The organism is Tabrizicola sp. (assembly GCF_030694085.1).
GTDB lineage: Bacteria > Pseudomonadota > Alphaproteobacteria > Rhodobacterales > Rhodobacteraceae > Tabrizicola.
Genome location: NZ_JAUXZE010000035.1, coordinates 221,342 through 275,967, shown reverse-complemented (window position 1 = coordinate 275,967; position 54,626 = coordinate 221,342). Strand labels below are relative to the sequence as shown.

At 64.7% G+C, this 54,626-nt stretch carries 58 protein-coding genes (2 of these 58 running past the window's edge); 32 read left to right on the top strand and 26 right to left on the bottom strand.

Annotated features, from left to right (window positions below):
* Positions 1–317, bottom strand: partial view of a DUF1178 family protein gene (locus tag Q8M85_RS06280; protein ID WP_305541748.1) — the 5' portion only. It extends 112 nt beyond the left edge of the window; 317 of the gene's 429 nt are visible here — the first part of the coding sequence; it begins with the start codon at positions 315–317; the stop codon falls past the left edge of the window.
* A 70-nt stretch (positions 318–387) separates the two neighbouring features.
* Positions 388–933, bottom strand: a complete 546-nt coding sequence (locus Q8M85_RS06275; protein ID WP_305541745.1) for an NUDIX hydrolase — start codon at positions 931–933, stop codon at positions 388–390.
* A gap of 171 nt (positions 934–1,104) precedes the next feature.
* Between Q8M85_RS06275 and Q8M85_RS06270 the strand changes: the two genes are divergently transcribed.
* The 10 genes from Q8M85_RS06270 to Q8M85_RS06225 all read left to right on the top strand — a co-directional run bounded on the left by Q8M85_RS06270 (position 1,105) and on the right by Q8M85_RS06225 (position 11,067).
* Positions 1,105–1,617 carry a glutathione peroxidase gene (locus tag Q8M85_RS06270; protein WP_305541742.1) on the top strand — a complete coding sequence of 171 codons (513 nt, stop codon included), beginning with the start codon at positions 1,105–1,107 and terminating at the stop codon, positions 1,615–1,617.
* A complete protein-coding gene (locus tag Q8M85_RS06265; protein WP_371135208.1) occupies positions 1,614–2,756 on the top strand; it encodes an acetoin utilization protein AcuC in 1,143 nt (380 codons plus the stop codon). The genes Q8M85_RS06270 and Q8M85_RS06265 overlap by 4 nt, the downstream gene beginning before the upstream one ends.
* On the top strand, positions 2,753–3,295 hold the full coding sequence (thpR, locus tag Q8M85_RS06260) for an RNA 2',3'-cyclic phosphodiesterase (RefSeq protein WP_305541736.1): 543 nt from the start codon (positions 2,753–2,755) through the stop codon (positions 3,293–3,295). Before Q8M85_RS06265 ends, thpR begins: the two co-directional genes overlap by 4 nt.
* Before the next feature lie 50 nt (positions 3,296–3,345).
* Entirely contained in the window at positions 3,346–4,374 is a 1,029-nt protein-coding gene (locus Q8M85_RS06255; RefSeq protein ID WP_305541733.1) for an N-acetylneuraminate synthase family protein, read from the top strand.
* Between the two features lie 125 nt (positions 4,375–4,499).
* Positions 4,500–5,498, top strand: a complete 999-nt coding sequence (locus tag Q8M85_RS06250; protein WP_305541730.1) for a capsular biosynthesis protein — start codon at positions 4,500–4,502, stop codon at positions 5,496–5,498.
* Positions 5,495–6,667, top strand: coding sequence for a rhamnan synthesis F family protein (locus Q8M85_RS06245; RefSeq protein ID WP_305541728.1), 1,173 nt, complete (start codon positions 5,495–5,497; stop codon positions 6,665–6,667). Before Q8M85_RS06250 ends, Q8M85_RS06245 begins: the two co-directional genes overlap by 4 nt.
* A gap of 43 nt (positions 6,668–6,710) precedes the next feature.
* Entirely contained in the window at positions 6,711–7,439 is a 729-nt protein-coding gene (locus Q8M85_RS06240) for an FkbM family methyltransferase (RefSeq protein WP_305541725.1), read from the top strand.
* A 10-nt stretch (positions 7,440–7,449) separates the two neighbouring features.
* Positions 7,450–8,565, top strand: a complete 1,116-nt coding sequence (gene neuC, locus Q8M85_RS06235; RefSeq protein ID WP_305541722.1) for a UDP-N-acetylglucosamine 2-epimerase — start codon at positions 7,450–7,452, stop codon at positions 8,563–8,565.
* On the top strand, positions 8,558–9,799 hold the full coding sequence (locus tag Q8M85_RS06230) for a 3-deoxy-D-manno-octulosonic acid transferase (RefSeq protein WP_305541719.1): 1,242 nt from the start codon (positions 8,558–8,560) through the stop codon (positions 9,797–9,799). Before neuC ends, Q8M85_RS06230 begins: the two co-directional genes overlap by 8 nt.
* Positions 9,796–11,067, top strand: a complete 1,272-nt coding sequence (locus tag Q8M85_RS06225) for a 3-deoxy-D-manno-octulosonic acid transferase (RefSeq protein WP_305541717.1) — start codon at positions 9,796–9,798, stop codon at positions 11,065–11,067. The genes Q8M85_RS06230 and Q8M85_RS06225 overlap by 4 nt, the downstream gene beginning before the upstream one ends.
* On the opposite strand, the gene Q8M85_RS06220 is transcribed toward Q8M85_RS06225, so the two are convergent.
* From Q8M85_RS06220 to Q8M85_RS06180, 9 genes are all read right to left on the bottom strand, one after another.
* Positions 11,057–11,767 (bottom strand): acylneuraminate cytidylyltransferase family protein, encoded by a 711-nt coding sequence (locus Q8M85_RS06220; protein WP_305541714.1) that lies wholly within the window; start codon positions 11,765–11,767, stop codon positions 11,057–11,059. The two genes, Q8M85_RS06225 and Q8M85_RS06220, sit on opposite strands and share 11 nt — an antisense overlap.
* Positions 11,768–11,794: 27 nt before the next feature.
* Entirely contained in the window at positions 11,795–13,228 is a 1,434-nt protein-coding gene (locus Q8M85_RS06215) for an amidase (RefSeq protein WP_305541712.1), read from the bottom strand.
* A 70-nt stretch (positions 13,229–13,298) separates the two neighbouring features.
* The gene (locus Q8M85_RS06210; RefSeq protein ID WP_305541709.1) at positions 13,299–14,327 is read right to left on the bottom strand and encodes an extracellular solute-binding protein; all 1,029 of its coding nucleotides are present in this window, start codon (positions 14,325–14,327) and stop codon (positions 13,299–13,301) included.
* Positions 14,328–14,348: 21 nt separating this feature from the next.
* Positions 14,349–15,152: an ABC transporter permease gene (locus Q8M85_RS06205; RefSeq protein ID WP_305541707.1), complete on the bottom strand. Its 804-nt coding sequence runs from the start codon at positions 15,150–15,152 to the stop codon at positions 14,349–14,351.
* Positions 15,145–16,059, bottom strand: coding sequence for an ABC transporter permease (locus tag Q8M85_RS06200; RefSeq protein ID WP_305541704.1), 915 nt, complete (start codon positions 16,057–16,059; stop codon positions 15,145–15,147). The genes Q8M85_RS06205 and Q8M85_RS06200 overlap by 8 nt, the downstream gene beginning before the upstream one ends.
* On the bottom strand, positions 16,059–17,123 hold the full coding sequence (locus tag Q8M85_RS06195) for an ABC transporter ATP-binding protein (protein ID WP_305541700.1): 1,065 nt from the start codon (positions 17,121–17,123) through the stop codon (positions 16,059–16,061). Before Q8M85_RS06195 ends, Q8M85_RS06200 begins: the two co-directional genes overlap by 1 nt.
* Positions 17,124–17,196: 73 nt before the next feature.
* Positions 17,197–18,633 carry an amidase gene (locus Q8M85_RS06190; protein WP_305541697.1) on the bottom strand — a complete coding sequence of 479 codons (1,437 nt, stop codon included), beginning with the start codon at positions 18,631–18,633 and terminating at the stop codon, positions 17,197–17,199.
* 84 nt (positions 18,634–18,717) lie between these two features.
* On the bottom strand, positions 18,718–20,394 hold the full coding sequence (locus Q8M85_RS06185) for an ATP-binding protein (protein WP_305541694.1): 1,677 nt from the start codon (positions 20,392–20,394) through the stop codon (positions 18,718–18,720).
* Between the two features lie 61 nt (positions 20,395–20,455).
* Positions 20,456–20,800, bottom strand: a complete 345-nt coding sequence (locus Q8M85_RS06180) for a DUF6476 family protein (RefSeq protein WP_305541691.1) — start codon at positions 20,798–20,800, stop codon at positions 20,456–20,458.
* Here Q8M85_RS06180 and Q8M85_RS06175 point away from each other — a divergent pair.
* From Q8M85_RS06175 to Q8M85_RS06165, 3 genes are all read left to right on the top strand, one after another.
* Entirely contained in the window at positions 20,799–21,890 is a 1,092-nt protein-coding gene (locus tag Q8M85_RS06175; protein WP_305541689.1) for an RluA family pseudouridine synthase, read from the top strand. The genes Q8M85_RS06180 and Q8M85_RS06175 overlap by 2 nt on opposite strands.
* A gap of 337 nt (positions 21,891–22,227) precedes the next feature.
* On the top strand, positions 22,228–22,485 hold the full coding sequence (locus Q8M85_RS06170) for a YjhX family toxin (protein ID WP_305541686.1): 258 nt from the start codon (positions 22,228–22,230) through the stop codon (positions 22,483–22,485).
* A gap of 4 nt (positions 22,486–22,489) precedes the next feature.
* Positions 22,490–22,951, top strand: coding sequence for an N-acetyltransferase (locus Q8M85_RS06165; protein ID WP_305541683.1), 462 nt, complete (start codon positions 22,490–22,492; stop codon positions 22,949–22,951).
* 39 nt (positions 22,952–22,990) lie between these two features.
* On the opposite strand, the gene Q8M85_RS06160 is transcribed toward Q8M85_RS06165, so the two are convergent.
* Positions 22,991–23,542, bottom strand: a complete 552-nt coding sequence (locus Q8M85_RS06160; protein ID WP_305541680.1) for a DUF4189 domain-containing protein — start codon at positions 23,540–23,542, stop codon at positions 22,991–22,993.
* A gap of 355 nt (positions 23,543–23,897) precedes the next feature.
* Here Q8M85_RS06160 and Q8M85_RS06155 point away from each other — a divergent pair, with 355 nt between their 5' ends.
* From Q8M85_RS06155 to Q8M85_RS06120, 8 genes are all read left to right on the top strand, one after another.
* Positions 23,898–25,874: a potassium transporter Kup gene (locus tag Q8M85_RS06155; protein WP_305541677.1), complete on the top strand. Its 1,977-nt coding sequence runs from the start codon at positions 23,898–23,900 to the stop codon at positions 25,872–25,874.
* 184 nt (positions 25,875–26,058) lie between these two features.
* Complete coding sequence (gene rpoH, locus Q8M85_RS06150; protein WP_305541674.1) at positions 26,059–26,955, top strand: RNA polymerase sigma factor RpoH; 897 nt, start codon at positions 26,059–26,061, stop codon at positions 26,953–26,955.
* An 86-nt stretch (positions 26,956–27,041) separates the two neighbouring features.
* Positions 27,042–27,734 (top strand): phosphatidylserine decarboxylase, encoded by a 693-nt coding sequence (locus tag Q8M85_RS06145; RefSeq protein ID WP_305541672.1) that lies wholly within the window; start codon positions 27,042–27,044, stop codon positions 27,732–27,734.
* Between the two features lie 2 nt (positions 27,735–27,736).
* The gene (pssA, locus tag Q8M85_RS06140) at positions 27,737–28,489 is read left to right on the top strand and encodes a CDP-diacylglycerol--serine O-phosphatidyltransferase (protein ID WP_305541669.1); all 753 of its coding nucleotides are present in this window, start codon (positions 27,737–27,739) and stop codon (positions 28,487–28,489) included.
* 87 nt (positions 28,490–28,576) lie between these two features.
* Complete coding sequence (locus Q8M85_RS06135) at positions 28,577–29,212, top strand: class I SAM-dependent methyltransferase (protein ID WP_305541666.1); 636 nt, start codon at positions 28,577–28,579, stop codon at positions 29,210–29,212.
* 33 nt (positions 29,213–29,245) lie between these two features.
* A complete protein-coding gene (locus tag Q8M85_RS06130) occupies positions 29,246–30,244 on the top strand; it encodes a Gfo/Idh/MocA family protein (protein WP_305541664.1) in 999 nt (332 codons plus the stop codon).
* Between the two features lie 143 nt (positions 30,245–30,387).
* Entirely contained in the window at positions 30,388–32,214 is a 1,827-nt protein-coding gene (locus tag Q8M85_RS06125; RefSeq protein ID WP_305541661.1) for a M3 family oligoendopeptidase, read from the top strand.
* Position 32,215: 1 nt separating this feature from the next.
* Positions 32,216–32,482: a hypothetical protein gene (locus Q8M85_RS06120; RefSeq protein ID WP_305541658.1), complete on the top strand. Its 267-nt coding sequence runs from the start codon at positions 32,216–32,218 to the stop codon at positions 32,480–32,482.
* 224 nt (positions 32,483–32,706) lie between these two features.
* Here Q8M85_RS06120 and Q8M85_RS06115 read toward each other — a convergent pair whose 3' ends face one another.
* On the bottom strand, positions 32,707–33,129 hold the full coding sequence (locus Q8M85_RS06115) for a host attachment protein (RefSeq protein ID WP_305541655.1): 423 nt from the start codon (positions 33,127–33,129) through the stop codon (positions 32,707–32,709).
* 192 nt (positions 33,130–33,321) lie between these two features.
* Between Q8M85_RS06115 and Q8M85_RS06110 the strand changes: the two genes are divergently transcribed.
* Entirely contained in the window at positions 33,322–33,633 is a 312-nt protein-coding gene (locus Q8M85_RS06110; protein ID WP_305541652.1) for a hypothetical protein, read from the top strand.
* Positions 33,634–33,940: 307 nt separating this feature from the next.
* The gene (locus tag Q8M85_RS06105; RefSeq protein ID WP_305542977.1) at positions 33,941–34,396 is read left to right on the top strand and encodes an MmcB family DNA repair protein; all 456 of its coding nucleotides are present in this window, start codon (positions 33,941–33,943) and stop codon (positions 34,394–34,396) included.
* Between the two features lie 57 nt (positions 34,397–34,453).
* Here the strand turns inward: Q8M85_RS06105 and Q8M85_RS06100 are convergent, their stop codons facing one another.
* From Q8M85_RS06100 to Q8M85_RS06090, 3 genes are all read right to left on the bottom strand, one after another.
* Positions 34,454–36,655, bottom strand: a complete 2,202-nt coding sequence (locus Q8M85_RS06100; RefSeq protein WP_305541649.1) for an RNA degradosome polyphosphate kinase — start codon at positions 36,653–36,655, stop codon at positions 34,454–34,456.
* Between the two features lie 87 nt (positions 36,656–36,742).
* Positions 36,743–37,414, bottom strand: a complete 672-nt coding sequence (locus tag Q8M85_RS06095; protein ID WP_305541646.1) for a DnaA/Hda family protein — start codon at positions 37,412–37,414, stop codon at positions 36,743–36,745.
* Complete coding sequence (locus tag Q8M85_RS06090) at positions 37,411–38,565, bottom strand: AI-2E family transporter (protein ID WP_305541643.1); 1,155 nt, start codon at positions 38,563–38,565, stop codon at positions 37,411–37,413. Before Q8M85_RS06090 ends, Q8M85_RS06095 begins: the two co-directional genes overlap by 4 nt.
* A gap of 85 nt (positions 38,566–38,650) precedes the next feature.
* Between Q8M85_RS06090 and Q8M85_RS06085 the strand changes: the two genes are divergently transcribed.
* Genes Q8M85_RS06085 through Q8M85_RS06075 form a run of 3 tightly spaced genes read left to right on the top strand, consistent with a single transcriptional unit; the run spans position 38,651 to position 40,198 of the window.
* Entirely contained in the window at positions 38,651–39,049 is a 399-nt protein-coding gene (locus Q8M85_RS06085) for a PepSY domain-containing protein (RefSeq protein WP_305541638.1), read from the top strand.
* 1 nt (position 39,050) lies between these two features.
* Entirely contained in the window at positions 39,051–39,686 is a 636-nt protein-coding gene (locus Q8M85_RS06080) for a cytochrome b/b6 domain-containing protein (RefSeq protein ID WP_305541635.1), read from the top strand.
* The gene (locus Q8M85_RS06075; RefSeq protein WP_305541632.1) at positions 39,683–40,198 is read left to right on the top strand and encodes a helix-turn-helix transcriptional regulator; all 516 of its coding nucleotides are present in this window, start codon (positions 39,683–39,685) and stop codon (positions 40,196–40,198) included. The genes Q8M85_RS06080 and Q8M85_RS06075 overlap by 4 nt, the downstream gene beginning before the upstream one ends.
* 24 nt (positions 40,199–40,222) lie before the next feature.
* Here the strand turns inward: Q8M85_RS06075 and Q8M85_RS06070 are convergent, their stop codons facing one another.
* The 3 genes from Q8M85_RS06070 to Q8M85_RS06060 all read right to left on the bottom strand — a co-directional run bounded on the left by Q8M85_RS06070 (position 40,223) and on the right by Q8M85_RS06060 (position 42,662).
* Positions 40,223–40,999, bottom strand: coding sequence for a carbohydrate ABC transporter permease (locus tag Q8M85_RS06070; protein ID WP_305541629.1), 777 nt, complete (start codon positions 40,997–40,999; stop codon positions 40,223–40,225).
* Positions 40,996–41,844, bottom strand: a complete 849-nt coding sequence (locus Q8M85_RS06065; protein ID WP_305541626.1) for a carbohydrate ABC transporter permease — start codon at positions 41,842–41,844, stop codon at positions 40,996–40,998. The genes Q8M85_RS06070 and Q8M85_RS06065 overlap by 4 nt, the downstream gene beginning before the upstream one ends.
* Positions 41,845–41,921: 77 nt before the next feature.
* Positions 41,922–42,662, bottom strand: coding sequence for an SH3 domain-containing protein (locus Q8M85_RS06060; protein WP_305541623.1), 741 nt, complete (start codon positions 42,660–42,662; stop codon positions 41,922–41,924).
* A gap of 511 nt (positions 42,663–43,173) precedes the next feature.
* On the opposite strand from Q8M85_RS06060, the gene proS reads away from it, so the two are divergent.
* The 5 genes from proS (at position 43,174) to Q8M85_RS06035 (ending at position 47,737) form a co-directional block, all read left to right on the top strand.
* The gene (gene proS / locus Q8M85_RS06055; protein ID WP_305541621.1) at positions 43,174–44,511 is read left to right on the top strand and encodes a proline--tRNA ligase; all 1,338 of its coding nucleotides are present in this window, start codon (positions 43,174–43,176) and stop codon (positions 44,509–44,511) included.
* 105 nt (positions 44,512–44,616) lie between these two features.
* Positions 44,617–45,264, top strand: a complete 648-nt coding sequence (locus Q8M85_RS06050; protein WP_305541619.1) for a dihydrofolate reductase family protein — start codon at positions 44,617–44,619, stop codon at positions 45,262–45,264.
* 74 nt (positions 45,265–45,338) lie between these two features.
* The gene (locus tag Q8M85_RS06045) at positions 45,339–46,328 is read left to right on the top strand and encodes an aldo/keto reductase (RefSeq protein WP_305541618.1); all 990 of its coding nucleotides are present in this window, start codon (positions 45,339–45,341) and stop codon (positions 46,326–46,328) included.
* Positions 46,329–46,338: 10 nt separating this feature from the next.
* Complete coding sequence (locus tag Q8M85_RS06040) at positions 46,339–46,992, top strand: ThuA domain-containing protein (RefSeq protein ID WP_305541616.1); 654 nt, start codon at positions 46,339–46,341, stop codon at positions 46,990–46,992.
* An 85-nt stretch (positions 46,993–47,077) separates the two neighbouring features.
* Positions 47,078–47,737 carry a hemolysin III family protein gene (locus tag Q8M85_RS06035; RefSeq protein WP_305541615.1) on the top strand — a complete coding sequence of 220 codons (660 nt, stop codon included), beginning with the start codon at positions 47,078–47,080 and terminating at the stop codon, positions 47,735–47,737.
* Positions 47,738–47,776: 39 nt separating this feature from the next.
* Here the strand turns inward: Q8M85_RS06035 and Q8M85_RS06030 are convergent, their stop codons facing one another.
* The 6 genes from Q8M85_RS06030 to parE all read right to left on the bottom strand — a co-directional run bounded on the left by Q8M85_RS06030 (position 47,777) and on the right by parE (position 52,754).
* Positions 47,777–48,727, bottom strand: a complete 951-nt coding sequence (locus tag Q8M85_RS06030) for an NAD(P)-dependent alcohol dehydrogenase (protein WP_305541613.1) — start codon at positions 48,725–48,727, stop codon at positions 47,777–47,779.
* 272 nt (positions 48,728–48,999) lie between these two features.
* Positions 49,000–49,131, bottom strand: coding sequence for a hypothetical protein (locus tag Q8M85_RS06025; protein ID WP_305541610.1), 132 nt, complete (start codon positions 49,129–49,131; stop codon positions 49,000–49,002).
* 377 nt (positions 49,132–49,508) lie between these two features.
* On the bottom strand, positions 49,509–50,069 hold the full coding sequence (locus Q8M85_RS06020) for a hypothetical protein (protein ID WP_305541607.1): 561 nt from the start codon (positions 50,067–50,069) through the stop codon (positions 49,509–49,511).
* A 76-nt stretch (positions 50,070–50,145) separates the two neighbouring features.
* Entirely contained in the window at positions 50,146–50,439 is a 294-nt protein-coding gene (locus Q8M85_RS06015) for a DNA-binding transcriptional regulator (protein ID WP_305541605.1), read from the bottom strand.
* Positions 50,436–50,774, bottom strand: coding sequence for a type II toxin-antitoxin system RelE/ParE family toxin (locus tag Q8M85_RS06010; protein ID WP_305541602.1), 339 nt, complete (start codon positions 50,772–50,774; stop codon positions 50,436–50,438). Before Q8M85_RS06010 ends, Q8M85_RS06015 begins: the two co-directional genes overlap by 4 nt.
* 30 nt (positions 50,775–50,804) lie before the next feature.
* On the bottom strand, positions 50,805–52,754 hold the full coding sequence (gene parE / locus Q8M85_RS06005) for a DNA topoisomerase IV subunit B (protein ID WP_305541599.1): 1,950 nt from the start codon (positions 52,752–52,754) through the stop codon (positions 50,805–50,807).
* 122 nt (positions 52,755–52,876) lie between these two features.
* Here parE and Q8M85_RS06000 point away from each other — a divergent pair, with 122 nt between their 5' ends.
* The gene (locus tag Q8M85_RS06000) at positions 52,877–53,761 is read left to right on the top strand and encodes an NAD(P)-dependent oxidoreductase (RefSeq protein WP_305541596.1); all 885 of its coding nucleotides are present in this window, start codon (positions 52,877–52,879) and stop codon (positions 53,759–53,761) included.
* A gap of 100 nt (positions 53,762–53,861) precedes the next feature.
* Here the strand turns inward: Q8M85_RS06000 and Q8M85_RS05995 are convergent, their stop codons facing one another.
* On the bottom strand, positions 53,862–54,626 hold the 3' end of the coding sequence (locus tag Q8M85_RS05995; protein WP_305541593.1) for an AMP-binding protein. The gene runs 1,671 nt beyond the window's last position; only the last 765 of its 2,436 coding nucleotides appear in the window; the start codon falls outside the window, past its right edge; its stop codon occupies positions 53,862–53,864.

The window sequence follows — 54,626 nt, the reverse complement described above, 5'->3', positions numbered from 1 at the left end:
GCGTCTCCGGCATGGATTTTCCGCGCCTCGGCCGCGAAGTTCATGCCGACGTATTCAGAGTTTTCCTCGATCTGCCTTTTCAGCGCGGCAAGTTTCTCTTCCAGTTCCGACCCCGGGGCCGACAGGTCCGGCTTCGCCGACGCAGCCTTGCGGGCGGGTCGGACGGCGGGGGCCATCAGCTCCTTCTCGACCCTTGTAGATCCGCAGACCGGGCAGGCCACCTGCCCAGCTGCCTGCAGCGCCTGGAACCCCTCGGCGTTCTTGAACCAGCTGTCGAAGCCGTGCCCGGCCCCGCATTTCAGGCTGTAGCGGATCATCTCTTGCAGTCCCGTCCCGGACCCAGGCCCAAACCCTGACTTTGGCTAGCTAACCACTCGCCGCGAAAGATCAATGCCCCTTGCGCTTGTCAGCCCGCGGACCTTCTGCCGACCCTGCGATGTCATCGTCGTCGTCGCCTGCAATCGGACCGGGCCGACCCTGAAGCGGCGGCAGAAACTGCGCGATGATCGTGGCAAGTTCAGGCTCGGCCACCAGCGTCGCAGCCTCGGCCAGAGGAAACCACTTGCGACGGCGCTCTTTCACCTCAGGGAAGGTCTTGGCAAGATCGTCGACCCGCAGCCCGTAGACCGCCACGGCACAAGGCACGCTGGCCCCGGCTGGCAGATACTTCTGATACCCGTACCGCCCGATGCAGAGCGGGTTCATCGTGCCCTGCACCCCCGCCTCTTCCCAGGCCTCTTGCGCGGCCGCAGCCTCGGGGGCGAGGCCCGGCATCGGCCAGCCCTTCGGGATCACCCAGCGCCCTGTGTCACGGCTGGTGATCAGCAGCACCTCGACGCCTTCGGCCCCAGACCGCCAGCAAAGCGCCCCGTACTGCATCCGTGTCCCGTCGGTATTGGCGCCTTGCGCCGCAATCTTGTCTTGCCAACCCATGCCAGTCATCCTGGCCGCCCGGTTCCCGGGTCTGGCCGCTGCTCTATTCCTCAAGCTGTAGTATCGCATATATATGGCGCCAATTGGAAAAAAGTTCCCGAAAATTGACGAAAACTGCAGTCGGATTATCTGTTGCTGCATGAAAACGATGCAAGAGCAGGGGATGCGGTCATGCGATATCTGATGGCGGGCGTGCTTGCCGTGCTGGCGACCCCGGGCCTCGCAGCTGGCGGTTTTCGCTTCGCGTCGATCGACGGCGGCGAGATTGACCTGGACGACTGGCGCGGCAAGCCGGTTCTTGTGGTCAATACGGCTTCTCTTTGCGGGTTCGCGGGTCAGTTCGACGCATTGCAGGACCTGCACGACCACTTCGCAGACAGGGTGCTGATCCTTGCCGTCCCCTCGAACGACTTCGACCAAGAGCTTGCCGACGAGGCTGCGGTCAAGGAATATTGCGCCATGACCTTCGATCTGACTTTGCCGATGACCGAGATCACCAAGGTGACGGGCGCCGGTGCGCATCCCTTCTATGCATGGGTGCGAGACCAGACGGGCTTTGTTCCCGGCTGGAATTTCAACAAGGTCCTGATCGCGCCGGACGGCAGCATCGCGGGCACCTTCGGGGCGCCGGTCAAGCCCGAGGGGCCGCAGATCGCGGGCCGGATCGAGGCAATGCTGGAATGATTTCAGGGCCGCCGCCCGCCCCTTGTGCATCGGTGGCGCCCGCCCTTTTCATCGGCTCGGACATCTACCGGGGTTCGTCCTATGGCGCGCGTCACCCCTTGCGCGTGCCACGGGTCTCCACTGTGATGGACCTGGCCCGCGCGCTGGGATGGTTGCCGCCAGAGAGCTTTCGCATCAGCCCCCGCGCGAAGCCCGCAGCGCTCAGCCTGTGGCATGAGCCCGCCTACATCGCCGCGTTACAGGCCGCCGAAAAGATGGGAGAGGCGACCGAGGACATGCGCGCCCGCTTCCACCTTGGCACGCTGTCGAACCCGATTTTCCCCGAGGTCTACCGTCGCCCCGCCACCGGGGCCGGGGGCGTCATGCTGGCGGCGGAACTGCTGGCCACAACGCCGGGTCTGATCCACGTCCCTGGCGGCGGCACCCATCATGGGCTGCCCGGTCGGGCGAACGGGTTTTGCTATCTCAACGACGTGGTTCTGGGGATCAAGGTCCTGCAACGGGCCGGGCTGACGCGAATCGCCTATGTCGATCTTGACGCTCATCACTCTGACGGGGTGGAACTGGCCTTTGCAGGCGATCCGGGGGTACGGATGATCTCGGTCCACGAAGAGGGCCGCTGGCCGTTCACCGGGCTTCTGGCGGACACTGCCGGGGGGAGCGCGTTCAATATGCCGGTCCCCAAGGGCTACAATGACAGCGAGGCGCGGGCCGTGCTGCACGATCTGATCCTGCCACGCGTTGACGAGTTCCGACCGCAGGCGCTTGTCATCCAGTGCGGCGCGGACAGTCTGCTGGAGGATCCGCTGTCTCGGCTTGCCCTGTCCAACCGTGCCTATCTGGAGGCGTTGCGGGCACTTTTGCCGCTTGCCCCCCGCGCGCTGGTGCTGGGCGGGGGCGGCTACAACCCGTGGTCGGTCGGTCGGCTATGGACGGCGATCTGGGGGCTGGTTTCGGGGTGCGAAGTGCCGGACAGGTTGCCGGACACGGCCCAGGCAGTGCTGGCGGGCCTTGGTTGGGGCGGAGGCGGGCGGCCAGACCCGGCGCCAGCGATGCGGTCCACACTCATCGACGCCCCCCGTGAAGGTCCGGTTCGAGAGGAGATCCGCGACCGCCTGGCCTTTCTGGCACAAAGATGATCCGCGCCTTCCTGGGGATCGACCTGCCGCTGGCGGTGCGCGGTGCGCTTCAAATCCAGCAGTTCCTGTTGCCGATGCCGCGCAAGGTCGCGCCTGAGGACCTGCACCTGACGCTGATCTTCCTGGGCGACTGCCCGGAGATCGCGCTTGACGCCGCGCATGAAGGGTTTGAGACCCTGCGCGAGCCTCGCTTTTCGCTGGCGCTTCAGGGCCTGGGTCTCTTTGGCAAGGACAAACCCCGCGTGGCCTGGGCCGGGGTCGCCCCTTCGCCCGAGTTGATGCACCTGCAAGCCAAGGTCGAGACCATCGCCCGCCGCGCCGGGTGCCCCATCGACGCGCGCAAGTTCGTGCCCCATGTCACCCTCGGGCGCTTCCAGCCGCCACCGCCGCCCGACGCGATGCGGCTGGAACGTGCCGTGGCGATGGGGCAGGGGTTTCGCGGCGATCCTTGGGAGGTCACCGAGCTTACGCTCTGGCGCAGCCACCTGACCGGCAAGGCTCCGCACTACGAAATGCTGGCGCGCTACCCCTTGGCTTGACAGCCGGAACGTGCTGACGCACCACGGGCGACAACCGACGGAGACACCCCATGAAGATCGCCCACCGCGAGATCGGCCCAAACCACCCGCCTCTGGTGATCGCCGAAATCGGCATCAACCACGGAGGCGACCTTGCCGTGGCGAAGGAAATGGTGCGCCTGGCAGCCGGTGCGGGGTGCGAGATGATCAAGCATCAGACCCACATCATCGAAGACGAGATGACCGAAGAGGCGAAGTCGATCTTTCCGCCCAATGCCGACGTCTCGATCTGGCATGTGATGGAACGCTGCGCGCTAGGTCTTGACGAAGAGGCCGAACTGAAGCGGTACACCGAAAGCCTGGGGCTGATCTGGATCTCGACGCCCTTCAGCCGGGCCGCCGCAGACTGGCTGGAGACGCAGGATGTGCCCGCCTACAAGATCGGCAGTGGCGAGGCTGACAACCTGCCGCTGATCCGCCACATCGCGCGGAAGGGCAAGCCCGTGATCCTGTCAACGGGGATGCAGACCATCGATACGATCCGCGCCTCGGTCGACATCCTGGACCAGGCGGGCTTGGACTATGCGCTTTTGGAATGTACGAACCTCTATCCCAGCCCGGCCGAGATCGTGTCTCTGCGCGGCGTGACCGAGCTGCGTCAGGCCTTCCCCCGCGCGGTCGTCGGCTTTTCCGACCACTCCATCGGCCCCGAGATGGCGCTGGCCAGCGTTGCCTTGGGCGCCTGTATCCTGGAGCGGCACTACACCGACACCCGCTATCGCAAGGGGCCGGACATCATCAACTCGATGGACCCGGCCGAGCTGCGCTTCCTGATCGACCGGTCGAAGGAAATCTGGATCGCCGCGAACAACCCCAAACAGCGGTCTGCCCCCGAGGAAGACGTCTACCGCTTCGCCCGCGGCTCGGTCGTGGCCGACAAGAACCTGCCCGAGGGCCACGTGATCCAGGAGGCCGACATCTGGGCCCGCCGCCCGGGGTCAGGAGAGATCGCGGCCTATGATTTCGACAAGGTCCTGGGCAAACGCCTCACCCGGGCGGTAACGCGGAATACGCAGCTGAAGTGGGGGGATCTGGCGTGAAGGCAGGTTCAGTGCCAACGCAGCACCTTGCCTTTGTCTGTTTGGACCCCAGAAGGGTGAAGCGTGGCATTATCAGAGGTCTGTTAGAGCCTCTGGGCCAAATCACGTGGAAACGCTTTCCTGCTATGCGTCTATCTTCCTACCCGGAAACAGCGTCCCGCGCCGAAGAAGCCTATGCAGCGGCGTTGCGGCCGCGACGTCCATCCGCGTTGGCGTGGCCGCAAAAACAATTCTACGCGTTTCATTACAATGGAATCCGCAACTGGTTCGAACGGCATCCCGACAGGATTGCAGTCGCATGGAACGGACTGAACGGACTGCGCCGCATCTTCATGGACGCTGCTCGCGATGCGGGGGCGCGGACCTTATATTTTGAACTGGCGCCGTTCAAGGGCCGGATTACGTGCGACCCGGTCGGAGTGAACCAGGCAAACGGTCTTCCGCGCACTGCAGAGTTCTACCTTGACTGGATGACGCGCTCGACGGCGCAGGCGGATGAATGGCGGCGCTATCGCACCAACATCGCACAACGTGTGCCGGCTCATGCTAAGCCAGATGGCACTGCACAGGCGAAACCTGCAGGGCCCTATCTGTTCGCCCCCCTGCAAGTGCCCGGAGATTCACAGTTACGGCTTTTTGGCGGCCGGTTTCGCACCGTTCCCGACTTCATCGAAGCCCTGATTTGCGCTGCGGAAGCATTGCCAGAGGGTTGGCATCTGAAGATCAAGGAACACCCGACTTCCCCGATTTCCTTTGCCGACCGTCTGGTCGGGCGCAGTCAGAGGGTTATCCTGGACAATCGTTCGGACACGTTCGCGCTGGTTGACGGCTCGGCTGGCGTGGTGACTGTGAATTCGTCGGTCGGACTGGAAGCCATGTTCTTCGACAAGCCCGTGGTCGCCTGTGGCGAGTGCTTCTGGGCAATTCCCGGAGTGGCCGAGACTGCCTCCGATCCTGCGGCCCTTGCTGCCGCCTTCACCCAGCCCGAGGCTTGGAGCTTCAGCAGCGTAGCCAGAGGGGCCTTCCTGACCTACCTTCTGGACGAATACTATGTTTCGACTGACGGGACGTCTGCTGAAGGCGAAAAGATCCGCCGCAGGCTGGTTCGGGACAATTGGCCATGATCCCTTGGTGGAAGGTCAAGCGAGAGACTGTGCGCCTGCGGGAACAGAGCGCCGCCTGGCTAAGCAATCTATATGAACCATTCCTGCAGAAGCGCCACGATCGCTGGCGCGAACGGCAGCCACAGCCAGCAGACCTTGGTGTCGCTCTTGACCGCAAAGTTGCGATCTTTCTGATCTACCAGCCAAAAGGCGTGGCACCCTCGATCCTGGTAACCCTGCAGTGGCTGGTCGACAACGGCTATGCACCGTTGGTCGTGGCGAACACGCCGCTTTCGGATCAAGATCGCGCCCGCGTCAGCCCCTTGGCCTGGCGGATCTTCGAACGACCGAATTTTGGGTACGATTTCGGCGGCTACCGAGACGGTATCCTTCTTCTTTCAGCCTGGGGATTGGTTCCGGACCGATTGCTGATCATCAATGACTCGGTGTGGATGCCGCTGCGTCAGGATTCTACATTAATTGCGCGTCTTGAAGCTATGGATGCAGATCTGGTAGGCGGAATACAACATACTGACAATAAGAATTCGTCTGGGAAGGTTCGACGCGGACACATCGAGTCGTACCTTTATCTGCTGAATTCAAGAGCGGTTCGGTCGCAGGGGTTTCAGGCATTTTGGAAGAACTATCCGGTTTCCAGCAATCGACTGAATGCCGTCCGTCGGGGTGAGCGTCAATTCACACATCTGATGCATGTTGCAGAACTGAAGGTCTGCGGGATATTCTCCAAACAAGTGTTTCTGGACGGGATATCCGATCAGGATGATGATTTCCTTTGGCGAACGCTACTTTATGGATCCTACGTCGAGACCTACCTTCGCCAGGAAAGGGACGATTTGGTGAAACAGGAAGTCTCGGCGCCAGGTTGGCGCGACGCGGCCCTAAGACATATCAAGCGGACAGCAGACCGGCGTCGGTTCAACGCGTGTTTTGCCTATCCATCGGACGCACTTCTCGGCATGGACTTCATGAAGAAATCAGCGGGCTCTACAGGGGACGGTGGCGCATCGCTGCATAGTCGATTGCGGCAGCAGTTGCTGCAGGCCGTTGCGGCAGGCGATTTGCCGCCTCTTGCACCTGCTGTGCACGCTGAAATCTATGAGAAAGATTACGACATCACGGGCAGTCGGCTCAAATCGGAAATCGCTCCCGCATCTGTTGGCAGGACCTGATTCCAATTAATGATTGCCGCCCACTCAACACTCAGGAAATGACATGAAGCGCGCGCTTGCCAATCTTAGCTTCGGACTTCGCAAAGTTCTGCCTCCGCTGGACTTTAGGGGCGTCAAGGTAAGGATGACCGGGGATCATGTTTCCCGGGGCGTCTGGAAGCGTGTCTTTCGCGGGGACTATGAGCAACCCGAAGTCGAGGCTCTTCTGGCGCTATTGCGCCCGGATGATCGCGTTCTGGAAATGGGAACCGGCATGGGACTGGTATCTGGGCAGGCGGCCAAGCGCTATCCCGGCTTGAAGGTGGAATCCTACGAAGCGAATCCCCGAATGATCCCTGTTATCAGGGAGTTCCATCAGATGAACTCTATACGGAACGTAACCCTGAATAACGCAGTTCTAGTAGACGGTGACGGAACCGGTTCGCGCCCGTTCTATCTCCACGGGTCATTTGCACAAAGCTCTTTAGTCCCAATGGCGAGCGGGCAGCAGGAAACGGTCATGATTCCAGAGCATAGCATCAAACGCGTTCTTTCAGAGTTCCGGCCTCATGTTCTTCTGTGCGACATCGAGGGCGGCGAGGCAGAGTTGTTTCCGGGTCTCGACCTGTCAGGTCTTCGCGCAGCAATTATCGAATTGCACCCAAACGTGATCGGTCGCCAAGCGGAGGCCAGCATTTACACGGCGCTCGCGGCCGCAGGCCTTTTCCCAAGGATCGAGCTTTGTTCTGGAACGGTTGTGGCCTTCGAGGCTGTAGAGGGCGCGGTGCGGTGAATCGGCCCTCATGACCCGCCACCTCCTCTTCCTTACCGGCACCCGCGCCGACTTCGGCAAGTTGGAACCCCTTGCCGCCGCTGCCCGCGACGCAGGCCACCGGGTCACCTTCTTCGTCACCGGCATGCATATGATGGACCGCTATGGCCTGACCCGGAACGAAGTCCGGCGGATGCCCGGGGTTGGGGTGGAGGAGTTCGTCAACCAGGCCGAGGGCGACCCGCAGGATCTGGTCCTGGCGCGTACGGTCACCGGCTTTTCGGCCTACATCAACGCCGCGCGACCCGACCTGATCGTCCTGCACGGCGACCGGATCGAGGCGCTGGCGGGGGCGCTGGTGGCGGCCACGAACTATGTCCGCTCGGCGCATGTCGAGGGTGGCGAGGTCTCCGGGACGATCGACGAGGTCTTCCGCCACTGCAACACCAAGCTGTGCACGCATCACTTCGTTTCGTCCGAAGCCGCCGGTCGCCGGGTCCGCGCGCTGGGCGAGCCTGAGAAGACGATCCACCCCATCGGCTCGCCCGAACTGGATTTCCACGCCCGCCCCTCGGGTGTCACCCTCGACGACGTGCGCGCCCGATACGAGATCCCGTTCGACCAGTATGGCATCGTCACCTTCCACCCGGTCACCAGCGAGCAGGATACCATCGGCCAGCAGGCAGCGGACCTTTTCGGCGCGCTGGAGGCCTCGGGGCGCAACTTCGTCGTGATCGCACCGAACAACGATCCGGGCTCGAAAGACATCTTCCAGGTCCTTGAGAGGCTTCCAAAATCCCGGTTCAGGGTCCTGCCCTCGATGCGGTTTGCCCACTTCAGCGAACTGATGAAGAACGCAGCCTGCATGGTCGGCAATTCCAGCGCCGGGGTGCGCGAGGCCCCGTTCCTGGGGCTGCCGTCGCTGGACATCGGGACGCGGCAGTCGAACCGGTCCGATGCCCCATCGGTCTCGACCTGTGAAGCTGCGGACCGCGCCTCGATCCTTGACTTTCTGGTCAGGCATTGGGGTCGCCAGGCGACCCCGCACGAAGGCTTCGGACAGGGCGGCGCGGCCGAGCGGTTCGTCGAAACGCTGGCGCGACCGGACTTCTGGACCCTGAGCCTGCAGAAGGTCTTCCGTGACTAGGCCCGGCCTTTCGCTTGCAACCTACCTGGCGGCCTCCCGCCTGATCCCGCTGGCCGCACCACGGCTTTTGGCCCGTCGGCTGGCGAAAGGGAAAGAACTTCCCGACCGCTGGCGCGAAAAGCTGGGAGAGCCGTCGCTGCCAAAGCCGGACGGTCCGCTGATCTGGTTGCATGCTGTGGGCCTGGGCGAGGTTCTGGCGCTGCGTGGGTTGATTGCGGCGATGGCCGGGCAGTCGGATGCGAATTTCCTGGTGACCTCCACCACCCGCGGCTCGGCCGAAGTGCTGGCAAGGAACCTGCCGCCCCGGACCCGTCACCAGTTTCTGCCACTGGACGCGCCCGCCTATCTTGCGCGGTTCCTTGACCACTGGCGACCGGACCTGTCGATCTGGGCCGAGCAGGATCTCTGGCCCGGCGCTGTCCATGCGGCGGATACCCGGGGCATCCCGCTGGCCTTGGTGAACGCCCGGATGAATGTCGAGGCTTACGCCCGCCGACGCAGATGGGTCGGCCTGTATGCTGACCTCTTCGCCCGCTTCCGCCTGATCACCGCGCAGGACAACGCGACAGGCCGCCACCTGCAAGCCCTTGGTGCGGTGGTGGTATCTGTCCGCACTTCGCTGAAGGCCGCTGCTCCGCCGCTGGCAGCCGACCCACAGGCTCTGGCCCAGACGCGCGAGGCGCTGGTCGGGCAAAGTCCGGTCCTTCTTGCCTCGTCGCACCATGAGGACGAGTTCGTGACCCTTTCGGCGTTCCGCGCGCTTCGGCAGCGGCCGCTCCTGATCATCGCCCCGCGCGATCCGTCCCGCGGGCCCGAGATCGTGGAGCGAGTGGCCGAACATGGGATGACGGCTACCCTGCGGTCTGCGGGGCAGGGGCCGGTGGCGGATGTCTGGATCGTGGATACGCTGGGCGAGATGGGGCTCTGGTACCGACTTTGCCCGGTCACGATCATCGGTGGCACCTTCGGCCCGACCGAGGGCCACAACCCTTGGGAGCCCGCCGGCTTGGGCTCGGCCATCCTGCATGGTCCCCGCATCGCCAACTTCGCGGCTGACTTCTGTGCCCTGCACCAGGGTGCCGCGGCCCGTCTGGTGATGCCCGACAGCCTGGCCGCCGCGCTGGCCGAGGATCACTCTGGCATGGCCTCTCGTGCCAAGGCAGTGTCCGAGGCCGCACAAGGCTCTTTGGACCCGCTCGCTGGCGAGCTTCTGACCCTTGCGGGGCTAGCATGAGGCTATGGTTCTTCCTGCGCCTCTGGTCTGCGCTTTGGCACCTGGGTTTGCCATTTGTGCTGGTCTATCTCTGGCGCCGGGGGCGCAAGGACCCCGACTACACCCGTCACCTTGGCGAACGCTTCGGTCGATACCCGCAACGCCGGCCGGGCGCGGTCTGGGTTCATGCCGTCTCATTGGGCGAGGTGCGCTCGGCGGTGCCGCTGATCCGTTCGCTCCTGGACCGGGGTGAAACGGTCGTCACCACCCATTTCACGCCCGCCGGCCGCCGCGAGGCCTGCAAGGTCTTCGCCGCCGAGATCGCCGTGGGCCGACTTGCCGCCGTGTGGGTTCCTTTTGAAACCTCATGGGCTTACGCGGGATTCTTCAAGGCATTTCAGCCCAGGCTGGGCCTGGTGATGGAGATTGAGATCTGGCCACGGATGATCTTTGCCTCCCGCACTGCGGGGGTGCCGCTCTACATGTGCAACGCGCAGTATCCGACGGATTCGATGATCCGGGACGCCCGTTTTGGCATCCGCCCCGGTCTGATGCGCGGCTTTGCCGGGGCCTTCGTCAAGTCGGACCTGCAGGCGCAACGCTTTGCCTCGGTGGGTGTGCAGAACATCACCGTGACCGGAGAATTGCGCTTTGACCAGCCGATCCCCGCGGCGCATCTGGCCGCCGCCACTGCCCTGCGTCCCAGCCTTGGCCCGCGTCGCGTGATTGCCTTCGCCTCGGTCACCGAGGCCGAGGAGGCGCTGTTTCTGGCGGCGGCTCGGGAAATCCTGTCGGTCCGCACACCGCCCGTCATCCTTTTCATCCCCCGCGCGCCCGAGCGTTTTGGAGCGGTGGCCAAGGCCATGACGGACAAGGGCATGCTATTTTCCCGCCGCAGCCAACGGTTCGACCGCAGCTTTGCCGCGCTCTCGCAAACACCGATGGACGTGCTGCTGGGGGATTCGCTGGGCGAGATGTATTTCTATCTTGGCCTCGCCGACCGCGTGGTGGTGGGTGGAGGGTTCCAGCCAAAAGGCTCGCACAACATTATCGAGCCACTGGCCCTGAAGCTGCCGGTGCTTGTCGGTCCGCAGATCCAGACCATCGAATATCCGGCGGTCGAGGCGATTGCGGCGGGGGTGTGCCATCAGACGTCCGCCGAACGGTTGGTAAGGGACGTGCTGGATTGGCCGGACCCGTCGCCACAAGCGATTTCCGCGTTCATGGCGGCCCATTCCGGCGCAACGGCGCGGACCTTGGCTGCCATTGTGCCGCTGCTCAGGCCTTGACCAGCCCATCCTTCAACTGCTCGGACAAAAGGAACTCCACCAGCCGGAAGTCATAGGGGGTGTCGATGTCATGGCAGCGCTCGGCGGGCAGGACATAGGGGATGACCCGGCCCTCGTAGATTGTCTTTGCCCGACGCAGATAGTCCGGGTTCACAACGTAGACCATGCCCACATGTTCATAGACCGTGGGCGCATCCTGTCGCGCCCAGACCCCGCCAGGCAGGGGTTTCGACACATGCAGCGACCCGGTGGTGTCGGGCTCCACAAGGTTGAAATATGGATTCTTTCGTGCCTCACAGACACTCATGACCATGTCAGGATGTTCGATTTCGTAAAGCGTCAGGGCGCCGTCGATATCCTCGGGCAGGCGCAGGGGCGAGGTGCAGTCAAGGTCCAGGAAGGCCGCGACCGGACCGAGCAGAGCCTCGCTGGCGGCCAGTGCATGTTGCCAGACCCCCCATTTCGGCGCGGTGTCGGTGGCAAGCTCGGCGGGGCGCAGGCCGATGTCCAGCGCTCCCCGCCTTACGGCGTGGGAATAGATCGCCTCGTCATCCGTTGACACGACAACCGCGCCCACCCGGGGATTGGCGAAAAGCTGGTCCAGTGACCAGTCGATCAGCGGCTTGCCGCACAGCGGGCGAAAGTTCTTGCCCGGCACGCCCTTCGACCCCTTGCGCGCGCCGATATGCCCCAGGATCATGCTCAGCCTCTCCTCTTGGTGGAAGCCTTAGCGCGATGACGACGGTGATGCCAGCACCGGTGGGCGGCGCTGCGGCCATTCGGTCGCGCGGTGCCAGGCCTGGCCGATCGCCAGCACCTTGGCGTCATCGCCTGACCGGCCGATGATCTGCATCCCTATCGGCAGACCCTGCGGGCCAAAGCCCGCTGGAACCGACAGGGCGGGCAGGCCGATCAGGCTGGCGGGAATGACCACCTCCATCCAGCGGTGATAGGTGTCCATCTTGTGACCGGCGATCTCCTCCGGCCAGCGCCAGTCGGCCGGAAATGGCCAGACCTGGGCCGAGGGCAGGACGACAGCGTCATACTGGTTGAACATCCGCGCCGCATGGGCATGCCAGCGGCTGCGGATGACGCTGGCCTCATAGACGGCTTGGGCGGACAGCCCCAGGCCCTGCTCGATCTCCCAGATCGTCTCGGGCTTGGTCAGGGCGCGCTTGGCCGGGTCTTCCGCCAGGGCACGCTTGCCGCCGGCGTTCAGCATGGCGCGCAGGGTCACCCAGGCGGACCACAGACTTTCGGCCGGGAAGGGTGGGGGCAAAGGCTCCACCACCGCGCCCATATCCTCCATCTGCCGCAGGGCAGCCTGGCAAAGGTCCAGGATGCCCGGCTCCATCGCATAGGCGCCACCCCAGTCGCCCAGCCAGCCGATCCGTATCCCGCCCATGCCGCGGTCAAGGCCCGGCAGCACGTCCGGCACCGCGCGGGGGAAGGGGACCTCGGGGTTCTCGCCCGCCAGCACCATCAAAAGGCGTGCCACGTCCTCGATCGTGCGGCCCATCGGGCCTTCGGTAGACAGCGTAGAGAGGTAGCTGTCCCCCTCGGCGTCCTGTGGCACCAGGCCCCAACTGGGCCGGAAGCCATAGAGGTTGCAGAAAGCGGCAGGGTTGCGCAGGCTGCCCATCATGTCCGACCCGTCCGCCACCCAGGCCATCCGCGCCGCCAGCGCCGCCGCGGCCCCGCCGGAGGAGCCCCCGGCGCTGCGCGACAGGTCATAGGGGTTCCGCGTCACCCCAAACAGCGGGTTGAAAGAATGAGATCCCTGGCCCCACTCGGGAACATTGGTCTTTGCCGCGATCACCGCTCCCGCGGCCCGCAGCCGCGCGGCCACGAGGTCGTCCTTCGCCGGCACATGGTCGGCATGCAGTGGAGACCCCCAGGTGGTCCGCAGTCCCTGGGTCGCCACAAGATCCTTTACTGCAAAGGGAATCCCATGCAGCCAGCCCTGTGGCGTCACATCGTCCAGCGCCCGCGCCTCGGCCATCAGCGCGTCGGGGTCGCGCATGCTGACGATGGCATTCACTGCGTGATTGACCGCCTGAACTTGCCCAAGCCAGGCTGCCATGACCTCGGACGGCGCAACCTTTCGGGCGTGTATCGCCACCGAAAGCTCCGTCGCCGACCACTCCAGCAAGTCTTTCATCTTTGCTCAAATATCCCACGGGGGGTGCGGGGGGTGTGAAACCCCCCGCGTTCTTCGGATCAGCCGAAGCTTACTTCTGCAACTCGGTCCAGATCGCAGTCATGTATTCCAACCCCTTGCCCCGGCAGGTCGGCAGGAACTTGCCAGCGGCCTTGTGCTCTTCGGGGACCACCACTTCGGGCGCGGTCTTCATGTCTTCCGGCATGAAGGCTTCGGACCCGGCGACGCCGTTGGCATAGCGCGCAAAGGCCGAGATCATCGCGGCGTTCTCGGGCAGCATGATGAAGTCCATGAACTTGTAGGCTTCTTCGACGTTCGCCGCGTCCTGCAGCAGCATGACCGAGTCCATGAAGATCGGGTAGCCTTCCTTGGGATAGCCGTATTGCACGTCGCCGTTGGTGTTCAGCCGCACCCGCATGGTCGAGCCGTTCCAGTTGACGCTGGCGGCCCAGTCGCCGTTGGACAGCCGCTCGGTCGCGCCGTAGTCCATGCTGATCCAGTTCGGCTTGGCGGCCAGCAGGACGTCACGCGCTTTTTTCATGACCTCGGGGTCTTCGCTGCAGGGCTCGCCGCCGACATACATTGTGGCCAGGGACACGATGTCGATCATTTCGGGTACGACGTTGATCTTGCCGACAAGTTCAGGCGGGACGTCCAGGAACACGGCAGAGGTGTTGATGTCACCGCCATAGATCTTGGTGTTGACCGCAATTCCGGTCGTCCCCCACTGCCACGGGATCGAGTATTTCCGGCCCTGATCCCAGTCCACGTCCGTCCATTCCGGCGCGATGTTCTTGTGGTTTGGCAGCTTGGACAGGTCCAGCTCCTGGACCAGGCCCTTTTCGACCCAGATCGGCACATAACTGGCCGAGGGCACGACCAGATCAAAGCCTGACCCACCCGCCTCTACCTTGGCCAGGGCCACGTCGTTGCTGTCATAGTCGGTGACGGTGACCTTGATCCCGGTCTCCTGCTCGAACTTCTTCAGAAGCTCGGGGCTGGTGTAGTTGCCCCAGTTGTACAGCTGCAGCACGCCCTCGGCCCCGGCCAGGGAAGCCGAGGCCAGAAGCAATGCCGTTGCGGACAGAAGATGTTTCATTTCTTGTCTCCCAATTGGTTATTAGTCGTTCTTGCGCGTCAGAAGGAAGAACAGGGTCAGAAGGACCACTGTCAGCCCCAGAAGCATTGTCGAGATCGCGTTGACCTCGGGCGTGAAGGACCGGCGCAGCTGGCCCAGCATGTAGGTGGGCAGCGTGTCCTGTCCGCCGGACTTGACGAACTCGGTAATCACCACGTCATCCAGGCTGATGACGAAGGCCAGCATGGCGCCTGCCATGATGCCCGGTGCCAGAAGCGGCAGCGTCACCCGTCGGAAGGTCTGCCAGGGTGTCGCGTACAGGTCGGCGGCGGCCGTCTCCAGCGCGAGGTCCATGCTTTCCAGCCGCGCCCGGATCGGCAGGTAGGCGAATGGGATACAGAAGGCGGTATGGGCCACGATCAGATAGCCCAGGCCTTGATAGCCGGTGGCCACCTTGATGATCCCGAAGAAGATCAGAAGGGCGACAGCTGTCACCACCTCGGGCACCATCAGGGGCTGGTTGATCACGACGTAGATGAAGGTCTGCCCCTTGAACGCCCGGCGCCGCGTTGTCCCCAGGGCGGCCATCGTCGCCAGTGTCGTGGACAGGACCGCCGCCGACGCCCCGATCACCAGCGACCGCATGGTGGCGGCCTTCACGTCGTCGTTGGCCCAGGCATCGGCATACCAGTGCAGCGAAAACCCGCCCCAGATCGCGACCGAGTTCGAGGCGTTGAAGGAAAACGTCACCAATGTGATGATGGGCAGATAGAGCAGCACGAAAGCCGCGATGGCGATGGTCGCAAAGCCGGGCAGGCGGCTGATCTGGAACCCACGCTCAGCCATGCCCGGCCCCCCGGTCCCGGTTCGCGACCCGGACATAGACCAAGAGCGCGGCCATCACGATGAACAGCAGCGCCACCGACAACGCCGCGCCCAAAGGCCAGTTCTTGCCTTGCAGGAACTGCAACTCGATGAAGTTGCCGATCATCATGTTCTTGCCGCCGCCCAGGATGCGCGGCGTGACATAGGCCCCAAGCGAGGGAACGAAGACCAGGATCGACCCGGCGATGATTCCGGGCTTGACGATGGGCAGGATCACCCGGCGCAGGGTGCGCAAGCGGCTGGCATAGAGGTCGTAGGATGCCTCCAGAAGCCGCATGTCGAAACGCTCGATCGTGGCGTAAAGCGGAAGCACCATCAGCGGCAGGTAGACATAGGTCATGCCGATCAGGACGGCGGTCTCGGTGTAGTTGATCTGCAAGGGGGTCTCGATGACCCCGGCCCAGATCAGCAGGGTGTTCAGAAGGCCCTCGTTGCGGATCACCTCGTTGATCGCAAAGGTGCGGATCAGCAGGTTGGTCCAGAACGGAATGGTGATCAGGAAAAGCCACAGCGCGCGCTGCTGCTGCGGTCGCGTGGCGATGAACCAGGCGGTCGGAAAGCCGATGGCGAAGGTCAGCGCCGTGGTGGTCAAGGACAGCCAGACCGACCGCCAGAAGATCGTAAGGTGCGCATCGGCCAGGGCGTAGCGTTCCTCGAAGATGTCGTAGGTGAAGAAGATACCCTTCCACCCCTCGATTGACCATTCGTGGATCACGTTCCCGGTGTCGTTCGCAGTCAGGAAGGAATACCACACGACGATCAGCAGTGGCCCCGAGGCCGCAAAGGCCAGCACCACCAGCGCCGGCAGCGACAAGAGCCAGCCGTTGCGGGCCGAAGTCCTTACTGCGTTGTCCTCGGCGGGGCTCATCAGTCTTCCACCCGTTGCACGGCGCCCATGGCGAAGGTGACGCCGACATCCTGGCCTTCTGCCATGCCCGCTTCGCCGGAAACCGGGTTCTGCAACCGCGCGACCAATTCGGTCCCGTCGGCCAGGGCCATGTGGCAATGCGTATCGGTGCCGAAATAGACCAGGGTTCTGACCCGAGCCTGCAAGCCGCCGTCCTCGGCCCGACCAAGACGAAGCTGTTCGGGACGCACGCTGACCGTGGCCTGACCGCCTGCCCGCAAGCCCGGCACGTCGATCCTCTCGCCAGTGGGCAGGCGCAGGGTCGCATCCTCGGCGGTGCCGGTCAGGAAGTTCGTCTCGCCGATGAAACTGGCGACGAAGCGGTTCTTCGGGTGGATGTAGATGTCCTTGGCCGTGCCCACCTGCTGGATTTGTCCCGCGCTCATCACCGCGATGCGGTCAGACATGGTCAGGGCTTCTTCCTGGTCGTGGGTCACGAAGATGAAGGTGATCCCGGTTTCCAGTTGCAGGCGCTTCAGCTCGATCTGCATCTCCTTGCGCAGCTTCAGGTCCAGCGCGCTGAGCGGTTCGTCCAGCAGTAGCACCTTCGGTTGCGGGGCCAGCGCCCGGGCCAGCGCCACCCGCTGCTGCTGGCCGCCCGACAGCTGGCCGGTCTTGCGGCCCGCCATCGCCTCCAGCTTGACCAGTGCCAGCATCTGTGCCGTGCGCGCCTTCACTTCGGCGCCTGGTTTGCCAAGCATTTCAAGCCCGAAGGCGATGTTCTGCGCCACGGTCAGGTGGGGAAACAGCGCATAGGACTGGAACACCGTGTTCACCGGCCGCCGGTTCGGCGGCAAGGTTGTGATGTCCGTGCCGTCCAGCAGGATCGTGCCCTCGGTCGGCATCTCGAACCCGGCGATGAGGCGCAGCAGCGTGGTCTTGCCGCAACCCGATGGCCCAAGCAGAGTGAAGAACTCCCCCCGCCGGATATCCACGGAAACATCGTCCAGCGCCCGGACTGCACCGCTGCCTTGCCCGAATGCCTTGACGACATTGCGCGCCGAGATCGTCACCTCATCGGTCACCGAAGCCCCCTCGAATTCCCCGTTTGATCATATTGATCCGCCGACTTGTTCGCTGACAAGCGATTTCTTCCCCCTATTCGGCCATCGGCGCACGCTTGCCCGCCCAGGGGCTCGCCCGCTCGATTTCTGCACATAGCGCGATCAGTTCCTCATCCTGCCCGAAGGCTGCGGCCAGATGCACTCCGATCGGCAGACCTGCCTTCGACCAGCCCAGGGGCAGGCTTGCCGCCGGCTGTCCCGAAGCGTTGAAGACCGCGCAGAAGGGGGAATAGGCGAAGATGCCCTGCGGCCCGGTGCGATAGCCGACGTAATCCTCGGTGTCATGGCTGAACCGTCCCACCTTGGCCGGAGGCTCTGCCAAAGTCGCGGACAAAAGGATGTCCGGCCCTTCGTCGAAGAACCCCGCCATCTGCCGCCCGAAAGCGTGGATCTGACCCACGGCCTCCAGATAACGCGTCGGATGCAGCGACTGCGCATAGGCCCAGGCGCCGCGGCCCACCGCCTCGACCTCATCGAGCCGCGGCGGTCGGTCGCCCAGCTTCGACCGGATCGACAGCGCGGTGCCGATGCCGACGATGTCGGTCCAGGCCCGCATCATCATCGGCACATCGGCGCGGGGACGCGCGGGTTCCACGTGATGCCCCAGGCTTTCCAGCAGCCGCCCGGTTGCCCGAACCGCCTCGGCCACTTCTGAATCGATTGGCTCTCCGGTAAAGGTCGTGTCGCAAAGACCAACCCGCAGTCGCCGGGGCGGGCGAGAGATCGCTGCCGCATGGCCGCGTCCCAGGGGTGGCGCAAAATACGGCGCGCCCTGGTCGGCCCCCTCGCAGGCGTCCAGCATCACCGCCGTATCGCGGACCGACCGCGTAAGGAACCCGTCGATCGCCATGCCCGCCCAGCCTTCGCCGGCGTAAGGCCCGTCCGGCAGCCGCGCCCGCGTCGGCTTGAACCCGAAAAGCCCGCAGGACGCCGCCGGAATCCGCACCGACCCGCCGCCGTCCGACCCATGCGCGAAGGCGACGATCCCCGCCGCCACTGCTGCGCCTGCCCCGCCCGAGGACCCGCCCGAGGTATGCTCCAGCCCCCAGGGATTCCGCGTCGGACCGCCGTAGACGGCCGCCTCGGTTGCGGCACCCACGCCCCCTTCCGGCGACGTGGTACGCCCAAATGTGACCACGCCTGTCGCCTTTATCCGCGCGAAGATGCTGGAATCACCCGGATAAACCGTGTTCGCAAACAGGCGCGAGCCATTGTGCGACGGGAAATCCCTCGCCTCGATCCCCAGGTCCTTGATCAGGAACGGCACCCCCCGGAACGGCCCGGCAGGCAAGCCGTCGGCTATGGCCTTGCGCGCAACGCCTTCCTGCACCAGGACAACGGCGTTCAAGGCAGGGTTCCGCGCCTCGACCGCCGCCAGCGCGGCATCCAGCAGCTCCGAAGGCGTCACCTCGCCCGCAGCCACCAGTGCGGCCAGGGCGGTTGCATCCGCCGCGCCCAGATCTCCGATCATTTGAACCCCCGTGTTGATCCACCCAGACTGCGGCCCCGCGCCCGGCAGGGCATGTCCGGGACCGACACCGCTGGCCCGGATGCGTCAGCGGCGCAGAACCTGGGCCAGCACCTCGCGCAGGGTCTCGGGCAGGATCGGTTTCGGCAGGAACCCGTCCAGCCGCTCACGCAGCGTGTCGTCGCGCCGGATCGACAGGACATCCGCCGTCATCGCCACGACGGGGATCTTGCGGCCATGCGTTTCGCGGATACGGAACAGTGTTTCCTGGCCGTCCATGCCCGGCATCATGAGGTCCAGAAGCACCGCGTCGATGCCGCCCTGCTCCAGCCGGGCCAAGGCTTCTGGACCGCTGCCCGCCTCGACCGGGCGGGCACCCGCCGCCGTCAGAAGCTGCGCCGCCACCAGCCGGTTGGTGGCGATGTCATCGACAACAAGGATCACCCGGTCGCGGAAATCGGCGATACCATGCGCTTCCGGCGCCGCTTCCGCCTCGGGGGCGGCGACCGTCAGCCGGAACGTCGTGCCTTGTGCCACTGGCAGCAGGACCAGGTCCCCGCCCATCTGGCGCGCCACCGCCCGGCTGATCGCCAGGCCAAGACCCACGCCCGGAGTCTCGCCCGCGCCCCGGAAGAAGGGCTCGAACACCCGATCCTGCAGCGAAGCGGGGATCCCCTTGCCCAGGTCGGCCACGTCGATCTGCAGGCGGCCCCGTTGATGGCGCACCGTCACCGTGACGGGCCCGCGCGAGCTATGCTTCAGCGCGTTGCCGATCAGGTTGCCCAGACACTGTCGCACGCGCTGGCTGTCGATCAACACCACCGGGGGGACGTCGCGGCCAACCCCGACTGTCAGCTCGCGCCCTTGGTTGCGCGCCTGCAGCTCGAAGACCAGCAGGCTGGCCGACAGTTCGGGCCGCAGCGCCACGGGCCGGGGCGTCACCGCAACCCGCCCCTCGGTCAGCGCGGAATAGTCGACGGCATCGTCCAGCATCACCGCAAGGTCCCGGGCCGACGTCGCCACCGTCCGCAGCCGTTGCCGTGACGACCCTGCCGCATTGGCGGCCTCGATCTCGACCAGTCCGATCACGGCGTTGAGCGGGGTGCGCAGCTCGTGGCTGATCTGGGCCAGGAACCGGCCCTTGGCGACATTCGCGGCCTTTGCCGCCGCTGTGGCCTCGGCACCGGCACGGTGCAACCGATGGTTCGAGATCATCGCTGTCGCCGCATAGACGATGGCCGCAATGGCCGTCAGCGTCGACACCGCCAGTCCGACTAGGTTGCCTTCGCCAAGCCAGTGGACGGTATTGAACGCTAGGACCACCACCGCCACCGTCACCATTCCAACGACCCCCAGCGCCAGGTGGATCGACCGGACCGAACACAGATGCAGAAGTGAGCCCATGACGATCCCGACCGCGATGGATTTGGCATAGGGATCGTCCTGCAGCCAAACCAGCCCCGCCGCAGAGATCAGCGCCGCCTCCATCGGCACAAGGCTCAGCAGGAACATCTGGTAGCGCCGCGGCGCCCGGAGCGGGTCAAGACCGCGCAACAGGTATTGCGAGATCACTTCGCCGCCCACCTCGACCACGAACAGCGCGATCATGATCCAGGGCGCAACGAACTGCGCGCAGATCGCATAGGCCAGACCCACAAGCAGCAGCCGGGGCACCACCTCGCCCCGAAGGATGCGATGCTGGCGCGCCAGTTCATCGCGCAGCCGCTCTCCGTCGGCGTTGGACATGGAGGAGAGCGAGGGCATCACGTCCGCACCAATGGGTTGCAACCTGGGCCTGACAGTAGCCTCATGGCTGCATCATCGGTCAAGGGCCGGGGGTCGTTTGAATTGGGACCTCTTGCAGCAACAGACCGTTGCTGTCGAAGATCAGAATGGTGTCGTCGGTCGTGACGACGGCGGTCCAGCCAGTGCCGAAAGTGACCGCGGCGGGTTTTGCTCCGTCGGGAAGACGCACCTCGTCGGGCAACCGCGGGGCAGATACGGTGAAGGCCTGGGGCATCCGGGTGACAATCAGCGCAACCACGGTTATGACGCCACCGATCATCGTCAGCGTCAGCAGGATGACCAGCCATTTAAGAAGCCGCAGGCTGGGCGGCAGGGCCGCATCGGAGGCGTCGGACATGTCGACAGGCGGGGCAGGATCGGACATGGACGGGCCTTTCGGAGACGACGATGGTTTCGGCGACGGCGGTGGGTCGGGCGGCGGGTCAGGCGGCGGGTCAGGCGGCGGGTCGCTTGTCGTCACCATCGGCGAGGATGCTCCCGCCCGCCTAGATAAGGCGCTTGCGGCCGCCGTGCCAGAGGAAGCGGCGTTGTCGCGATCCCGTTTGATGCGGATGATCGCCGAGGGTGCGGTGCTGCGCGACGGGCTGGCCGTGACCGACCCCAAAGCGAAGGTCGCCGAAGGCGAGACCTATACCCTGCGCCTGGACCCGGCGGCCGTGGTCGAGACGCTGGCCGAAGACATTCCTCTGTCAGTGATCTGGGAGGACGGCGACCTGATCGTCATCGACAAACCCGCGGGGATGGTTGTCCACCCCGCGCCGGGATCGCCCTCAGGGACGTTGGTCAACGCGCTACTGCATCACTGCGGCGACACGCTGTCGGGGATCGGGGGCGAGCGGCGGCCGGGGATCGTCCACCGGATCGACAAGGATACCACGGGTCTTCTGGTCGTCGCCAAGTCCGACCGGGCGCATCATGGGCTGGCCCGGCAGTTCGAGGATCACTCGGTCAACCGGCACTACCTCGCAGTGGTCCACGGCGTGCCCTCGGGCACCGACCCTCGGTTGCGGGGGCTGCGGGGGATCAGCTTCGAGGCGGGCGGCATCCTGCGGATCGCGACGCACCTGGCCCGACACAAGACCGACCGGCAGCGGCAGGCGGTGGTCTGGGACCAGGGTCGCCACGCCGTGACCCGCGCGCATGTGGTGGAGGGGTTCGCAGGGCAGGCGGCGCTGGTCGACTGCTGGCTCGAGACGGGGCGGACCCATCAGATCCGGGTTCACCTGGCCTATGCCGGGCATGGGCTTCTGGGGGACCAGACCTATGGCGGGAAAAAGCGGCTGTCGGACAAGGCGCTGGGGGCGGCGGCGGAGATCGGGAACAGCTTCCCCCGGCAGGCCCTGCATGCGGCGAGCCTGGGGTTCGATCATCCGGTGACGGGGGAGCGGCTGGAGTTCACCTCGCCCCTGCCGGGCGACATGGCGGGGCTGATCGCGGCGCTGCGGGCGGGGTAGGCCGCAGGGGTGTCCACGGTGGACAAAACCCGGGACGCCCGCAAGATCAATGACTTGGTCGCGGACGTTAGGGATTTGGTAAGGTGTCTGACCGCAGTCCCAGGGGCAAATTTCTTGAGGAAGAAATCTGTCAAATCCCTTCCGCAAGGGATTTGGGTCCGCTATGTTGGTGCTGCACGGGCAGACTTGGCCCCTGGAGTGCGCTTTATGTTCGAGACTGTCTTCGCCTGCTGACGTCATCCGCCCCGCCTGCCGGGGTGACGGGATGACATGAACGACCGACGCAGCGCATTGGCCTGCGTTCGGTCCGGCATGGCGACAGACCACGGACTTTGCAATGAACATCTCACGGACCGAGCAGCGGGTGCTGCACGTCCTCGCCCTTGGCGGGCGCATCGACCATTCGCGGCAGGGCAGCAAGATCGACGAGATCCTGTGTGTCACCCGCGACGGCTTCGTTCTGGCCGACTGCACGCTGGACGTCTTCAGACGCCTGCGGCGCAAGCGGCTGATCGCCTCGGAAGGCGGCGGACCCTACCGCATCTCGCGGATGGGGCGGCTGTCTGTCCGGGCACAACTCGACAATCAGGGATAGACCCATGACACAGGACATCATTCGCCCGCTGCGGCGGGACGACCTTGCCGCAGTACAGGCCGTGATCGCGGCGGTTGACCTCTTTCCGGCTGAGATGCTTCCAGAGATGGCGGCGCCTTGGCTGGACGGCTGCACTGCCGCGCTATGGCTGGTTGCCGACGACGGCACGGGTCTTGCCTATGCCGCGCCAGAACAACTGACCGACGGGACCTGGAACCTGCTTTTGCTGGCGGTTGATCCAGTACGGCAGGGGCAGGGTGTCGGCCGTCGACTGGTGGACGCAGTCGAGACGGCGCTGCGCGCAAACGGGGTGCGGCTCTTGCTGGTCGAAACCTCGGGTGCACTGGGATTTGCCAGACAAAGGCGGTTTTACACCCGGATTGGCTTTCGGCGCGAGGCACGGATCCGGGACTATTACCAAACCGGGGACGACAAGGTGATCTTCACAAAGACCCTGTCCGGCTGAGCCGATGCGACCGGCGGTCCAATCCCGCCGGTCGCGACCTCAGTTGCTGACCCAGGCTGCCGGGCTTTCCAGGACCTGTTCGATCTTGCAGCCCTTGCCGCCCTGGCCTTTGCAATAGCGCAGCACCTTTTTCCTGGCCTGGCGCGCATCCTCGCCCCAGTCGGTGTGCAGCGCCCCGCTGCTGTCGATGGCGATGGCGATCGCGCCGTTCGTCACGCCCATCGCGATCCGGCAGTCGCGGAAACCCGAGGACTGGCACTGGGCGATGGCACCGGTGTCGGCCTCGGCCTGGCTGGTGGCGTTCATGTACCACGAATAGGTCGGCCCGCCGTTCGGATCGGTGCCCCAGGCCAGCGTCGCATACTGGTCGACCCAATAGCCGCCGGGGTCGCTGAAGCCGTCACCACCGCCACCATCCTCGCCCACATATTCGCACAGGGGCGTCGGAGCGATACCGTTGCCGCCGGGGTCGACACCGATCAGCACCTCGCCCGGGCCAGGTCCGTTGCAGGGGTAGTAGGCCAAGGCCTGGCCAGGGATCAGCCAGACGAGGGAGGCGAGGGCGGCAAGGCAAAGCGGCAGATGGCGCATGGCAACCTTTGTGGATTATCCTGTCGGACCCGAGGCATAGCCGCAAAACCCACCGCTGTAAGGTGGGGAGAACCTGATCCCGGACGGCGGCGGCTTGCCCATGTCCAAGCCCGTGTCCACGCCCGCATCCAAGCCGGTCTCCGCCGCTTTGCAGGCGCAGCATTGTCACGCGACCGTTATCGGGCTATGCCTGTTCGCACGCCGGCGTCTGAGTCGGTAACGGCATCGGAGCCAAAGCGCACCCCTCCTGCCAGGGGGGAACCGGACCCGGCCTTCGCCCTTTGGGCGAGATGGCGATCTGCCGGACATGCAGCCAAACCCCATCCACCGTCCAAGCAACACCCAAGGGTGAGCCATGATCCACGACCCGATTCCGCGGGACGTCCAACCCGCTTTGCCGCTATTCGATGAAGAAGCGCTGGACATCGCCGACTACCTGCAGGCCGAGACCGTTCCAGACGACATCCACCGCGACGCAACCCACCGCCAGGGCCTTGGGGCGCTGACGATCGGCGCGATCGGGGTCGTCTATGGCGATATCGGCACTTCGCCGATCTACGCCTTCCGCGAGGCGCTGCGTGCCACCGGCGCGGCACGTCCCGGTGCCGCCGAAGTGCTGGGCATCCTGTCGCTTCTGATCTGGACCTTGGTCCTGATCGTCACGGTGAAGTATGTCTTCTTCCTTCTGCGCGCAGACAACCGGGGCGAGGGCGGCATCCTGTCGCTGTACACGCTGGTGCGGCTGGCGGCGGGAAGACGGTCGGTGCCGGTCCTGCTGCTGGCGCTGTGCGGGGCGGCGCTTTTTGCGGGCGATGCGGCGATCACTCCGGCGATCTCGGTCCTGTCGGCGGTCGAGGGGATGGGGCTGATCCTTCCCACGCTTTCTGCCTACGTCTTGCCCATCACGCTGGGTATTCTGATCGCGCTCTTCATGGTGCAGCGGCGAGGAACGGCCAGCGTGGCCGCGCTTTTCGGGCCTATCTGCGTGGTCTGGTTCCTGGTGCTGGCGGGCCTTGGCGTCTGGCATATCGCGGATGCACCTTCGGTGCTGGCAGCCATCAACCCGGTCTGGGGCATAAGCTTTCTGCTGTACCATACCGGGGTGGCCTTCGTTGTCCTGGGTGCGGTGTTCCTGGCCGTGACCGGGGGCGAGGCGCTGTATGCCGACCTTGGGCATTTCGGACGACCGCCGATCATGTTGGCATGGTTCGCGTTGGTGCTGCCGGCACTGGTGCTGAACTATCTGGGGCAGGGCGCAATGGTCCTGGCCGCACCGGAAAAGGCCGGGGACTCGTTCTTTGCCATGGCGCCCGAGTCGAGCCTGCCGTTCCTTGTGGGCCTGGCCACCATTGCGACAGTGATTGCAAGCCAGGCGGTGATCACCGGGGCGTTCTCGATGGCGCGGGGGGCGGTCCAGCTGGGCTTCCTGCCGCGGCTGCGCATCGTGCATACCGCCGAGGGGCAAAGCGGGCAGATCTACATCGGGGCGGTGAACTGGCTGCTGCTTGGAGGGGTGTTGTGGCTGGTGCTGTCCTTTGGGTCGTCCTCGGCACTGGCTTCGGCGTATGGAATCGCGGTCACGGGGACAATGGTGCTGACTTCGGTGCTGGGCGTGTTGTACCTGGTGCGCTCGGGCCGGTTGCGCGCACCGTGGGCGGTGCTGCTTGCCGCGCCGATCCTGGGGGTGGAACTGGTGTTCCTGGCCTCGAACGCGCTGAAGATCGCCGATGGCGGCTATGTGCCAGTGGTCGTTGCGGCGGTGGTGGGGATGCTGATGTGGGCCTGGTGGCGGGGCACGCAGGCGGTGAAGGCGCGGGTGGCGAAGCTCGCGATCTCGGTCGCAAGCTTCGTGCGGATGATGCGGAACTCCAGCGTGAACGTGATCCCCGGCACGGCGTTTTTCCTGACCGGCGATCCGGGGATCGTGCCCTCGGCGCTGTTGCACAACATCAAGCACAACCGGGTCCTGCACGAGCAGACGGTCCTGCTGACGGTGGAAACCCTGCGCGTGCCCTATGCGACGGCTGACGAGCGGGTGACGGTCGAACCGCTGGGGGGCTGCTTCGTGCGGCTGATCCTGCGCTTCGGCTTCATGGAGACGCCGAACGTCAGCCGGGCGATGGTGCATGCGCGGGCGGCGGGGCTGAAGTTCGATGTGATGGCCTCGACCTTCTTTCTGGGGCGCAGGCGGGCGGTTGCGACGGGAGCAGGATGGGAGCTGGTGTTGGACCGGATCTATGTGGCGCTGTCCCGGATGGCGGCGGACCCGACGGATTTTTACCACCTGCCGCGTGACCGGGTGGTGGAACTGGGCGAGCGGGTGGCAATATGATTAAAACAGTCGGGAATTCTGACATTCGCGTGAAACCCTTGACATGATCCTTCATTGCCGACGGCGGGGCGCACACTTGACGTTAAACCTTGTGTGTCACGGAACCCTTGCAAGGGTATGCAGGTTACTTTAGGTTATCGCGTTCCCGGGGGCGCTGACGCACCGGGCAGATGAGGGGGCAAGGATGAGCACCTACACGAACTTACCCGCGCCAAGCCCGGAACAGGGCTTGAACCGGTATCTGCAGGAAATTCGGAAGTTTCCGCTTCTGGAACCTGAACAGGAATACATGCTGGCGAAACGCTGGGTCGACCATCAGGATGCCAACGCCGCGCACCAGATGGTGACCAGCCACTTGCGCCTCGCCGCGAAGATCGCGATGGGCTATCGCGGCTACGGTCTGCCGCAGGCAGAGGTGATCAGTGAGGCGAACGTCGGGCTGATGCAGGCCGTCAAGCGCTTCGACCCGGAAAAGGGCTTCCGACTGGCCACATATGCGATGTGGTGGATCCGCGCCTCGATCCAGGAATACATCCTGCGGTCCTGGTCGCTGGTAAAGCTGGGCACGACCAGCGCGCAAAAGAAGCTGTTCTTCAACCTGCGCAAGGCGAAGGCCAAGGTCGGCGCGCTGGAGGAAGGCGACCTGCGGCCCGAGAATGTGGCCCAGATCGCCAAGGACCTGTCGGTGACCGAGGCCGAGGTGGTGGACATGAACCGCCGCCTGTCGGGCTCGGACGCGTCGCTGAACGCGACGGTCGGCTCGGACGGCGAAAGTGCCACCCAGTGGCAGGACTGGCTTGAAGACGAGGATTCCGACCAGGCCGAAGCCTATGAGGAAAAGGACGAGCTTGACGCCCGCCGGGCGCTTCTGGTGCAGGCGATGTCTGTCCTGAACGACCGGGAAAAGGACGTCCTGATGCAGCGCCGCCTGTCGGAAGACCCGGTGACGCTGGAAGAGCTGTCGGAAAGCTATGGCGTCAGCCGCGAGCGTATCCGCCAGATCGAGGTCCGCGCCTTCGAGAAGTTGCAGGCCAAGATGCGGGAACTTGCCAAGGGCAAGGGCATGGTGATCCCGGCGTAAGCAAGGACTGTCAGACCTAAGGCCGTGACCCTGGGTCACGGCCTTTTCGTTTGCCCAAGGGCCTTTGGAAGGGTAGGAGGACGTCCATGCGCATGATCGACACCTTTCTCAAGCCGATGCACCCCGAGGGGTGGAAATTCGTTCCCGTCTTCGCGGCCGTCTCACTGGTCCTTTTCTGGCTGTGGGACCCGCTGGGCTGGCTTGGTCTGGGCCTGACCGTCTGGTGCTACTATTTCTTCCGTGACCCCAAGCGCGCGGTGCCCGAGAACGCAGGCCTGCTGGTCAGCCCCGCCGACGGCGTCGTCAGCCTGATCGAGCGCGCGGTGCCTCCGGTCGAGCTGGGCATAGGCCCAGAGGCACTGGTCCGGGTTTCGGTCTTCATGTCGGTCTTCAACTGCCATGTGAACCGCGCGCCCATTGCTGGCCGCGTTACCGCCGTCGCCTATCGGCCTGGCAAGTTCTTCAACGCTTCGCTGGACAAGGCATCGGAAGAAAACGAACGCAACGCCCTGGCAATCGAGATGCAGGACGGTCGCAAGATCGCCGTGGTGCAGATCGCAGGCCTGGTCGCACGCCGGATCATGTGCTGGAAAAAGCCCGGCGACAGCGTCCGCACCGGCGAACGCTTCGGCCTGATCCGCTTTGGCAGCCGCCTTGACGTGTATCTGCCCGAGGGTGTGCAGCCGCAGGTCGCTCTGGGCCAGACGATGGTTGCTGGCGAAAGCGTCATCGCCTTCATCGGGCAGGATGCGCCCGCCCGCGCCGCGCGGGTGGAGTAGGCATGGCGCGCAGGCCGTCCGACCCCCCGCGGGAGCTTCTGCTGCTGAAGCTTCTGCCGAACTTCGTGTCGATCCTTGCGCTCTGCTCGGGTTTGACGGCGATCCGCTACGGCATCGCCGGAAACTTCACGATGGCGGTCCTGCTGATCGGGGTTGCTGCGGCGCTGGACGGGCTGGACGGACGGCTTGCCCGGATGCTCAAGTCGGAAAGCGCCATCGGGGCGGAACTCGATTCCCTGTGCGACTTCGTGAACTTCGGTGTCACGCCGGCGCTGATCCTGTACATGTGGGGCCTTCGGCCGGAAACGAGCCTTGGGTGGATCGCCGTGCTGGTCTATGCGGTGTGCTGCATGCTGCGGCTGGCGCGGTTCAACGTGGGAAGCAGGAACACGGTGGGCGAACCGGCCGAGAAGACGGTGTTCATCGGAGTGCCGTCACCTGCCGGGGCCATGCTGGTCCTGTCGCCGCTTTACCTGTCCTTTGCAACCGACCGGGCCCTGCACCTTCCCCCCGTGCTGGTCGCGGCCTGGATGGTGGGGATCGGCGCGCTGATGATCAGCCGGGTCCGCACCCCGTCCTTGAAGCGTATCACCATTGCGACCGACTACGCACGCTATGTGCTGGTGGGCGCGGTGGTCGTGGTTGCGGCTCTGCTCACCTATCCCTGGACCACGCTTCTGACCCTGTGCCTGGCCTATCTGGCCGGGGTCCTCTGGCTGGCCGTTCGCAGTCTGGGCAAGCCCGGCATCGGCTGATTTCCCGCGCAGGTTGCGGCTTTTCCTTGCAATCCGGGGTGCGGGCGGCACTCTCGCCTTTGCGGAAATGCCAAAGGAATCATGTGCATGCAAGTAGAGGCCATCCAGAAATCCTATCGCCGCTGGGCGCCGGTCTATGATCTGACCTTCGGGCGGATCACGCAGGGCGGGCGCATCCTGGCGGCGGCGCATGTGAACGCCCAGGGCGGGGCAGTGCTGGAGGTGGGGATCGGAACCGGCCTGGCGCTGGGCTACTATGGTGCGCATGTGCGGGTGACGGGGATCGACCTTTCCGCCGAGATGCTGCGTGAGGCCGAGGTTCGGGCGCAGAAGGGCGGTTTGAAGAACCTGGACGGCCTGCACCAGATGGACGCGCGGCGGATCGCCTTCCCGGATGCAAGTTTCGATCATGTCGCCGCGATGCATATCATGTCCGTCGTCCCCGAGCCGGAGCGGGTGCTGGACGAGATGGCCCGCGTGGTGCGCCCCGGAGGCTCGGTGATGATCGCCAACCACTTCGCGGGCCGCGCCGCCGAAGGCTGGGCGGTGGCCGAGCGGCTGGCGGCACCCTTGGCGAACCTGCTGGGCTGGCACTCCGACTTTGCCATCGACCGGGTGCTGGGGCATCCGCTGCTCCGGCTGGAGGAGAGCCGCCAGGTAAGGCCCTTTGGCCTGATGACCTTCCTGCGCTTCCGCCGGGTTGAAGGTCCCGTCAAAACCTGACCTATTGGCGTCGGTGCTTTCGGGGAGGATGACATGAAGCCGGTCAGATGGGGTGTATTGGGTGCGGCGCGGTTCGCGCGGGAACACATGGCTCCGGCGATCCACGCCGCCGAGGGGGCGGAACTGGCCGCGCTGGCGACGTCGGATGCGTCGAAGGCCGCGGGGTTCCAGGCCTTCTGTCCCTCGCTGACAGTCCATACCAGCTATGAGGCGCTTTTGGCCGACCCGTCGATCGACGCGGTCTACATCCCGCTGCCGAACCACATGCACGTCGAATGGACGCTGAAGTGCCTTGCGGCCGGAAAGCATGTGCTGACCGAAAAGCCCATCGCCTTGAAAGCGCGCGAGATCGACCAGATCATCGCGGCGCGGGATCGCTCTGGGTTGCTTGCGGCAGAGGCCTACATGATCGTCCACCATCCGCAGTGGCAGCGCGCGAAGGAATGGTTCGAGGCCGGAGAGATCGGCGATCTGGTCCATGCCGACGTCGCCTTCAGCTTCAACCTGACCGACATGGGCAACATCCGCATGAAGCCGGAAACCGGCGGTGGGTCGTTGCGCGACATCGGGGTCTATACCTTCGGGTCGATGCGCTTTGTCACCGGTGCGGAGCCCGTGGACATCTCGGCCCGCATCCACCGCGACAATGGCGTCGATACCTTCGCCCAGGTCGCGGCCACGATGGAGGGGCCGCCCAATAAACCTTATGCAGGGCGCTTCACCTATGGCTCTGTGACCTCGATGCGGATGTACAACCGGCAGGTCGCGACGTTCCAGGGGACGAAGGGTATGATCCGGCTGGAGGGCGGTCCTTTCAACGCCAACGTCAACGACCTGGCCGAGGTGGAACTGCACCAGGACGGCAACCGGGTGATCGTCGAACGCTTCCCCACGGCCAACCACTACAAGCTGCAGGTCGAGGCCTTCGGCCGAACCGTCCGCGAGGGAGCAGCCTATCCCTGCCCGCTGGAATTCGTGCGCGGCACCCAGGCGATGATGGACCGGGTCTACGAGGTCGCCGTCGATATCTGACACCCGCTCGTCGATGACTTCGTCACTCCTCGCTGGGGGGAGGCGCATCACGACGAGGCGACGAAGTCGAACGAGGCGTGGTCCGGGGGTTTTCCCGGACCAACCGCAAGCCTAGATCAAGCGAAAGTATACCGGAGGACCCGATGACCCTGCCCCTGCCCAAGCCCGTTTTCGATGCAAATGCCAGCGGGGGCGGGTTCGGCGATTTGCCCGACTGGGACCTGACCGACCTTTACCCCAGCGCCGATGGCCCGGAATTCGCGGCCGACATGGCGGAACTGGAACGCGCCTGCGCCGCCTTTGCCCAGACCTACGAGGGGCGGCTGGGTCGGCAGGACGCGGCGGGCCTTCTGGCCTGCGTGCAGGAATACGAACGTATCGAGGTCATCGCCGGGCGGCTGATGTCCTATGCGGGGCTGCGCTATTATCAGAACACCATCGACCCCGAACGTGCGCAGTTCATGGGCAATGCCCAGGACAAGGTGACCACGGCGACGACTCCGCTGGTGTTCTTCTCGCTTGAATTCAACCGGCTGGACGATGATCACCTGGTCCGCCTCCTGGCCGCCAACGCGGACCTTGCGCGCTACAAGCCGGTCTTTGACCGGATGCGCGCGATGCGTCCGCACCAGTTGTCGGACGAGCTGGAACGTTTCCTGCATGACGAGTCGGTCGTCGGCGCGTCGGCCTGGAACAAGCTGTTCGACGAGACGATGGCGGGCCTGATGTTCGCGGTCGAGGGCGAAGCGGAAGAGCTGAACCTGGAAGCCACGCTGAACCTTCTGACCGACCCCCAGCGCCCCCGGCGTCAGGCGGCGGCGCAGGCGCTGGCGGGGGTGTTCGAGAAGAACGTCAAGCTCTTCGCCCGCATCCACAACACGCTGGCCAAGGAGAAGGAAATTCACGACCGCTGGCGCAAGATGCCCTCGCCCCAGCATGGTCGTCACCTGTCGAACCACGTCGAACCCGAGGTCGTCGAGGCCCTGCGCAACGCCGTGGTCGCGGCCTATCCGAAACTTTCGCACCGCTACTATCGGCTGAAGGCCAAGTGGATGGGCCTGGACAAGCTGCAAGTCTGGGACCGCAACGCCCCGCTGCCGTCGGAAACTCCGCGCATCGTGGACTGGTCCGAAGCGCGCCGCATGGTGACCGAGGCCTACGCGGCCTTCGATCCCCGGATGGCCGACCTTGCCACGCCCTTCTTCGACAAGGGCTGGATCGACGCTGGCGTGAAACCCGGCAAGGCCCCCGGTGCCTTTGCGCACCCCACGGTCACCACAGTCCACCCTTACGTGATGCTGAACTACCTCGGAAAACCGCGCGACGTGATGACGCTGGCACATGAACTGGGCCACGGCGTGCATCAGGTTCTGGCAGCGGGGCAGGGCGAATTGCTGTCCTCTACCCCCCTGACGCTGGCGGAAACCGCCAGCGTCTTCGGCGAGATGCTGACCTTCCGCAAGCTTCTGGACCAGGCGAAGACCCCAGCGGAAAAGAAGACGCTGCTCGCGGGCAAGGTCGAGGACATGATCAACACGGTCGTCCGCCAGATCGCCTTCTACGACTTCGAATGCAAACTACACGCCGCCCGGGCGCAGGGGGAGTTGACGCCCGAGGATATCAACGCGCTGTGGATGTCGGTCCAGGCGCAGTCCCTGGGCGACGCCTTCGAGTTCATGGATGGGTATGAGACCTTCTGGGCCTATATCCCGCACTTTGTCCACTCGCCCTTCTACGTCTATGCCTATGCCTTCGGAGATGGTCTCGTGAACGCGCTTTACGCGGCCTATGCGGGCGGCCTGCCGGACTTTCAAGAGAAGTACTTCGCCATGCTGAAGGCGGGCGGGTCGATGCACCACAAGGACCTGCTTGCGCCCTTCGGGCTGGACGCCAGTGACCCGAAGTTCTGGGACAAGGGCCTGTCGATGATCGCGGGCTTCATCGACGAGCTGGAGGCGATGGAGGGGTAGGATGCATTGGTCCGACCTTCAGCGTGCCGTGGCGGCCTGGAGTGACCATGAGCGGGTCGAGCCGGCCGACGCGGTGCGGCGGGTTCGGCAGGTGGCGTACCTGCTTCACATCGGAGCAAGGTCGGGATCGCTTCCTACCGCTGAGGCTGTTGATCGGCTGGACTGTCGGATACCCTTCACGCAGCAGGGCGGGCGTAGCATCGGTATCAGGGACCGCTACGATGACCTGGCCGAGGTGGGCTCGGCTCGGATTCTTGGCTCGGATTAGCGAGGGCTCGCCCTTCTTCGACGACATCTGGCAGCGATATCAGCTGCACTGCGTGGAACTGGGTCAGCCGCCTGCCTGCTTCATCGGCGACAATCCCAGGACGGGCCGGATATTCTTCTGCTATCCCGCCTGATGGCCCGCCCCCGCTGTCTTCCGATTGGGTGGCAGTAACTGAGAGCGGTGCTGTGCTAACTTGATGTATGGTGGCGAAGGGTGGAGCAAACTCAGCCTTTCGCCTCCAGATGATCCAGCAGCTCGTGTTCGGGCACGTCGGACAGGTCCTTCGAAAACTCTGCCGTGATCTCATGCGCAAGGTCCTTCGGCATCGCCTTGCGCAAGGCTCCCAGCATCTTCGGGCCCGCGGCAAGGACGATGCGGCCAGCGCCGCCCTTCTTCCATTCGGCCTCCAGAGCGGCGACGACATGCTTGGCAAGGCGCGGACGTTCGATCGCGTCGTCATCGCTTCCACCGTTGCCGAAGTTGATCCCGCCCGAGCGGTTGCGGCCAGTTTCGGTGATGGTGTGGGACCAATCGGCGAAATCATCCGCTCCGGCGGCGTGGATCGGGTCCAGTTTGCCACCGTTGCCGCGCAGGAGCCGGAAGCCCCGTTCGTCGGCGATGCAGTAAAGCGTGTCTGCGGCTTTCATGACATTTCCTTTCTTGTTGGCTTGCGGGCAACAGTCCGCAAGGATGAGCGGCTGCACCATGACAAGGATCAGGGCATGCCACATTTTTCACTGGCGCTGCCCTGCATGCGGCGGAAACGCGCATGTTAGCAACGTGGGGCTTGGCAAGCCGGTTCCGCGCCCCTAGCTTCGGAAGGAAGACAGGAGATCAAGATGCCCAAGCTCGTTCGCCTTTACCTTGAAAGCGTCGCCGTGGGCTTCGCGGTGGCTGCGGCCTTCACCGGCGGGCTGATGTGGCTGGATGTGGCGGGGATCGGGCATCTGGTGCTGGGGTCTGACATCGGCCTGATCGCTGTCGCGATGCTGGTGATCTTCAATGGCATCGTCTTCTCGGCCGTGCAGTTTGCGTTCCGTATCATGAACATGGCGGAAGACGACGCGGGTCCGATGGGGGGCCGCGGCGCGCGCGAGCCGGTCCTGGTGCCCGTGCCGGTTCCCGTCAAGCAGCGGAACGGTCGGCGCTAGGCCCCGATTTCTTCGAAGAAATCGGACCGGAGTTTTCGAAAACTCCGGGTGCCCGGATAACGGGTGGCGGGCCCGCAGCAGCCGTGGAGTGCCGGGATTTCCCGAGAGCCAGAGGTCTCAGGTGGGGACCAGGTAACAGGACCAGGATCCTGTCAGAGCCAGCCCCCGTGCGTTTGCTTATCGGCCACTGGAAAAAAGGCCTCGCACGTGAGGAGCAGAACCCGCCAAGGCTCAAGATAGGCGTGTGGGGGGCCGGGCGCAAGGCTGGACAGATGTTCACCTTTGGTTCATATTTGCCCACATGGACATGCCGGTCGACATCGCAGAAACCCTGCCCGCCCTGCCGGGTCAGCGCCTGCAACGTGGCGTCTGCCGGGGCCTGCGGGCCCTGGATTTCGTTTGCGTCGAGGAACTTATCCCGACGTCGGGCCTGCGGGTCGATGTGATGGCGCTGGGACCGAAAGGCGAGGTCTGGGTGGTTGAGTGCAAGTCGGGCCGGGCGGATTACCGGGCCGACCGCAAGTGGCAGGGCTACCTCGACTGGTGCGACCGGTTCTTCTGGGCAGTGGATGCCGATTTCCCGGTGGAGCTTCTGCCACCCGACACCGGGTTGATTCTGGCCGACCCCTACGATGCCGAAGTTGTGCGGATGGCACCGGAGACGCCCTTGTCGGGCGCGCGGCGCAAGGTGGTGCTGCGGACCTTCGCCCGGGCGGCGGCGGGGCGGCTGCAGTTGATGCGGGATCCCGTCGCGGGGGTTTGAGAGCCAAATCTTTTCGAAAAGATTTGCAAATTCCTTCGAAGGAATTTGATCCGGCCCCTACCGTGCCGCGACACCCCCCGACGTGTCGTCGTCCTTCACCGGGATCAGGCGCGGTGCGTCCTTTGCCGCCGTTCCGCGGCCCGAAAGCGAGGGGTTTTCCATGAAGAACTGGTGGCAGTTGAACAGCTGCGCGCCCTCGGGACCCAGGTCGCGGGCATAGCTGCCGTCGGGCGACAGGACCCAGCTTTGCGCCTCGTCACCCAGGTTTGCGGCCATGATCTGGCTGAGGATCTGGTTCTTGACGGTGGGGTTATGCACCTCGACCAGGGTTTCCACCCGCCGCGTCAGGTTGCGACCCATCCAGTCGGCAGATGAGAAGAACACCCGCGCCTTCTTGGCCGGCAGCCCGTAGCCGTTGCCGTAGCAGACTATGCGGGAATGTTCCAGGAAGCGCCCGACGATGGACTTTACCCGGATGTTTTCGGACAGGCCCTTCACCCCGGGCCGCAAGCCGCAGATGCCGCGCACGATGAGGCTGATCTTCACCCCGGCCTGGCTTGCTGCGTAAAGCGCGTCGATCACGTCGGGTTCGATGATCGAGTTCATCTTGGCCCAGATCTCGGCAGGACGTCCGGCGCGGGCGTGGTCGGCCTCGGATGCGATAAGGTCCAGAAGGCGCGGCTTCAGCGTGATCGGGCTGATCGCCAGGTTCTCCAGACCCTGCGGCTGCACGTAGCCAGACAGGTAGTTGAAGACCTTGGTCGCATCGCGGCCAAGCGCCGGGTCGCAGGTGAAGAACGAAAGGTCAGTGTAGATCCGCGCGGTGATCGGGTGGTAGTTGCCGGTGCCGTAATGGGTGTAGGTGACCAGGTGGTCACCCTCGCGGCGGACGACGGTGCTGATCTTGGCGTGGGTCTTGTAGTTGACGAAGCCGTAGACGACATGCGCCCCGGCCCGTTCCAGCCGCCGCGACTGGCGGATGTTCGCAGCTTCGTCAAAGCGCGCCTTCAGTTCCACCAGCGCCGTCACCGACTTGCCGTTCTCGGCTGCTTCGCACAAAGCGCTGACGATGGGACTGTCCCAGGAGGTGCGATAGAGCGTCTGCTTGATCGCCAGCACGTTCGGGTCGGTCGCCGCCTGCTGCAGGAAACGGATGACCATGTCGAACGTCTCATACGGGTGATGCAGCAGCATGTCCTTTTGCCGGATCGCGGCGAACATGTCGTCCTCGTGATCCTTCACCCGTTCCGGCACCCGGGGGATGAAGGGGGGCCACATCAGGTCCTTGCGGCTGGACAGGATCAATTCCTTGAGGTCGGCGACGCCCAGCAGGCCCTTCACTTCCACCACCTCGTCCTCGGTGACGGCAAGCTCTTCCATGATCAGCGCGCGCAAGCTTTCCGGCGCACCGGCGGAAAGCTTCAGGCGGATCACCTCGCCCCGGCGACGGCGCTTCAGCGCGGTCTCGAACTCGCGCACCAGGTCCTCGGCCTCGTCCTCGACTTCCAGGTCGCTGTCGCGCAGCACGCGGAAGGTGCAATGGCCGCGGTCGGTGTAACCGGGAAACAGCATGTCGAGGTGCAGAAGCAGAAGTTCTTCCAGCGGCAGGAACCGGTGCTCGCCCTCTTTTCCCGGCAGGGGCACGAAGCGCGCGATCTGCTGCGGGATCGGCAGCAGTGCCTTCAGCGGGCGGTGATCGGTGATCCGCTCCAGCTCTAGCGCCAGGGAAAATCCGGTGTTCGGGATGAAGGGAAACGGGTGTGCGGGGTCGATGGCCAGGGGGGACAGCACCGGAAAGACGTTCGACAGGAAATGCGTCTCAAGATGCTTCAGGTCGCGCGCCGTCAGTTTCGTCCGCTGGACCAGGGTGATCCCCTCGGTCTCCATCTCTTTGCGAAGGCGGTTGAAGGTGGTCTGCTGGGTCTGCATCAGACTGCGCGCATCGGCGTTGATCAGCTGCAACTGTTCGGCCGGGCTGCGGCCATCTTCGGACAGGGTGGCATTGCCGTTGCGGACCAGGGCGCGCAGGCCCGCCACGCGGACGGTATAGAATTCGTCCAGGTTTGTGGCGCTGATCGACAAAAAGCGCAGCCGTTCCAGAAGCGGGACCTGGGGGTTCGCGGCTTCTTCCAGCACACGCCAGTTGAAGGCCAGCCAGGAGAGCTCGCGGTTGAAGAAGCGGCCGGGGCCGGCGGTCTCTGCGAAGGGCAGCTCGACGGGCGCGGGGAACGGGGAACGAAGGAAATCAGCCTGGGTCATGGGCGCGCTTATGCCGTCCACACTGTGAAACTATTGCGACAGTTAGGCAGCTTGTCCGCAGACTGTCCAGCAAAGCTGATGTGCGTCCTAATCAAGGCCAAGAACCTCGCCCGCCAGCGCCCGGGTGATGGGCCGACCGGCGGCCAGGGCGCGGGCATCCAGCGCCGCGACAAGGCCCCGAGCGGCGCCGATCGACCGGGGCATCCTGCTGACCAGATAGGGGATCAGGTTCGGCGGCACTGCGACCTGGCGGTCGGCGAAGAGCTTGACCAGCACGGCCGAAAGCAGCGTATCGTCCGGCCCGTCCAGGGTCGCGATGGCGGTGGCCTGCATCCGGCTTTTCAGGTCGGCAAGCGCCAGGCCCCAGTCGCGCGGCGGGGTGCGGGCGGTCAGCAGAAGCGCGCCCGAAGTGGTGACGAGGTTGTGCAAGTGGAAAAGCTGGGCCTCGGCCCCCCCGCTTGCGCCCCCGCCGATCCGGTCGGCATCCTCGACTGCCACCGCCCGCCCGGCAAGGCTGGCGATGTCCACATCGGCCAGCCTGTCGGCGGGCAGGATCACCGCCTCGGCCAGAGCGGCCCAGACATGCGCAAGATGCGTCTTGCCCGAGCCTTCTGGGCCGACGATCATCTGCTTCCGGCCCGGCCAGTCCTGCCAGCCCTCGACCGCCTGCAGTGCCAGCGCGTTCGAGGGAGCCACGAAGAAATGCTCGCGCGTCATCGCCTCGGGGTTGGGCAGGTCGAACGCAAGCTGGCGGGTCACGCGCCCTCTCCGGCCCCGCCGGTGGTCTTGCGGCTGCGCTTCTGACGGGGCACCGGCGCGGCGGGCAGCGGCACGGCTTCGGGCGGCTGGGCGCTGCGCGCGGTGGTCCCCTTGTACAGCAGGCTTGCGCGGTATTGCTCGATGCCGAAGCGGGTAAGCACCCCGATCGAGGCGGCGACAGGCACCGCGATCAGCATGCCGACGAAGCCGAAGACGGTGCCGAAGGCTGACAGCGCGAACAAAAGCCAGACCGGGTGCAGCCCGACCGACTTGCCCACCAGGCGGGGGGTCAGGATGTTGCCCTCGACAAACTGGCCGGCCGCGAAGATGGCCGCTACGATGCCGATCTGCAGCCAGTCGCCCCAGAACTGGAACAGCGCAAGGCCGACGGCCAGAATCCCGCCGACCAGCGAGCCCACGTAGGGGATGAAGGTGATGGCGCCCGCGATGGCCCCGACGATCAGGCCGAATTGCAGGCCCGCCGCCATCAGGGCGACGGCGTAGAAGGTGCCCAGCGCAAGGCAGACCGAGACCTGGCCGCGCACGAAGCCCGCCAGCACCGCGTCGATCTCGCGCGCAAGGCGGCGGATCGTGGGGGCGTGGTCCAGAGGCAGCATGGAATCGATCCGGGCGACCATCTCGTCCCAGTCCAGGAGAAGGTAGAAAGCCACGACCGGCACGACGACGATGAAGACGACGACCGAGATCACCCCCAGCGCCGAGCTTACGACGCCCTGCACCAGCTCTCCGCCCCGCGCCTGGATAGCCGCGCCAAGTTCGGCAAGGGTCTGGCGGATGGTCGAGGTGCTGTCGGCCAGCTCGGGGAAACGTTCCAGCAGGAAGCCCTGCAGGCGTTTGGCGATGTCGGGCGCTGCATTGACCAGTGCGGTCAGCTGGTTGACCAGCGTCGGGATCACCGCCAGCACCAGCAGGACGACCAGAAGCAAGGCCACCAGCGAGATCACGGTCGTCGCGGTGACGCGGGACATGCCCAGACGCTCCAGCCGGTCGGCCACTGGGTCCAGGAAATAGGCGATGGCGCCGCCGACGATGAAGGGCAAGAGCACATTTCCCAGCAACCACAGAAGCAGCAGGAAGACCGCCGCGGCGATGCCCCAGTAGCGCAACTGGTGTGAGATCGGCAGGGCCATGCGGGTTCCTTCGCTTTGCCCCACATATCGCCCGCGCTGCCAACCCGCGCAAGGGGAGAGACGGGCGGAAACCCGCTGTCAGCATGTGCTTAAGTCCGACGGGGTAAGCGCCGCCGGGATGGAGGCGGGGCTTGGGATCGGTGCAGAAGGGGTCATCCGGGACGCGGTGTCCCGGCTCTGGCCCTTGCTTCCTTGCAAGGCCGAACCGAAAGGCAAGACGATGAAACTGAAGCTTCTCACCCTCCTTGCACTGACCTCGATGCCGATGGCGGCGCTGGCCATGCCCGTTGTGGGCGACCTGATCGGCACCGACCCGACCACCGCCACGGCGGCGCTGGAAAAGGCAGGCTGCAAGGTGACCGAGTTCGAGGCCGAGGATGGCAAGATCGAGGCCAAGTGCACCGACACGGCCACCAGCAAGCCGATGGAGGTCTACCTTGACCCGGCTTCGGGCAAGGTTGTCGAGATCAAGGCGGAAGACTGACATGGCAACCCCCCGGACTACCGCTGCCCCGCCCTCGCTCTGGGACCCCGTCGTGCGGATCACGCATTGGGGGATCGCCGTTTCGGTCCTGGTCAACGCCGCACTGGACGAGGGCGGCAGCCTTCTCCACGTCTCGCTTGGCTGGCTGGTGCTGGCGCTTTTGGTGCTGCGGCTGGTCTGGGGGGTGCTTGGCCCCCGGGAGGCCCGCTTCTCGGCTTTCCCGCCCAACCCCGTCGCCGCGCTGCGCCACGTGCGCCAGCTTGCTTCGGGCCGGGTGCGGCATTACCCGTCACACAACCCCGCGGGCGCGCTGATGGCTTATGCGTTCTGGGCCTGCCTGGCACTGGTCACCGTCACCGGGCTGGTGATGACCGGCGGTGCGACACCGATGCAGGTGGCCGACGACAAGGCAGCGGTTGCATCCGGCGACTGGTCTGCTTTGATCAGGGAGAGCGAAGGCGAATCCTCGGAAGACGGGGACAACAGCCTGCGTCACACAGCCGAAGAGGTGCATGAAGTGGTTGCCAACCTGCTGTTGATCCTTGCCGCGCTGCACGTCGTCGGCGTCTTCGTCGAAGCCCGCGCCCTGCGTCGCAGCCTGGTCGCGCCGATGGTGCTTGGCCAAAGGCGCAAATGACCGCCGCCCCGGACATCATCACTGCAGGGCGCCGCCAGACTGCGGCGCTCTCGATCTTTCTGGTGGTGCAGACGCTGGGGACGGTGTTCTTCGTCGGCGACGTGATCGGCGACCTGCGCGCGGATCCGATGTCGGTCCACTTCATCTTCGAGGCCGTGGTGACCGCGGCCCTCGTCCTTGGGATCCTCTTCGGCACCTTCGCCCTGCGCCGCACCATCGAGCTTCTGCGCGCCCAGGACCAGGCGCTTGCGGTGGCTCGCGGGGCGCTGTCGGACGTGATCGACCGCCAGTTCCAGGCCTGGGCGCTGACGCCGGCCGAACGAGACGTGGGGTTCCTGGCGCTGAAGGGCCTTGACGTGGCCGAGATCGCCGAGCTGCGTGGCGCCGCGCAAGGCACGGTGCGGGCACAGCTGACACGGATCTATTCCAAGGCCGGGGTCTCGGGCCGCGCCCAGTTTGCGGCGTTCTTCGTCGAGGATCTGTTGGGTGCAGCTGTTCCTGCGGCAGCGTAGGGTGGGCGATATCGCCCACCCTACTCAGGCCCGCAGCGTGAAGCCGCGCGCCAGATGGTTTCGGACGAACCAGATCATCGCCACCCCCGGCACGAGCGACAGGCAGGTCATTGCCATCACCATCCCGATGTCGGTCTGAAAGCTGAACATCGCCTGGATCGCCATGGTGACCGGCTTGCCCCCGGTGACCGTCAGGATGCGGGCGAAGACGACCTCGACCCAGGAAAAGATGAAACAGAAGAAGGCCGCCACCCCGATCCCCGGCGCGATCTGCGGGATAAGGTGGCGGAAAAAGAACGAAGCCCCCGTGTGACCGTCCAGGAAGGCCGTCTCGTCGAACTCTCTTGGCACCGCGCGAATGAAGCTTTCCAGCACCCAGATCGCCACCGGCAGGTTGAACAGGCAATGCACCAGGGCGATCCCGACGGGTGAGTTGACCAGGCCGAACTGGCTGAACAGGATGAAGATCGGCAAGGACAGCACCACCGGCGGCGTGACCCGGAACACCAGGATCATCAGCAGGAAATGCCGGTCCCCGGCAAAGCGGTAGCGGGCCAGCGCATAGGCTGCGGGCAGGCCGATCCCGATGCAAAGCCCGACGTTGAGGACCACGTAGATCAGCGAATTTACCATAGCCGCCTTCAGCTCGGGCGCGGCCAGGACACTGCGATAATTCATCAGACCGATGGTCCCCTCGGCCACCCGATCGGTAGGCAGCGTCGCCGTGAAGCTGAGAATGACGGCCTGCACCAGCGGCAGCAGGATGAATCCGGCAAGCGCGAGGATGCCCAGGTGTCTCATGTCTCGCGCTCACGCGTGGCGGCGACGAAGGCCCAGACCACGGCCAGCACGATCAGGAAATACAGCGTCGCCCGCGCGGCCGCCTGGCCATAGGAAAAGCCCTTGATTTCCTCACCCAGTTCCAGCGTCAGGAAGCGGGTGGCGTCGTTGGGGCCGCCCGCGTTGATCGCGAAGGCCTCGGTGTAGATCATGAAGCTGTCGACGAAGCGCAAGAGGAACACGATGGCCAGCGCCCCGGTGATGCGCGGCAACTGGATGAACCGGAACACCGCCCAGCGTGAGGCGCCGTCGATGGCCGCCGCCTGCAAGTAGGCGGGCGGGATCGCCGGCAGCCCGGCATAGGCCAGCACCACGACCAGGCCCAGCCAGTGCCAGGTGTCCATCACCAGGATCAGCACCCAGGTATGCCAGCCGGTGAACTTCCAGTCGAAGCCGACTGTGGCGAGGCTCGGCCCCAGCAACCCCGTCTCGGGCTGGATCAGCCCCAGCCAGAACATCGGGATCATGTTCCACGGCACCACCAGCGGCAGCGCCACCAGCATCAGCCCCCAGACCGCCCGCCTGCCATAGGTCAGCAGCAGCAGCGCCACCCCGATCCCAAGCGGAACCTGGATGCCAAGGGCGAGGATGGAGAACAGAAGGCTCCGACCCAGCGAGGCAAGGAAGCGGTCGGACTGCAGGATGTCCGCAAACCACTGCGGCCCAACCCAGAAGACATCGGACAGGGTGAAGATGTCGTGAAAGCCGTAGTTGATGACCGCCAGCAGCGGCAGCGCGCCCACAAGGCCCAAAAGCGTCAGGGCAGGCAGGATCAGGAACCAGGCGCGATTATCATGCGGACGCATGGGAAGGCAGGGGACAGGCAAGTGTTTCCCAAGTCAACCCCGTGCCTTGCGGCTGCCATCGCGGCCTGACCTTGCGCTCACCCCTCGCGCAGGTAGCGTCCGTTCACCCATCCGGTGACCTGGACCCCGCCCGTCTTCTGGATCTTGCACCAGCGGGATTGCCCCGACACCTGGCACCCAAGGTTCTTGACCCTGGCCCCCTGGGCAAGTCGGGCAATCACCGTCCCCTGCGTCGACGCCTTGGAGCGCACGTTCAGGAAATCGCCGGCAGCCAGCCCGGCCACTACATAGAAATCCGGGCCGGAGCCACCGGACCCGCCGCCGACCGGGGGCTGGATCGCAATCGGTCCACGCGATTCGCGCAGGTAGCGGGCGGCGACCCAGCCGGTGACGTCCATCCCGGTGAGCGATCGGATCCGGCACCAACGCTGGGACCCGGTCATCCGGCAGCCAAGGTTTCTGACGATCTCGTCGTTCTTCAGCGTGGCAAGCACGGTCGAGCCGGATCTTGGCTCAAGTCGGACACCAAGGCGTTCGTTGGCCGCAAGGCCCCGCACCGCCCAGTAGTCCGGGCCGCCCGCCAGATCGTCGTCGGTCGGCCTCTCCGCCCCTTCCACAAGGAAACGCCCCGAGACGTAGCCCGATATCTTGCCATCCATCGTCTCGACCTCACACCACCGGGCGCTGCCGCCCCCGATGCAAAGCCCCTTGGTCACCCGCGTTCCGTAGCCAAGCGTCCCGACCACCGGGAACAGCGCGGACGGGCCGCTGCGGACGTTGATGCGCGCGCCGGTCGCAATGCCTCCGATGGTTGTCACGCCGGGGCCCGTCACCGGCTCGGCCCGTTCTGAAACCTGGGCTTGTGACGCCAGGGTTGTGGCCAGGAGAACCGCCAGAACGAACCCCGCAATCAAAGGAAGGCGAATTCTGATCGATCTTGCAAACGACATATCCATGCGGGGTCCTCGAATCATTGCAGGTCAACGCGGAAACTTCATCGTAGCATCAGACGGGGCGTTCTTCACCGACGAGGTAATTGCAGACACTTGATGCCAGGTCGCAGCCACGCGCCGCCACGGCGCCGTTGTAACAGCCGTCCGCGCAGGGCCGCATGCCGGTGTCGCCATCAACCCAGTGGGTTGAGCCTTGGCATGACCCCAGTTACGGGCGCCGGACGTAGTGCAATCCCTAACCCGCGGTTAACGCCCGCAGACAACCCACTGGAATCCCTTGATGGGCCAAGCCTGTCCACCGTGGACACCCGCTCGCGCTTGCCTGCCTGCTTCCGACCCGCTAGGAAACGCGGGACCCTTTGCATGGCAGGCCAAAATGCGTCTCTCCCGCTACTTCCTTCCCGTCCTCAAGGAAAACCCCGCCGAGGCGCAGATCGTCTCGCACCGCTACATGCTGCGGGCGGGCATGATCAAGCAGCAGGCCGCAGGGATCTATTCCTGGCTGCCGCTGGGCCTGCGGGTCCTGCGCCGGGTCGAGGAGATCGTGAACCAGGAACAGATCCGCGCCGGTCACATCCCGCTTCTGATGCCCACCCTGCAGCCCGCCGACCTGTGGCGGGAATCCGGCCGCTACGACGACTACGGCCAGGAAATGCTGCGGATCAAGGACCGGCAGGAGCGCGAGATGCTCTACGGTCCCACCAACGAGGAGATGATCACCGACATCTTCCGGTCCCACGTCAACAGCTACAAGGACCTGCCGCTGACGCTCTACCACATCCAGTGGAAGTTCCGCGACGAGATGCGGCCCCGCTTCGGCGTGATGCGCGGGCGTGAGTTCCTGATGAAGGACGGCTACAACTTCGACGTTGACCGCGACGCGGCGCTGCATGCCTACAACCGCCACATGGTCAGCTACCTGCGGACCTATGAACGCATGGGCCTGACCGCGATCCCGATGCGCGCGGCCTCGGGTCCCATCGGCGGCGACAACACGCATGAATTCCTGGTGCTGGCCCAGACCGGAGAGAGCGAGGTCTTCTACGACGACCGCGTGACCGCCCTGAAACTCGGCCAGCGCGACATCGACTATGACGACCGCGATCAGGTGGCCGACGTCTGCAAGGAGTTCACCACCCTTTACGCCCGCACCGACGAGACCCACGATCAGGCGGTATTCGACCAGGTCCCCGAGGCGCATCGCAAGGTCGGCCGCGGCATCGAGGTCGGGCAGATCTTCTACTTCGGCACCAAGTATTCCGAGGCGATGGGGGCCGAGGTCACGACCGCCGAGGGCACCAAGGTTCCGGTCGAGATGGGGTCGCACGGGATTGGCGTCAGCCGCCTTCTGGGCGCGATCATCGAGGCCAGCCACGACGACAAGGGGATCATCTGGCCCGAGGGGGTCACGCCCTTCCCGGTCGGGATCGTGAACCTCAAGCAGGGCGACAGCGCGGCGGATGCGGCCTGCGAAGGGCTGTACAAGGCGTTGAAGGCCAAGGGGCTGGAGGCACTTTACGACGACCGCGACGAACGCGCCGGGGCGAAGTTCGCCACGATGGACCTGATCGGCCTGCCCTGGCGGATCACCGTCGGCCCTCGGGGTCTGGCGAACGGGGTGGTAGAACTGACCTCGCGCCGCACGGGCGAATCCGAAGAGGTCTCGCCCGGGGCCGCCGTCGACCGCATCGCCCAGATCTACGCCGGGCACTGATTTGGCGGATTGCGGCTGTTGCGGCCGCGACCCGAAACCACCTCCTCGGGTTTCTGCTGACCTCAGCGCCTGCGCCCGTTATGCTGCGCCGGAACGGAGGCCGTCATGTCAAAGCTCGTCGTCCGCTGCTTCTCCATTTCGGTCGACGGCTTCGGCGCCGGGCCGGACCAGTCGCTGGCCGATCCTCTTGGCAAGGGCGGCATGGCGCTGCACGGCTGGGTGTTCAAGACCAGGACCTTTCAGGCGATGCACGGCGCGGGTGGGGGCGAAGCCGACAGCGTGGACGAAGGCTTTGCCGCCGAAGGGTTCCGCAACATCGGTTCCTGGATCCTGGGCCGCAACATGTTCGGCCCGGTGCGCGGGCCTTGGCCAGACGAGGACTGGAAAGGCTGGTGGGGCGACGAGCCGCCCTATCATTGCCCGGTCTTCGTCCTGACCAACTACCATCGGCCCGACCTGGTGATGGCGGGGGGCACGACCTTTCATTTTGTCACCGACGGGCTCAACGACGCCCTGACCCGCGCCAGGGCCGCTGCCGGGGGCAAGGATGTGCGCCTTGGCGGCGGGGTCGCGACCCTGCGCGAGGCATTCCGGGGCCGCCACATCGACGAGGCGCATTTCGCGGTGTCGCCCGTCTTGCTGGGCCAGGGTGAGGCGCTGTTCGCGGACCTCGACCTTCCGGCCCTTGGCTACCGCGTTATGCGCCAGGTCGCGGGCGAGGGGGCCAATCATATCGTCATCGGGCGGGACTGATCCGACCTAAACCCCTTGACCTTTGCGGCCCTGCGGTCACCTTCACCCCCGACACGCACATTCAGGAGGCCATCATGGACTATCGTCGCTTGGGCAAATCGGGGCTGAAGGTATCGGAGTTCTCTTTCGGTTCTTGGGTGACTTTCGCCAAGCAGGTCGACCTGCGCCCCGCCAAGGACCTTCTGACCGCCGCCTATGACGCCGGGATCAACTTCTTCGACAACGCCGAAGGCTATGAGGCGGGCGCGTCCGAGCTGGTGATGGGTCAGGCGATCCAGGAACTGGGGTGGGGCCGGGACAGCTATATCGTCTCGTCCAAGGTGTTCTGGGGTGGCGAGAAGCCAACCCAGCGCGGGTTGTCGGCCAAGCATGTGACCGAGGCGTGTCACGCGGCGCTGAAGCGGCTGCGGGTGGAGCATCTGGACCTTTACTTCTGCCACCGCCCCGACATCGACACGCCGATCGAGGAAACCGTGCGGGCGATGCACAACCTGATCGTTCAGGGGAAGGTTCTGTATTGGGGCACCTCGGAATGGTCCGGCCAACAGATCACCGAGGCGCATCTGGTGGCGCGGCGCGACGGCCTCACCCCGCCGGTGATGGAGCAGCCGCAATACAACCTCTTCGAGCGGGAAAAGGTCGAACGCGACTATGCGCCAGTCTATGACACCTTCGGACTTGGCACGACGATCTGGTCGCCTCTGGCCTCGGGCTTGCTGACCGGCAAGTACAACGACGGCATCCCGCAGGACAGCCGGGCCGCTCTGCCCGGCTATGAATGGCTGCGCGACATCATCGCCGGGCCGAAGGGTCGGCGGCGGGTCGAGCAGGTGAAGGCGCTGGCGAAGATCGCCGAGGGCGCGGGGATGCCGATCCATCACCTTGCGCTGCTGTGGTGCCTAGCGAACCCGCGGGTCTCGACGGTGATCCTGGGGGCCTCGCGGCTGGAGCAGCTGACCGACAACCTCAAGGCGCTGGACCACAAGGCCAAGCTTACGCCGGATGTGCTGGCAGCGATCGAGGAAGTGGTGCAGAACAAGCCCGAAGCACCGCAGCGGTTCTGAGGGAAAGCGAATGGCAAAGGCACTGGTCACCTGGGGCGGATGGGAAGGGCACGAGCCCGAAAAGGTCGGCCCGATGTTCGCCGACTGGCTGCGCGAGGAAGGGATGGAGGTCACGCTGACCGACAGCCTTGCGTGTTTCGACGACGCAGAGGCGCTTAAGGTCTACGACCTGATCGTCCCGGTCTGGACCATGTCGAAGATCGAAAAGCAGCAGGCGTTGAACGCCTGTGCGGCCGTGGCGGCCGGCACCGGGATCGCCGGCTGCCACGGCGGCATGTGCGACGCCTTCCGCGAGAACGTCGACTGGCAGTTCATGACCGGCGCGCAATGGGTGGCGCATCCGGGCAATGACGGGGTGGAATACGGGGTGCGGATCACCTCGGACGCCCCTCTGGTCGCGGGCGTCGGCGATTTCACGGTGACGACCGAGCAGTATTACCTGCACGTCGATCCTGCGGTGAAGGTCCATGCCGTCTGCGATTTCCCGGTGGTGGACGGCCCGCATGCTGTGAACGGGCCCGTGGCGATGCCGGTGGTCTTCACCAAGGGCTACGGCGCGGGGCGGGTCTATTACAACGCACTTGGCCACCAGAAGACCGTCATCGACCACGGCCCGGCGGCCGAACTGATGCGGCGCGGGCTTCTCTGGGCCGCGCGGCGGTGACGTGGGGTCAGATCGCGGGAAGGTGGCTTGACCGGCGCATGGCCCCGGTCATCTTCTGGTAACAATCCCTTGCCAGACTGGACCCATGCCCCTTCCCGCCGATCACTACCGCACCTTGAAACGCGAGCTGTCGCTGGGCGAATTGCTGGCCGACGGCATCGTGCATGCGCTGGCCCTGCTGGCCGGGTTGATCGCCTTCCCGCTGTTGCTGTTTCACGGATTGCAGACCGCCGGCCTTGGGACCTTCACCGCCCTGACGGTCTATGCGGCCGGGTTCTTCCTGATGTGGGGCTTCTCGCTGGCCTACAACATGACCCCGCCCTCGGCGTTGAAGTGGCTGCTGCGGCGGTTCGATCATTCGATGATCTATGTGATGATTGCCGGGACCTACACGGCGCTTATCCCGCATCTCGACGGGGCGTGGCCCTGGGTGCTGGGTGGTGTCGTCTGGACCGGCGCGGTGCTGGGCATCCTGGTAAAGGTGGTGCTGCCGGGTCGCTATGACCGACTGTCGATCCTGGCCTATGTCATGCTGGGCTGGGTCGGGATCATCGCCATCGGCCCGGTGACTGCGGCCTTGCCCGCCGTCTCGCTCTGGCTGCTGGTGGCTGGGGGTGCGACCTATGTGGCGGGCGTCGGGTTCTACATCTGGGAACGGTTGCGCTTTCAGAACGCGATCTGGCACGGCTTTGTCGCCGTGGCCGCAGGGTTGCACTTCGCCGCCGTTGCGGTCGCCCTTGCCTGACCGGGCGGTGGGCGGATCGCCCACCCTACGCCTGCCTCCTCAGCCCATCGTCACGACAAGATTACCCGGCTTGTGGAAGCTTTCGGCGACCCGGTGCGCCTCGCTCAGCTGGGAGAAGGGCAGGACCGGGCCGACGATGGGCGTGTAGCCGCCCGTCTTGTGCAGATCGATCAGGCGCTGCATGGACGGCAGGTCGTCCTTGTTGGTCCCGGTGATGAACCTTCGGGACCGCAAGGCCGAGGCAAGCATTTCGGACAGATCGGCGGTGATCAGGACCAGTCGGCCCTTGGGGGAGAGGAGAGGCTTTGCCCCCTTCCAGCCAAGGCTGCCCATCACGTCGAGGATCACGTCGAACGGACCCTTCGGCGGTCCGCTGCGGTAGTCGGTGACCTCGGACGCGCCAAGCTGGCGGGCGAGGGGGTGGTTGGCGGGCGAGGCGGTGGCGGCGACTTCGGCTCCGATATGGCGGGCGATCTGGACAGCGGCACTGCCGACAGATCCGGTGGCCCCTGCAACAAGCAGGCGTTCACCGGAAGCAAGCTTGGCGCGGTCGATCAGGAACTCGGCGGCAGTGAGGCCGCCGAAGAAGAAGGCGGCGCCCTGTTCGTAGCTGAGGCTTTCAGGGAGGGGCAGCACGGCCCCGGTGGCAGGGATCGTCAGGTATTCGGCATGCGCGCCGCCCTTGAACCCCTTCAGGCCGAAGACGCGCTGGCCTTCCTGGAACGTGGTGACGTTGAAGCCGAGGGCCGCAACTTCGCCCGCGAAGGCCCATCCGGGGGCGACCTTGGGGCGGGACCAGCCGATGGCCAGGCGGATCATCAGGCCGAGGCCACGGGGGACCTTTCCCGACCGCATGCGGGCGTCGCCTGCGGTGACGGGGGCGGCGCGGGTGCGGATCAGAAGCTCTCCCGGTCCCGGGGTGGGGATGGGGGCGTCTTCCAGGACGACGGTCTCGGGGCCGCCGTAGGCGGTGTAGCGGGCGATTTTCATGGGGTGAGGGTGGGGGTCGCAAGGGTGCAGGTCAAGGGAGGGGAAACCGGACCTTGGATGTGTCCACGGTGGACATTTCTGGATTACGGTTTGAAGTCAAAGGGTTGGTCTTGGGCGTTAACCGGGTGGTAAGGTTTGGGCGGCGGTGCTTTGCGGCCCGTGAAAACAGTCCAGTGGACATTTGTCAGCCCCGAACACCCGCGGCCGCTGCCAAGGGCCGGGGGAGTCGGGCTGAAGCCCGACCTACGGGTTGGGCGCTGCGACCACCCGGGCTATTTGACCTTCTTGCCCGCGATGACCATGCCGTCCTTGCTGAGGCCCGAGTTCGCGGTGGCCAGCACCTTGGGGGCTTCCTTCTTGGGCTTCTTGGCCTCTTTGTTGCCTTTGCTTCTGTCCTTGGACATCTGGGGGTTCCTTGTCTGCCCGGAGGAGGCTGCCGCCAGAGGCTGACGGGCGTCAGCGCGCGGCATCAGGGGCGCACCGCTTGCGCGGGGACGGAGCCTGTAGGGGAGAGGTGGGGGGCGGGGGGAGGGAATGCAAGGGTTCGGGTGGGGGGCTTGGTGTGGCGGGGGGAGTCGGTCTGAAGCCCGACCTGCGCAGTGCCTGTCATCCCCGCGAAGGCGGGGAGCCAGTTGCATCGGCAGGCCATGGGTCCCCGCTTTCGCGGGGATGACAGGGGGAGAGGGCAACGCCGGGGTGCATAGCTGACGGGGTCGGTAGCAGGTGAAATTCCATCTGCCGTTGTGCTAGGATTGTGAGGATGAAACACGCCCAACACTTCTTATATCCTAAGAATTCTTGAAACCTCAGCTAATGCCGATTTAGCATCACCAAGTTTCACTAAATCAATTTCTGCTATTCTAATCGTCGGTGAAAGACCATTTCGCAACGGAAGAATGTCTCGAAGTGTGTCAAACAATGCTCTTTGGCAGTGCCGTCCACCCAAGAATGGAAACTCTGCTGTTGGCCTTCGAAACCCTGCCGCCCCTTTTCTCATGGCGGCGTCTTGGTGCATTTGACAAAGAGACATATAGTATGCCCGATCAAATCCAAGTTTAAGTTCAGCAGGATATAGAGAGAGTGCTATCTCTCTTTGACTAGTAAAATGCTGAGTTTCATCAAACTCAAGTATGCAGTTCAGATCTGGGAGAAACGCATCTGGTCTCAACTTCGATTCTCTCTTGCTTTGCATGCCAGAAAGGTCGCCTCCAAGAGCACGAAATACAGCCGAAATATCTTCATCGTCCGGATCAAAGGTGTTTGTCAGCCACGCGAAAGTGCGTGCCTCAACTCGCGTGATCGACTGAACCATGCCAATGAAGTTTCTCTCAGCGCTTCCCACGATTGAACATCCAACTCCTCCACAAACCGCGCGTTCATCTGAATAGACTGAAACCGCCGCACCGGATTCTTGCCCATCAGGCGCTCAACACCCGCTGCACAATCCCCGGCTCCTTGGCGATCAGCGCAAGCAATACCCGCGCCGGGCCGTCGGGCACGCGGCGTTCCTGTTCCCAGTTCAGCAACGTCGCCTTCTTCACCCCGATGGAACGCGCGAACTCGGCCTGGCTGAGGCCGGTGCTGGCGCGGATGGCCTTGACGTCTGGGGTGGGGACTTCGATGTGGTGGACCACATAGCCTTCGCGGGCGCCTTGCAGGTAGGCTTCGACCTCTTGCAGGCCGCGCATGATCGAGTCGTAGGTCTTGGTCATTTCTTGCCTCCGTAACTTCCTGCGATGCGCGCTGCCGCGTCATTCATCGCTGCCTGTTCGCCCGCAGTCACGTTTTCTCGTTCATTCTTGGCAAACACATCCATCAGAAACACCGGCAAGCCTTGGCCCGGCGCGTAGAAGTGGATCGTTCGGAAACCACCGCTCTTTCCGCCGCCTTCACGCGCGAAGCGCACCTTGCGCAGACCGCCGCCGAGCGACACGCCTGCCTCTGGCTGCACAGACAGGGTGTCCACTATTCTCATTCGCTCCACCTCGGTCAGCAGCGCTTTGGCCTTGCGCGAGAACTCTGGCGTTTCGACGACCGTTACGCGCATGTATGCGCCATTGGCGTATAAGTCAATGACTCACACATCCAACTCCTCCACAAACCGGGCATTCTCCTGGATGTACTGAAACCGCAATTCCGGCTTCTTGCCCATCAGGCGCTCCACCAGGTCGGAGGTGTCGCCCGGTTCGTCCTCATCAATCGACACCCGGATCAGCTTGCGGGTGGCGGGGTTCATCGTGGTGTCTTTCAGGTCCTTGGCGTCCATCTCTCCCAGCCCCTTGAAGCGCTGGACGTCGATCTTGCCTTTGCCTCCCAACCCCTTGGCGAGCCACAGCTCTTTTTCGGCGTCGTCGGCGACGTACATCCTCCGCGCGCCTTGGGTCAGGCGATACAGGGGCGGGCAGGCGAGGTAGAGGTGGCCCTTGTCGATCAGCGGGCGCATCTGGGTGAAGAAGAAGGTCATCAACAGGCTCGCGATATGCGCGCCGTCGACGTCGGCGTCGGTCATGATGATGATCTTTTCATAGCGCAGGTCATCGAGCTTGAAGCGGGTGCCCATGCCGGTGCCAAGCGCCTCACAGAGGTCGCGGATTTCGGCGTTGTCGTTCAGCTTGGCGGAGGCCGCGCCGAGGACGTTCAGGATCTTGCCCTTGAGGGGGAGGAGGGCCTGAGTCTCGCGGCTGCGGGCGCCCTTCGCTGACCCCCCAGCCGAGTCGCCTTCGACGATGAAAAGTTCGGTGTTGTCGCGGGTCTTGGAGGAGCAGTCGGTCAGCTTGCCGGGCAGGCGCAGCTTCTTGGTGGCGGTCTTGCGCTGGGTTTCCTTTTCCTCACGCCGCCGCAGGCGTTCTTCGGCGCGCAGGACGAGGAAATCCAGGATCGCCCCGGCGGACTTGGTGTCGGCGGCAAGCCAGGTGTCGAAATGGTCGCGGACGGCGTTTTCGACCCATTTGGCGGCTTCCTCGGTGGAAAGCCGGTCCTTGGTCTGGCCGACGAACTGCGGCTCGCGGATGAAGATCGAGAGGAGCGCGCAGCCGCCGGTCAGAAGGTCTTCGCGGGTGATCTGCTCGGCCTTGCGGTTCTTGACGCGTTCCCCGTAAGCGCGGATGCCTTTCAGGATCGCGGCCCAGAACCCGGCCTCATGCGTGCCGCCTTCGGGGGTGGGGACGGTGTTGCAGTAGGAGTGGAGGTAGCCGTCCTGCGCGGGCGTCCAGTTGATCGCCCATTCGACGGAGCCGGGGAGCTGGTATTTCTCCTCGAAGCTGACGCGCCCGGCGAAGGGGCGGTCAGAGTAGGTGGTGAGTTTCTTGAGGCTGTCGTTGAGGAAGTCGGCGAGGCCGCCGGGGAAGTGGAAGGTGGCCTCTTGCGGCGTGTCGCCGTCGGGGATGGCGGATTTCCAGCGGATTTCGACGCCCGAGAAGAGGTAGGCCTTGGACCGCGCCATCTTGAAAAGGCGGGAGGGTTTCAGGGTCTGGTGGCCGAAAATCTCGGGGTCGGGGTGGAAGGTGACCCAGGTGCCGCGGCGGTTCTGGATGGGGCCGAGTTTCTGGATGGGGCCAAGGGGGATGCCGCGGGAGAAGCTTTGTTCGTAGAGTTCCTTGTTCAGCGCGACCTGCACTGTGAGGGCGTCGGAGAGGGCGTTGACCACCGATGAGCCGACGCCGTTGAGGCCGCCGGAGGTGGAGTAGGAATTGGCGTTGAACTTGCCCCCTGCATGAAGGGTGCAGAGGATCACCTCCAGCGCGGATTTGCCGGGGAATTTGGGGTGCGGGTCGACCGGGATGCCGCGGCCGTTGTCGCGCACGGTGACCGAGTTGTCGGCGTGGAGTTCCAGTTCAATGCGGTTGGCGTGGCCTGCGACCGCCTCGTCCATCGCGTTGTCGAGGATCTCGGCGACCATGTGGTGCAGCGCGCGTTCATCGGTGCCGCCGATGTACATGCCGGGGCGTTTGCGGACCGGCTCCAGCCCTTCGAGGACCTCGATCGAGGAGGCGTCATAGGTGGCGGCGCCGGAGAGCAGGTCGTTCATGGGTCACCCTTTGGGAAAGTGGCGGTATTAGAGCATTGGTTGTGCACAGGGCGCAAGATGTGGGGTCTGGTCGAAGCGGGCAGGGCGGCCTAGGTTGGGGCAAAGCAATGGAGGATGTGGCGATGCGGGTACTCTTTACGGGCGGATCGGGCAAGGCGGGCAAGCATGTGGTGCCCTATCTTGTGGCGCAGGGGCACAAGGTGATGAACTTTGACCGGGTGCCGTTGGGGCTGGCGGGGGTGCATGACCTGACAGGCGACATCTGCGACGCGGGGCAGGTCTATTCCGCGATGCGGACCCATGCGGGGTATGAGGAGATGGAGGACGGGGCGGCAAAGCTGTTCGATGCGGTGGTGCATTTCGCGGCGGTGCCGCGCTACGGGATGGTGCCGGACACCGAGTGCTACCGGGTGAACACGGTCGGGACCTACAACGTCATCGAGGCGGCGTTGAAGATGGGAATCCGCAAGGTGATCATCGCCTCGTCCGAGACGACCTATGGGGTGTGTTTCAGCGATGGGGTGGTGGACCCGAAGGTCCTGCCGCTGGACGAGGACTACGACATCGACCCGATGGACAGCTACGGCATGTCGAAGAAGGTGAACGAGGTCACGGCGCGCAGCTTTCAGCGGCGGTTCGGAGCGGATGTCTATGCCCTGCGGATCGGCAACGTGATCGAGCCGCATGAATATGCGACGGTCTTCCCGGCGGCGGCAGCGGACCCTGGCCTGCGGCGGCGCATCACCTTCAGCTACATCGACGCGCGGGATCTGGGGCAGATCGTGGATCTGTGCCTGAAGAAGGATGGCCTCGGGTTTCAGGTCTTCAACGCGGTGAACGACGAGAATTCGGTGCCGCAACCGAACTCGGAACTGCTGGCGACGTATTTCCCGAATGTGCCCCTGTCGCGGCCGGTGGGAGAGCGGGAGAGCCTGCTCTCGAACCGGAAGATCAAGGAGGTGCTGGGGTTCAAGGAGGCGCACCCCTGGCGCAAGCAGGTTTCCTGACTGGAGACATGAGGCGGGCCGCAATGCGCCCGTGGCAGGATAGGCACGGCCTTGGGTTGAAGCCGGACCGCCGCACCGTCGGGTGCAGCGGTCTGCAAGACTAGGTATGGAGCACGGCGCCAGGGTGTGCCTGTGCCCTGCGGCGCAGGATTTGCAGAAGTTTGCGCTCCAGCCAGATGTAGATGCGGGCCGAAATGATGCCGGCCAGGATCGACGCGAAGAACGCCACCCACGGCACCGCATGGCCGAAGGCCTTGTTTACCACAGAAAGCATCGGGTAGTGCGTGAGATAGATGAACATCGAGGCTCCGGCGATCTCGGCCACCACGGTCTTCAGCTTGGCGGGGACGGCAAGGGATCGCACGAATATGATCAGAGTGCAGCCACCAGCGACGTACAGCGCGGCTGACGATGGTTCAAAGTAGTACGGGGCCCAGACCGCACACAAGACGCCCGCGAAGATCCGCGACGGCATGGTCTTGGCGGAGGCGATGATCATGCCAAGGGCGAAGCACCAACCGTAATGCCAGGGCGTCCGATGGTAGTTGTAGTCGCCATCCCAGTTTGCCTCGACGAACATGTCGATGGCGATCGCGAAGACAAACAGGGCCAGGGCACTTGGAAGCGGATGGCTGTGGAAGGCTGCGCGCACCTTTGGCACCAGGAACAGAAGCATGCAGACAAGCATCAGCTGGATGTAGATTTCGGCGAAGTAGAACGTGTAGCCGGTAATGTTTGCCGGGGTCTGGTAGTTCGAGACAAGGACCAGGGATGGCCACTCGAAGTTCCGGGTCGCCAGTTCAAAAATGGCGTCTATCAGGACTGTCGGGATCGCGACCGCGAAGATCGTTCCCCACAGCGTCTT

Bases quoted from the DNA above. Each gene is read 5' to 3' on its own strand.
- Q8M85_RS06045 (WP_305541618.1), top strand. From the start codon at position 45,339: ATGGACTATCGTCGCTTGGGCAAATCGGGGCTGAAGGTATCGGAGTTC.
- Q8M85_RS06010 (WP_305541602.1), bottom strand. From the start codon at position 50,774: ATGCGCGTAACGGTCGTCGAAACGCCAGAGTTCTCGCGCAAGGCCAAA.
- rpoH (WP_305541674.1), top strand. From the start codon at position 26,059: ATGAGCACCTACACGAACTTACCCGCGCCAAGCCCGGAACAGGGCTTG.
- Q8M85_RS06175 (WP_305541689.1), top strand. From the start codon at position 20,799: ATGGACGGGCCTTTCGGAGACGACGATGGTTTCGGCGACGGCGGTGGG.
- Q8M85_RS06115 (WP_305541655.1), bottom strand. From the start codon at position 33,129: ATGAAAGCCGCAGACACGCTTTACTGCATCGCCGACGAACGGGGCTTC.
- pssA (WP_305541669.1), top strand. From the start codon at position 27,737: ATGGCGCGCAGGCCGTCCGACCCCCCGCGGGAGCTTCTGCTGCTGAAG.
- Q8M85_RS06200 (WP_305541704.1), bottom strand. From the start codon at position 16,059: ATGAGCCCCGCCGAGGACAACGCAGTAAGGACTTCGGCCCGCAACGGC.
- Q8M85_RS06030 (WP_305541613.1), bottom strand. From the start codon at position 48,727: ATGAAAATCGCCCGCTACACCGCCTACGGCGGCCCCGAGACCGTCGTC.
- Q8M85_RS06130 (WP_305541664.1), top strand. From the start codon at position 29,246: ATGAAGCCGGTCAGATGGGGTGTATTGGGTGCGGCGCGGTTCGCGCGG.
- Q8M85_RS06110 (WP_305541652.1), top strand. From the start codon at position 33,322: ATGCCCAAGCTCGTTCGCCTTTACCTTGAAAGCGTCGCCGTGGGCTTC.
- Q8M85_RS06000 (WP_305541596.1), top strand. From the start codon at position 52,877: ATGCGGGTACTCTTTACGGGCGGATCGGGCAAGGCGGGCAAGCATGTG.
- Q8M85_RS06120 (WP_305541658.1), top strand. From the start codon at position 32,216: ATGCATTGGTCCGACCTTCAGCGTGCCGTGGCGGCCTGGAGTGACCAT.
- Q8M85_RS06185 (WP_305541694.1), bottom strand. From the start codon at position 20,394: ATGCCCTCGCTCTCCTCCATGTCCAACGCCGACGGAGAGCGGCTGCGC.
- Q8M85_RS06170 (WP_305541686.1), top strand. From the start codon at position 22,228: ATGAACATCTCACGGACCGAGCAGCGGGTGCTGCACGTCCTCGCCCTT.
- Q8M85_RS06250 (WP_305541730.1), top strand. From the start codon at position 4,500: ATGCGTCTATCTTCCTACCCGGAAACAGCGTCCCGCGCCGAAGAAGCC.
- Q8M85_RS06025 (WP_305541610.1), bottom strand. From the start codon at position 49,131: ATGTCCAAGGACAGAAGCAAAGGCAACAAAGAGGCCAAGAAGCCCAAG.
- Q8M85_RS06105 (WP_305542977.1), top strand. From the start codon at position 33,941: ATGCCGGTCGACATCGCAGAAACCCTGCCCGCCCTGCCGGGTCAGCGC.
- Q8M85_RS06190 (WP_305541697.1), bottom strand. From the start codon at position 18,633: ATGATCGGAGATCTGGGCGCGGCGGATGCAACCGCCCTGGCCGCACTG.
- thpR (WP_305541736.1), top strand. From the start codon at position 2,753: ATGATCCGCGCCTTCCTGGGGATCGACCTGCCGCTGGCGGTGCGCGGT.
- Q8M85_RS06270 (WP_305541742.1), top strand. From the start codon at position 1,105: ATGCGATATCTGATGGCGGGCGTGCTTGCCGTGCTGGCGACCCCGGGC.
- parE (WP_305541599.1), bottom strand. From the start codon at position 52,754: ATGAACGACCTGCTCTCCGGCGCCGCCACCTATGACGCCTCCTCGATC.
- Q8M85_RS06080 (WP_305541635.1), top strand. From the start codon at position 39,051: ATGGCAACCCCCCGGACTACCGCTGCCCCGCCCTCGCTCTGGGACCCC.
- Q8M85_RS06180 (WP_305541691.1), bottom strand. From the start codon at position 20,800: ATGTCCGATCCTGCCCCGCCTGTCGACATGTCCGACGCCTCCGATGCG.
- Q8M85_RS06275 (WP_305541745.1), bottom strand. From the start codon at position 933: ATGGGTTGGCAAGACAAGATTGCGGCGCAAGGCGCCAATACCGACGGG.
- Q8M85_RS06050 (WP_305541619.1), top strand. From the start codon at position 44,617: ATGTCAAAGCTCGTCGTCCGCTGCTTCTCCATTTCGGTCGACGGCTTC.
- Q8M85_RS06070 (WP_305541629.1), bottom strand. From the start codon at position 40,999: ATGAGACACCTGGGCATCCTCGCGCTTGCCGGATTCATCCTGCTGCCG.
- Q8M85_RS06100 (WP_305541649.1), bottom strand. From the start codon at position 36,655: ATGACCCAGGCTGATTTCCTTCGTTCCCCGTTCCCCGCGCCCGTCGAG.
- Q8M85_RS06135 (WP_305541666.1), top strand. From the start codon at position 28,577: ATGCAAGTAGAGGCCATCCAGAAATCCTATCGCCGCTGGGCGCCGGTC.
- Q8M85_RS06145 (WP_305541672.1), top strand. From the start codon at position 27,042: ATGCGCATGATCGACACCTTTCTCAAGCCGATGCACCCCGAGGGGTGG.
- proS (WP_305541621.1), top strand. From the start codon at position 43,174: ATGCGTCTCTCCCGCTACTTCCTTCCCGTCCTCAAGGAAAACCCCGCC.
- Q8M85_RS06245 (WP_305541728.1), top strand. From the start codon at position 5,495: ATGATCCCTTGGTGGAAGGTCAAGCGAGAGACTGTGCGCCTGCGGGAA.
- Q8M85_RS06160 (WP_305541680.1), bottom strand. From the start codon at position 23,542: ATGCGCCATCTGCCGCTTTGCCTTGCCGCCCTCGCCTCCCTCGTCTGG.
- Q8M85_RS06240 (WP_305541725.1), top strand. From the start codon at position 6,711: ATGAAGCGCGCGCTTGCCAATCTTAGCTTCGGACTTCGCAAAGTTCTG.
- Q8M85_RS06155 (WP_305541677.1), top strand. From the start codon at position 23,898: ATGATCCACGACCCGATTCCGCGGGACGTCCAACCCGCTTTGCCGCTA.
- Q8M85_RS06205 (WP_305541707.1), bottom strand. From the start codon at position 15,152: ATGGCTGAGCGTGGGTTCCAGATCAGCCGCCTGCCCGGCTTTGCGACC.
- Q8M85_RS06265 (WP_371135208.1), top strand. From the start codon at position 1,614: ATGATTTCAGGGCCGCCGCCCGCCCCTTGTGCATCGGTGGCGCCCGCC.
- Q8M85_RS06225 (WP_305541717.1), top strand. From the start codon at position 9,796: ATGAGGCTATGGTTCTTCCTGCGCCTCTGGTCTGCGCTTTGGCACCTG.
- Q8M85_RS06215 (WP_305541712.1), bottom strand. From the start codon at position 13,228: ATGAAAGACTTGCTGGAGTGGTCGGCGACGGAGCTTTCGGTGGCGATA.
- Q8M85_RS06255 (WP_305541733.1), top strand. From the start codon at position 3,346: ATGAAGATCGCCCACCGCGAGATCGGCCCAAACCACCCGCCTCTGGTG.
- Q8M85_RS06015 (WP_305541605.1), bottom strand. From the start codon at position 50,439: ATGACCAAGACCTACGACTCGATCATGCGCGGCCTGCAAGAGGTCGAA.
- Q8M85_RS06065 (WP_305541626.1), bottom strand. From the start codon at position 41,844: ATGCGTCCGCATGATAATCGCGCCTGGTTCCTGATCCTGCCTGCCCTG.
- Q8M85_RS06220 (WP_305541714.1), bottom strand. From the start codon at position 11,767: ATGATCCTGGGGCATATCGGCGCGCGCAAGGGGTCGAAGGGCGTGCCG.
- Q8M85_RS06210 (WP_305541709.1), bottom strand. From the start codon at position 14,327: ATGAAACATCTTCTGTCCGCAACGGCATTGCTTCTGGCCTCGGCTTCC.
- Q8M85_RS06165 (WP_305541683.1), top strand. From the start codon at position 22,490: ATGACACAGGACATCATTCGCCCGCTGCGGCGGGACGACCTTGCCGCA.
- Q8M85_RS06040 (WP_305541616.1), top strand. From the start codon at position 46,339: ATGGCAAAGGCACTGGTCACCTGGGGCGGATGGGAAGGGCACGAGCCC.
- Q8M85_RS06125 (WP_305541661.1), top strand. From the start codon at position 30,388: ATGACCCTGCCCCTGCCCAAGCCCGTTTTCGATGCAAATGCCAGCGGG.
- Q8M85_RS06075 (WP_305541632.1), top strand. From the start codon at position 39,683: ATGACCGCCGCCCCGGACATCATCACTGCAGGGCGCCGCCAGACTGCG.
- Q8M85_RS06035 (WP_305541615.1), top strand. From the start codon at position 47,078: ATGCCCCTTCCCGCCGATCACTACCGCACCTTGAAACGCGAGCTGTCG.
- neuC (WP_305541722.1), top strand. From the start codon at position 7,450: ATGACCCGCCACCTCCTCTTCCTTACCGGCACCCGCGCCGACTTCGGC.
- Q8M85_RS06090 (WP_305541643.1), bottom strand. From the start codon at position 38,565: ATGGCCCTGCCGATCTCACACCAGTTGCGCTACTGGGGCATCGCCGCG.